This window comes from Pseudomonas sp. p106 (genome assembly GCF_003936645.1).
GTDB classification, from domain to species: domain Bacteria; phylum Pseudomonadota; class Gammaproteobacteria; order Pseudomonadales; family Pseudomonadaceae; genus Aquipseudomonas; species Aquipseudomonas putida_E.
Genome location: NZ_RHQR01000012.1, coordinates 1 through 56467 on the forward strand (window position 1 = coordinate 1; position 56467 = coordinate 56467).

Below are 56467 nucleotides of genomic sequence, written 5' to 3' on the forward strand. Positions count from 1 at the left end.
GCGACTTCAGGAGGCCGAGCGCAGGTCTTGCGAAGGGAGGTGACGGGCATGGATGCCCGTCAAGCGCTGCGGCCCATGGATGGGCCGTCAGCGCGGTCCTCCCGGGAGCAAGGCCGGAGCGAGGGAACCCCGGAGCGAAGCGTAGGGGCCGGATGATGGGAGCAGGCGGTTTTGGTTACTTTGGCCACGACCAAAGTAACCCGCCGTAAGGGCGGAAAGGTGAATCAGCGCCTCCATGGCGAATGGATATTCACCCGATCTGAAAGCCGCAAGCCGCAAGCCGCCAGCCGCGCGACCCGGATACGCCACAGGTGGCGATGCGGTAAGCTTGGCGCATGAACCTCGACACCCGCATCAAGTACCGCCACCTGCTGTGCTTCCTGGAGATTGCCCGGCAGGGCAGCCTGGCCAGGGCCGCCGACATTCTGGCGATCAGCCAGCCGGCAATTTCCAAGACCCTCAAGGAGCTTGAAGACCTGCTCGAGACGCGCCTGTTCGAGCGCAGCCGCCAGGGCGTCGAGCTGACCCCGGCCGGCACCCGCTTCATGCATTACGCCGGGCCCAGCGTACAGGCCCTGCGCGACGGCGTGAGCAGCTTGCGCGGTGAAGCGCGGGCGCCGTCGCAGGTGCGCATCGGCGTGCTGTCCACGGTCGAAGGCCTGCTGATGCCCGAGGTGCTGTGCCGCCTGCATCAACGCCATGAAGCGTTGCTGATCAGCGTGGTGACCGGCGCCAGTGCACAGTTGCTCGGCCAGTTGCGCCTGGGCGAACTGGAACTGGTGGTCGGGCGCATGACCGACAGCCCACAGATCCAGGGGTTGTCGTTCGAACACCTGTACAGCGAGTCGATGGCCCTGGTCGTGCGCCCCGGGCACCCCTTGCTGGCCAGTATGCAGGTAGACCGATCACGCGTTGGCCGTTATCCACTGGTGCTCCCACCACCGGGCACTACCATTCGCCAGCACGCCGACAGCCTGTTCGTGCAATGCGGCATTCAACTGCCGGCGCAGCGCCTGGAGACCCTTTCGCTGGCCTTGAGCCGCCGCTACCTGCTGGGCAGTGATGCCGTATGGGTGGCGCCGCGTGATGCGGTGCTGCTTGACCTGCGCCGCGGTGAGTTGGCCGAGCTCGATCTGGGGGTGCGGGAGCCAGGCGGGTCGGTGGGCATCTGCCGCAATGCCGCCTTGGCGCTGAGCCTGCCGGGGCAGTGGGTGTGCGATGTATTGCGGGAAGTGGCGGGGCAATATCGCGAGCGGTTGTACCCGTAAGCTTCGTTGTAGCCGAGCGTTCCTGGCCCAGAAACGCTCGTGTGGTGTACGTCCCAACTGTTATCAAGCGGTTCGCAAGGACACCGCGACCACACAAGGAACAGTGGAACCTCGCGCCTCTTCGTCACGGCCATTGATCAACAAGCGCTTGTTGCCTGGATCGAGCGTGACCGTCGATCCAGATGCATAGAAGCCGTCCTCTGGCACTTGAGCGCCGACCTGGCCATAACCGAAGGGAGGGACGAAGCGGGTGTCAAACGTGCCATCCGAGGTCAAGCTAAAGGCAAGCGTATAAGTGTAGAAACTACCGTAGCCGACCAGGCCATCGCCTGTCTCTACTCCCGCATACCAACCGCCCGGTTGGTCAAACACCAGCGCTTCGCCGCCGTTGAACTCTCTGGCCGGCATGCCCGAATAGTCGATTCGGTAAACAGTCGGGTGGCTGATATCTTCATCGAGGTCGTACAGTTCCCCGTAGAAAGTGATTCGTTCCGCGACGGGGTCTACGGAAAAACCGTTATTGATGATCCATGGCGCGGACCAGTGCTGGCCATTGTTGCCAAAGGCATTGTCCACTTTCCCGTCGGTGGTCAAGGCTGTGGTGACGCCATACGCGTCTTCCCCCTGCATCAGATACAAGGCCAATACAAGGTGCTGCGAACCTGAGGGGGGTGTAAAACTGGCAATGCCGTCGATGATGTGTGAGTGGGTATCGGGAATCAGCTTGCTGACATCGAGGATGCCATCAGCGCCAAAATCCAAGCGCAATGCGCCGTCACGGTCCAGCCCGATCACCACCGGTTCGAATTTCTGTGGGCCGCGACGCAAGCCTGTGACGAAAATATGGTCTTTCGCCAAAGCCAGGTGCTCCAGCAGCAGTTCCTCCTTGACCAATGCAGGGGTAGCAACGTACCCCTTGCCCTCACCAAACGTCAGATCCGGTTGCCCTTCGGCATTCAGTTTCCAAAGGTGACTGGCTGACTCCCCCTGCACCGGGACAACGATCAGTAAATTACCTGCATCATCTTCTGCGATGCTCTCGGGTGCCTCATAGGCTGCGCTTGCAGTCTTGTTGAAATCGAAAATTCCATCGCCATTGAAGCTGCCATCCAGCTTTCCGTCTTGTTTCAGGCAAGCCACGAAGACCCTGGCGTCCTCAGTGTTCGGGTTGAAGCTTTCACCGATTACATAACTGCGTCCATCGGTGACCATGCTGTTGATGATTGCAGTGCTGTCGGCACGAGACCCGGCGCTTTTTTCAAGGATGTAGGCAATCCCATCGATGCCATAAGCACCATCGATGGGAGCTTGTGGCAACTGCATGGATGCTTGGGCCAAGGTTGGGGGCACGCGGGTTGAGCGGGCAGGCTTTCGTGAAGTGTTCATGACTTTTCCTTGGTGATGAGTGACCGCTGGGCATCAAGGCTTCACGCCGTTATCAGCCATCGCGGCTCACTCAGATGCGGCTGGATGCGTTGCAGGGCCATTGGAGGCCAGGCTCGAATCCGGCGCTACTGGCAGAAATGCCAGGGCGGGGCTGGTCGCTGGAAGAGCCAGTTTTGCAGGGGCGCCCGCTGTGCATATGGTCAATACTGGCCAAACGCCCGTAAGGTTGTGTGCAAGCGCGTTGTCGAGTGAACTTACTCCATGAAACCCGCTCTTATGCCGGTAGCCATTGGTAACGGCCGCCTGATAAGCTCGCGGCTTTACCCTGATTGCCCATATGGCGCATGAACAAGGAAATAGCATGAAACAGCATCGTTTGGCGGCTGCGGTTGCCCTGGTAGGCCTGGTACTGGCTGGCTGTGATCAACAGGCCAGCAGCCCCGAGCTGACAACTCCGGCACAGAAAGCCTCCTACGGTATCGGCCTGAACATGGGCAAGAGCCTGGCTCAGGAAGGCATGGAAGACCTTGATTCCAAAGCCGTCGCCCTCGGCATCGAAGACGCCGTAGGCAAGAAAGAACAGCGCATCAAGGACGAAGAGCTGGTAGAAGCCTTCACCTCGCTGCAGAAGCGCGCCGAGGAGCGTCTGGCCAAGGCCAGCGAAGAAGCCGCCTCCGCCGGCAAGAAGTTCCTCGAAGAAAATGCCAAGAAGCCAGGTGTGGTCACCACCGCCTCGGGCCTGCAGTACGAAGTGGTCAAGAAGGCCGACGGCCCGCAGCCCAAGCCGACCGATGTGGTCACTGTCCACTACGAAGGCAAGCTGATCGATGGCAAGGTGTTCGACAGCTCGGTAGAGCGTGGCAGCCCGATCGACCTGCCGGTCAGCGGTGTCATCCCAGGCTGGGTCGAAGGCCTGCAACTGATGCACGTTGGCGAGAAGTACAAACTGTTCATCCCGGCTGAGCTGGCCTATGGCGCACAGAGCCCAAGCCCGCTGATCCCGGCCAACTCGGTCCTGGTGTTCGACCTGGAACTGATCGCCATCAAAGACCCGGCCCAGCTGCAGGGCGACGCGCCTGAAGCTCAGGCACCTGCCGAAGCTCCGGCTGAAGCACCTGCCAAGTAATACTGGCTGGTAGTGCACAACGCCCCGCTCGCCGGGGCGTTGTCGTTTGTGCATCAGGCATCGGGCCGAACCTCGTGGCCAGCAGATTGTCCGAGAAAGGGCAGTGTGAAGAAGCAGGAGGCTTCTGACGCAAATCGTTTGCGGTTCTGAAACGACTGTGTAAAAAACGCCCGATCTGACCGGGGCCCTTGCTTTACAGGCACCTGCCGTCAGAAACTTCGCCCTGTTCACAAGGTTATCCACAATAAATGTGGATAACCTCTCCCTGCTGGAGGCTACATGAGCGCACCCTGGAATTTCGCCCGCTTCCTGCCCTTGGCCGAGCGCCTGCTTAGCCGTGGCCGCTTGCCGGCTTTGCTGTTCGCCGTGGCCCGCAAAGGGCCACGCCTGGGCCAGTTGCGTGAAGACATCAAGCTGTTGCAGTCGCTGTGCCTTGCCTGGTGGCGTGGCGAGTACCGGGCGATCAGCCCCAAGGCACTGGTGACCATCGTCGCCGGCCTGCTGTACTTCGTCAGCCCCATCGATGCCATCCCCGACTGGCTGCTGGGCGTAGGCTTTCTCGATGATATCGCCGTGCTCGGCTGGGTGCTGAAGACCGTCTCCGATGAGCTGGCGCGTTTCAAGGCCTGGCGCGACAGCCAGGCACCCGAGCGCCTGCGCGTTGTCGAGCGCTTGCCCGACACCCCTGAAGCTTTGCGCCTGGAGCGTAAAACGCACTGAAATCGAGCAGATCCCCACAGACCCCCGGGCTTGGTAATATAATTGGCATAAGGGTTATGCCTACGGATTACATGCGGTAATCCTACGTAAGGGGGTTGTAATGGGTATTCAGGTCATTAGCCGGGACGGTCAGCCCGAGTACGCAGTCGTTCCCTGGGAGCAGTATCAGGCGCTGCTCAAGGCGGCCGGCCAGGCGCCTGCCGAGGCGGTTGGCGAAACCAGCGATCACAGTGCGGCAAGCGCCAGTTTGCCCGCCTTCAGCGAAGTGGCGCAGCTGCGTGAGGCCAAAGGCATTGCGCCAGAACAATTGGCGCGAAATGTGGGGGTAAGCCCCGCCTACCTGGCGATGATCGAGTCGGGTGAACGCCAGCCGGATGCGGCGATCCGCCGTGCCCTGGCCTGGCACTTGGGTGTGGCGGGCTGGAGCGAGCCGTCATGAGCCAGGTCAGGATCAGCCGTCAGCATTGGCAAAGCTTGCTGGATGAGCTTGACCTGGCCCGCCGTCAACGGCATTTGCTGACTTACCGCGCGCTGATCGAGCGTTTGCAATTGCCCAGCCCGGCCATGCAGACGCTGACTGCAGCGCTTGAATACCTGGCGGTGCTCGATGCCCGTGCCGAGCAGCCGCTGCGCAGCTCGCTGGTGATCAGCCAGGGCGCCAGCCGCCTGCCGCGTACCGGCTTCTTCGAATGTGTGGAGCGCCTTGGGCGCTTCTCCGGGCCGGTCGACGGCATGGAGGCTGCGTCGTGGCATGCTTCGGAAGTTGTGCGGGTATTCGAGTACGCCTACCCGGAGATTGCCTGACAGGCCGATAGAGCTGCCCCGCCAAGCTCCCACCAACGCCACACACCGAAAACACAAGGGGCCGGGCACTTACGTGCCCGGCCCCTTGTGTTTCACATCAGCGCTGACTGATTACTGCTTGGCCACCTTGGTGCTGGCACTCAGGTAGTCGATCAGGATGCGACCGGTCTCGGACAGGTAAGCGTCGTCTTCGGGCTTGGTGTTTTCATCCTCGGTCGGCAGGGCGTCCTCGTCCTCTTTCTTCAGTTCCTTCAGCGGCTCTTCACCCTTGGCCTTGCGGCGGATGTTTTCCAGCGCCAGCTGTTTGGCCTCGATCTCATCGTGGCGGGCACGGCGGTCCTGCTCGTTGAGGCTGACGGTCTTCTCGTTCATCAGCTTCTGGGTCAGTGCCAGGCGGTCACGGATATAGGTGAACTCCGCGTCCTTGTCGCTGCGCGCTTCATGCTGGGCCTTGAGCTGCGCCAGGAAGGGCTTGAACGGGTCGGCCGCCGGCTTGACCACCGGGCGGATGGTGTCCCACGGCATGGCCTCGGGCAGGGCGCTTTCACCGATTTCCTTGGTGTCGATGATCGACGGGTAGTCGATGTCTGGCAGCACGCCCTGATGCTGGGTGCTCTGCCCGGACACCCGGTAGAACTTGGCCAGGGTCAGTTTCAGCTCGCCATGGTTGAGCGGCTGGATGGTCTGCACGGTGCCTTTGCCGAAGGTCTGGCCGCCGATGATCAAGGCGCGGTGGTAATCCTGCATGGCGCCGGCGAAGATTTCCGAGGCCGAGGCCGAGAGGCGGTTGACCAGCAGCACCAAGGGGCCTTTGTAGAAGGCGCCAGGGTTTTCGTCTTCTAGCACGTCAACCCGGCCATCGCTGTTGCGAACCAGCACCGTGGGGCCTTTCTCGATGAACAGGCTGGTCAGCTCGGTGGCTTCTTGCAGGGAACCGCCGCCGTTGTTGCGCAGGTCGATGACCACGCCGTCGACTTTTTCCTTTTGCAGTTCGGTGAGCAGCTTTTTCACGTCGCGCGTGGTGCTCTTGTACTCAGGGTCCCCGGCTCGGTAAGCCTTGAAGTCCAGGTAGAAGGCCGGGATTTCAATGATGCCCAGCTTGTAGTCACGGCCAGCCTGCTTGAGCTTGAGCACCGACTTCTTGGCCGCCTGCTCTTCAAGCTTGACCGCCTCGCGGGTGATCGACACCACTTTGCTGGTCTGGTCGCTCGGGGCATTGCTGGCCGGGATGATTTCCAGGCGCACAACCGAGCCTTTCGGGCCACGGATCAGCTTGACCACTTCGTCCAGGCGCCAGCCGACCACGTCGACCATTTCCTTGTTGCCCTGGGCGACGCCGATGATCTTGTCGGCCGGGGCCACCTGCTTGGTCTTGGCCGCAGGGCCGGCAGGTACCAGGCGCACGATCTTGACCTGGTCATTGTCGCTCTGCAGCACCGCGCCGATGCCTTCGAGCGACAGGCTCATGTTGATGTCGAAGTTTTCGGCGTTGTCCGGCGACAGGTAGTTGGTGTGCGGGTCGTAGGACTGGGCGAAGGTATTGATGTAGGCCTGGAAGATGTCTTCGGCACGGGTCTGGTCCAGGCGCGACAGCTGGTTCTTGTAACGCTTGGTCAGGGTTTCCTGAATCTGCTTGGGCTCTTTGCCGGCGATCTTCTGGCGCAGCACCTCGTCCTTGACGCGCTTGCGCCACAGGTCGTCCAGCTCGGCCTGGTTCTTCAGCCACGGGGCGTCCTTGCGGTCGATCAGCAAGGTTTCCTTGGCGGTGAAGTCCATCTTGTCGACGCCCTTGTTCAGCTCGGCCAGGGCGAAGTCCAGGCGTTGCTTGACGCGGTCCAGGTAGCGCTTGTAGATGGTGAAGCCCGGGTCGAGGTTGCCGCTTTTGAGGAAGTCGTCGAACTGCCTCTTCCACTTGTCGAACTCGGCGATGTCGGCCGCAGTGAAGTAGCTGCGCGCAGGGTCGAGCAGCTTGATGTAGCTGTCGTAGATGATCACCGAACGGGCGTCATCGAGCGGCGGCTTGCTGTAATGGTGGCGTTTGAGCAACTCAACCACGTTGAGGCTGGCGACGATTTCGTCACGGTCCGGCTGCAGGCTGTCCCATTTGTTGGCGGCCGCCGCATTGCCGCCGAGCGTGAGGCTGCCCAGGCCGATCATCAGGGCCAGGGCGGTGCTTGGGAGGAAATGCTTCATGCTGATTCGACGTGGAGGCAATTGATCACGCATAGTAGGCCGTCTTTTCCGTTGCCGGTTCCATGGAGCCGGACAAATACTGCAAAAAGCCAGGGGCGTGGATACCCCAGGCTCAGTCATGTCAATCAACTATGGAGGCACTGTGAAGGCATTGCAAGGCGAAGACGGACATGTGGAGTGGGTCGAGGCCGAGCGCCCGGCCCTGGATGCCGGCCAGGTACGCATCCGCGTGGCTGCGGCGGGCCTGAACCGGGCCGATCTGTTGCAGATGAAGGGCCTTTATCCGCCACCACCCGGTGCCAGCCCGTACATGGGCCTGGAATGCGCCGGGGTAGTGGAAGAAGTGGGGCCAGGCGCCGACTGGCGGGTAGGCGACCGAGTGTGCGCGTTGCTGGCCAGCGGGGCCATGGCCGAGGAAGTGGTGGTCGATGCCCGCCATGTGCTGCCGGTGCCCGAAGACCTGAGCCTGCACGAGGCAGCAGCGCTGCCCGAGGTCTACGCCACCGCGTGGTTGAACATTTTCCAGCTCGGTGCGGTGAAGGCCGGCGAGAAGGTACTGGTACACGCCGGTGCCAGCGGTGTCGGCTCGGCAGCCATTCAGTTGTGCAAGGCGTTCGGCAACCCGGTGTACGTCAGCGTTGGCTCGCAGGACCGCCTGGCGTACTGCCAGGCCCTGGGCGCAACGGGCGGAGTGGTGCGCAACGAAAACCTGGAAGCGCTGGAGGGCATGGGCCCGTTCGACGTGATTCTCGACCCGGTGGGTGCCAGTTACGGGCAGCTCAACCTCAAGTTGCTGGCACGCGATGGGCGCTGGGTGATCATCGGCCTGATGGGCGGGCGCACGGTTGAACTGGACCTGGCGCAGGTGCTGGGCAAGCGCCTGGAAATCACCGGTTCCACCTTGCGCAACCGTGATGACGGGTTCAAGGCCGAGCTGCTGCGTGAGCTGCAGCAGCAGGTGTGGCCGCTGTTCACCGAAAAGCGCTTGTCGCCACAGCTGGTGGACACCTACCCGGTCGAATTCGCCCAGGCAGCGTATGCCGAGCTTGAGAGCAATCAGGTGTCGGGCAAGCTGGTGATGGTGATCGACGCTAGCCTGGCGTGAGATTGCCGGGGCTGCCTTGCAGCCCATCGCGACACAAGGCCGCATCTACAGGGCGGCCTTGTGTCGCGAAAGGGGCGCAAAGCGCCCCCCATGGCCGTCAAGCCCAGCTCAGTATCGGCCAGCCATTCTTTTCGGCATGCTCGCGCAACACCGCATCCGGGTTCACCACATGCGGATGATCCACCTTGAGCAATAACGGCAGGTCGTTGCGCGAATCGGAATAGAAACTCGCCCCCTCCAGGTTTTCCTGCTCCTGGTCCAGCCACTCCAGCAAGCGGGTGATCTTGCCCTCCCGGTAAGTCAGCACCCCATGGGTCTTCCCGGTATACACCCCGTTCACAGCCTCCAGCTCGATCGCTAGGTACTCGTCCACCCCTAACCGCGCCGCAATCGGCCCGACCAGGTGAGTGCCCGAGGCGGAAATGATCAGGATGCGGTCGCCACGCTTGCGATGCTCGGCGATGCAGCGGCAGGCATCACCGAAAATGATCGGCTCGATGACATCCTCCACCCATGGCTCCACCAGGTGCTCGACCTCTTCCAGCGTACGCCCGGCAATCGGCTCCAGGCTGAAGGCCATGTACTCTTCCATCTGCAGGTGGCCTTTGCCGTAGGCCTCCATCAGGGCATGGTCGCGGCGCAGGAACTCCTTGCCGTCGACCCAGCCCAGCCGCGCCATTTGCTCGCTCCACAGCGACGCGCAGTCGCCATGGATCAGGGTTTCATCCAGATCGAAAATTGCCAGTGCCATGCGTTGAATCTCCTTAGGCCACTTCCCGTAGCGCCGTGGGGTCGATCGACAAGGATACCCGCTGGCCGTCCGCGTGCAGGTCGGCCGATGAGCGATTGAGCACATCCACCACCAGCTCCACGTCACGAACCCGTACCCGGTAGCGGATCACATTGCCCAGCAGGCTGTGGCTGCGCACTTCGCCGTCCAGTTCGCCATCGCGGCTCAAGGTGATCGACTCGGGGCGAATCGCCAGGCGGCTGGCCACCGGGCGTTGCAGCAGGCGGCTGGCACTGTCCGGGTCGAGCAGGTTGTAGTTGCCGATGAAGCCGGCGGCAAACAGGTCCACCGGGGCCGTGTACAGGGTTTCGGCGTCGCCGCTCTGCACGATGCGCCCCTGGTTCATCAGGAAGATGCGATCAGACATCGTCAGCGCTTCTTCCTGGTCATGGGTAACGAAGATGGTGGTCAGCCCCAGTTCGCGCTGGATGGCGCGGATCTGCTCGCGCAGGTGCTTGCGAATACGCGCATCCAGCGCCGACAGCGGCTCGTCGAGCAGCAGCAGGCGTGGCCGGGTGACCAGCGAGCGGGCCAGGGCCACCCGCTGGCACTGGCCACCGGACAGCTGGTGCGGGTAACGCCCGGCAAAACTGCCCAGTTCCACCAGTTCCAGCGCCTCGCGCACACGTACTTGAGTGTCACTGGCCTTGACCTTCTGCATGCGCAGGCCAAAGGCGACATTCTGCTCCACGGTCATGTTGGGGAACAGCGCATAGCTCTGGAACACCATGCCGATGCCGCGCTTTTGCGGGCTCAGCGGCACGATGTCCTGGCCGTCGAGCAGGATCTGCCCGCCGTCCACCGGGGTCAGCCCGGCGATGCAGCGCAGCAGGGTGGACTTGCCGCAGCCGGAAGGGCCGAGCAGGGTGACGAACTCGCCGCGTTCGATCTGGCAGTCGATGTTTTCGAACACCGGGGTGCCGCCATAGCGTCTGTGCAGTTTCTGTACGCTGACGAAGCTCATGTCAGGTCTTGTCCTTGTTCAGGCGGTTGGCGACCCAGGTCAGTACCAGCACGAAGGCGAAGTACGAGATCACCAGCGCGCTGTTGAAGTGGCCGCTGCTGTTGCGCATGTTGTTCAGGTACACCTGCAGGGTCTCGTAGCGCGTGCCGACCAGCAGGTTGGCGAACACGAACTCGCCGAACAGGAACGAGAACGACAGCAGCAGCGCCACCATCAGGCCTTTGCGCAGGTTGGGCAGCACCACCAGGAACGCCGCCTGCCAGGTGCTGGCGCCGAGCAGTTGGGCGGCGTCCATCAGGTCGCGCAGGTTGATCGCCTGCAAGTTGTTGGTGATCGCCCGGTACATGAACGGCAGGGCGATGGTGAAGTAGCAGCCGATCAGGATCCACGGCGTGCCGACCATGGCCATCGGCCCGCTGCCGTACAGCTGCAGCAGGCCCACCGAGGACACCACCGGCGGTACCGCGAACGGTAGCAGGATGAGGATGTTCATCAGTGCGTCGAGCCTGGGGAAGTGGTAGTGCACCACGAACAGCAGTGGCAGGATCAGCACCACCGACAGCAGCAGCGCGCCCACGCACACCAGCAGCGACTGGCCGAAGGCCGCCAGAAAGCGCGGCTCGCCCCACAGCGCCACGTACCACTTGAAGGTCAGGCCGCTGGGCAGCAGGCTGGCTGACCAGCTGGTGGCCAGCGAGTAGAGCAGGGTGCCGGCCAGTGGTAGCAGCAGAATGAGAAACAGCAGGTACACCACGGCGCGGTGATAGAGGCTGCCGGCGCTCGGCCTGGTTGAGCGGTTAGCGTGCATGGTAGCTCCGTTTCAGCAGCCATTGATGGACGACCGTGACCACCGTCATCAAGCCCACCAGCACCATGGCCAGCGCGCTGGCCAGGTTGGGGTCCAGGCTGATGTCACCGGCCACCAGGCCGGCGATGCGGATCGGCAGCACGTTGAAGTTGCCGGTGGTCAGCGCATACACCGTGGCATACGCGCCCAGGGCATTGGCCAGCAGAATGACGAAGGTACCGAGCAGGGCCGGGGTCAGCACTGGCAGGCCGATGTGCCGCCAGTATTGCCAGTGGCTGGCGCCCAGCAACGCGGCCGATTCGCGCCAGTCTTCGCGCAGGGCATCGAAGGCCGGGTAGAGCAGCAGTACGCCCAGGGGGATCTGGAAGTAGGTGTAGACCAGGATCAGGCCGCTTTTGGAGTAGATGCTGAAGTCTTCCAGCAGGCCAACCTGCTTGAGCAGCAGGGTCAGCGCCCCGTTGAAACCGAGCAGGATGATGAACGCAAAGGCCAGCGGCACGCCGGCGAAATTGCTGGTCATGTTGGCGAAGGCGCTGACGAAGTCGCGCAGGCGCGAATCCACCTGGCGCAGCGAGTAAGCACCGAGGGTGGCGATGATGATGCCGAACAGGCTCGACCAGAAGCTGATTTCCAGGCTGCGTTGCAGTGCCTGCAGGTAGAACTTCGAGGCGAACACCTTGCTGAAGTTGGCCAGCCCCCAGCCCGCTTCCGACTGCACGCTGTTGATGGCCACCCAGGCCAGCGGGGCGATCTGGAAGATGACGAAGAACACAGCGAACGGCAGCAGGCAGAGCAGGGCCAGGTAGCGCCCGCGGGCGCCGGCATTCACTTGAGCAGCTCCCGGCAGACGGTCTTGTCGTGGGCAACGCCCAGCAACTCGCAGATGGTGCCACACAGCTCGGTTTGCAGCGGCTTGGCGGCCGGGTCGAGGCTGAAGGCGTCGCCAAACACGAACAGCGGCACTTCGCGCTCTTCGGCCAGCAGGCCGTTGTGCGAGCGGTCGTTGTTCATGCCGTGGTCGGCGGTGACCAGTACCTGGTAGCCCTCTTCGAGCCAGTGCGGCAGGTAGTCGGCCAAGAGGATGTCGGCGCTGCGCGCAGCGTTGCGGTACTGGCTGCTGTCCAGGCCGTGGCGGTGGCCGGTGTCGTCGATGCTCATCGGGTGCACCAGCAAAAAGTTCGGCGCATGGCGGCGGCGCAGGTACTCGGCGTCGGCCAGCAGGTGCGAGTCGGGGTAGCGGTCGTCCCAATAGAACAGGCCATGCTGGATCGGCAGCTTCGGCGCGTGGGTATGGCGGTCGCGCTGCGGGTCGAAGGGCGAGCGGTTGTACAACTCGCTCATCCAGTGATAAGCCGCCGCAGCAGTGCCCAGGTTGGCCTCGCGGGCGTAGTGGAACACGCTGCGCTGGTTGGACAGGCGGTTGACGTTGTTGTGCACGATGCCGCTGTCGATTGGCGCCACGCCGGTGAGGATGCACTCGTACAGCGGCCGGGACAGCGACGGCAGCTCGCATTCCACACGGTACAGCGCGGCACGGTCGGCTTCGACGTAAGCGTGCAGGTGGCCCATGGCGTGATGGGCCACCTGGTGGTTGAGGCCGTCGAGCAGGACCAGGATGACATTGTGTTGCATGGTGGCTCCCAGTGGAGCTGCAAGCTTCAAGCTACAAGCTGCAAGAACGAGCCGGCATGTCGATCACCTGCTTGCACTTGTAGCTTGCAGCTTGCAGCTTGAAGCTTCTTCATTCCATCTCGATGATGACTTGCTCCTGCCACATCTGCGGCAGCTTTTTCGAGGTCGCTTCCCACACTTCGGGTTTCTTGATCGGCTGCGCAGCGCCGTACTGCTCGTTAGGCAGCAGCTTGGCCTGCACGTCCGCGGGCAGTTTCAGGTGCTCGGCGCGGATCGGCCGGGCATGCCCCTTGGCCAGGTTGATCTGCCCGGCATCGCTGAAGATGTACTCACGCGCAAGCTTGGCTGCATTGGGGTTTTTGGCGTACTTGTTGATGATGGTGGTGTAGCCGGAGATGACCGACCCGTCCGAGGGGATCAGCACTTCGAAGCGTTTCGGGTCGATCTGGTCGCGGTAGCTCAGGCCGTTGAAGTCCCACACCACGCCCACTTCGACCTCGCCTTTCTCCAGGGTCTGTATGGTCGGGTTGGCCAGCGACAGGCGCTTCTGCTGGGCCAGCTTGGTGAACAGCTGAAGGCCCGGGGCGACGTTGCTCTCATCGCCCTTGTAGGCGATGGCTGCGGCCAGCACGCCGTTGGCGGCCTGGGCGGCAGTACTGACATCGCCGATGGCGACCTTGTACTTGCCTTTTTCCAGGTCGTGCCAGGTTTTAGGGCGTTCTTCTTCCTTCACCAGGTCCTTGTTGATGATGAAGGCGATGGTGCCGGTATAGGCCAGCGCCCAGTGACCATCCTTGTCCTTGGCCCAGCCCGGTACCTGGTCCCAGGTGCTCGGTTTGTACGGCTGGCTCACGCCCTTGGCCACGGCAATCGGGCCGAAGGCGGCACCGACGTCACCGATATCGGCGCTGGCGTTGTCCTTCTCGGCATCGAACTTGGCGATTTCCTGGGCCGAGCTCATGTCGGTGTCGGTGTGCTTGAGGCCGTACTTGCTGGCCAGGTCTTCCCAGGTGCCTTTCCAGTTGGCCCAGGCATCGGGCATGCCCACGCTGTTGATCGTGCCCTCCTTGCGGGCAGCGTCTTCCAGGGCCTTGAGGTCGGTGCCGGCGGCCATGGCCGAGGTACACAGGGCCATGGCCGAGCCGAGCAGTGACGCCATGAACAACTTTTTCATCCGAAGCTCCTTTGGGTGGGTGCCTTGCGCGATCGTTGTTATGAGTGAAGCCTTGCTTGGCTAACCTTTGGTCTAGGTCAGCAAACCTTGCGCCAAGGTAGGCCGGTTGCGTGACAATTTGATGTAAGGGAAGGGTTGAACCAGGTGCTGCCGCCTCCTGCGAATACAGCGTAGACCAGATCGCAAGCCCCGATTCATAAGGCTTGGCCCGAATCTGGCAGTGCTCTGATGAAGCGTGTACAGCTGCTTTGTCACAGCATGTTCATCAGCCCTGCCTAGGCTTGCACTATTCTCCAAGTGCCCTGTTCTGGGGCTGGACTAGTCCAGATAGGTAACCCTTGATGCAGTCGACGCCACCGCGTGCGGTAACAGCCATCTGCCATGCCTTGCAGGAGCAGATCGAGCACGGCCTGCTGGCGCCGGGCGGCAAGCTGCCGGCCGAGCGCAAACTCAGCGAGGTGTTCGATACCACGCGTATCACCCTGCGCGAGGCGCTGGTGCAGCTGGAAGCCCAAGGGCTGATCTACCGCGAAGAGCGGCGCGGCTGGTTCGTCGCCCCCGAGCGGCTGACCTACGACCTGATCGAGCGTAGCCACTTTCACGCGATGGTGCGGGACCAGGGGCGGGTGGCCAGTACCGAACTGCTTTCGGCCCGGTTGCAGCCGGCATCGGCGGCCATTTGCGCGCGTCTGCACCTGCCGGCGCTGTCCAGCGTGATACGCATCTGCCGGTTGCGGCGTATCGATGGGCGGGCGGTGCTGTATGCCGAGCATTACCTCAACCCGCGTTACTTCCCCGACATCCTCGAACATGACCTGGCGCAGTCGCTGACCGAGATTTATGGGCGGGTCTACGGCATCCGCTACGGGCAGGTGTGCTTTGAAATCCTGCCCACGGCGTTACCCGTGGCTGCGGCCGCAGCCTTGAAGGTATCCACCGGCAGCCCGGGGCTGCATATCACCCGGGTCAACAGTGACCAGCATGGGCACCTGATCGACTGTGACCTTGAGTATTGGCGCCATGATGCGATCCGCATCCGCGCCCAGGCCGGATAGCGGCTGCTGGCGACCCTAATCGGTGGTCCCGCCGGCCTCTGCCATCGCGCCGCCACCCGCCGTCACCACCTGTACCGACAAGCGTGGCATCGCCAGGTCCAGCCCGGCAGCATCCAGCTGGCGCTTCAAGGCCAGGTTGAACGCCCGCGACACTTCCCATTGCTTGATGGGTGCGGTCTTGAAGCGTGCCCGCAGAATCGCCGAACCAGACTCGAAACTTTCCACCCCTTGCAGCTCAAGGGGTGACCAGATATTGCGGCGCATCAGTGGATCGTTGCGCAGTTTCTGCCCCACTTCGCGGATCAGCGTGATGGCCTGGTCGATGTTCATACTGTGCGGGATGGCCACACGGAAGATCGCATAGCCGAACTCGCGCGAGTAGTTCTTGATGCTCTTGATCTCGCTGAACGGGATGGTGTGCACGATGCCATCGATGTCGCGCAGGCGCACGGTGCGGATGGTCAGGCCTTCAACGGTGCCCAGGTGGCCACCCACATCGACATAGTCGTCGATGGCCAGGGAGTCTTCGATGATGATGAACAGGCCCGTGATCAGGTCGGCCACCAGCGACTGCGCGCCAAAACCGATGGCCAGGCCGATCACCCCGGCACCGGCCAGCAGCGGCGTGACGTTCATGCCCATGTTGGCCAGGGCGACGATCAGCGCAATGATGAAAATCACCACGAACATCACGTTGCGGATCAGCGGCATCATGGTTTGCGCGCGGGCGTTGGCCAGGCCCCGGCGTGAACGCACCAGGGCGTGGTGCACGGCCGTGTCGGCCAGGATCCACACCAGCCAGGCGACAATCAGCGTGCCGGCCAGGCCCAGCAGGCGCAGGCTGACTTCATGGCCCTCACCTTCGGCGAAGCTGATCATCGACTGGCCCCAAACGCGCAGCCCCAGCTCGATGAACACCAGCCAGATGAACAGGTGCACCAGCACATAACCGAAGTTGCGCAGGCGCTCTGTGTATACCGCTTGCCGCTTGTTGGCGCGCTTGGGGTTGGCGGCGTGGCGGCGCACCAGGCCATTGAGCACCATGCACACCACCACCAGCACCGTGCACATCAGTGACTGGCGCAGCGCGGTGCTGGTGTCGCCGGCCGACACGAAGGTGGCGAACAGCGAGATCGCCACCAGGATCATCGCCGGTATGTACCAGAAGCTGCCAAGGATTTCGATGGTGTCGCTCAGGGTGCGCCGGGTCAGGCGCCGCGACAGGGGCTGGTTGCGGATCAGGTGGGCGATCGGGCGGCGGAAACGCAGTATGAACAGGCCGGTGCACAGCGCGGCGATCACATTGGCCAGGGTGGCCAGGGCGTGCGCCAGGTGTGTACCAAGGGCGACGGTCAGGCGCGGGTCGCTCATCGCTTCGCCAAAGGCGGCGAAGCTGCCGATCAGCCACAGCGGCCGAAATGCCTGGTGGCGCAGGATGTGCAGCGCGCGGTGGCGGTGCGGGCCGTCGAGCAGCGAGAAGGCGATCACGCAGATGGCCGAAAAGCAGGTGCCTACCACCAGCGCATAGGCCAGCACCATGGCCATGGACTTGCCGAGCGAGGAGGGCAGGGCAAAGCTCAGGTACACCGTGAACACCAGCGCCACCAGCCACGGCCCCAGCTTGCGCAGGGCGAAGCGCACCAGGTCCCAGGTGCGCGGGTGCTGTGGCAACTCCTCGGTCAGGCCGAAGCGCACACGCACCCGGTGGCCGATCCAGTTGAATGCATAGGCCAGCAGGCTCCACACGGCGATGATCGCGGCAAAGCCGAACAGGATCGCCGGCCACTGGTGCACGGGCACCACCAGTTCAGCCAGCTCCGCCTGGGCCTGGTCGATTTCCAGCGCCCACCGCTGGAACGGGCTGGCGTCGCCGCTGAACTGCTTCTCGAAATCATGCAGCGCACCGCCGATCAGGCCCAGCACGCCCTGCTCGACGGTGGGTTGCGACTGCTTGGTGGCATCGCGCAGCTTCTTCAGGTCGGCCAGCAGCTTGGCGCGTTGCTGGTCGTTCTCCAGGTTCTTGATCACCTCGTCCAGCGATTTGCCCAAGGGCTCGGTGGCTTCTGGCTGGGCCGGCGCACTGGAGCCAAGCAGGCCAGGCAGGCCGGCGGCCTGTACCGGGGAGATGAACAGAAACAGCAGCAGGGCAAGGCAACGCAGGAGGGCTGGCACCGGGAAATCTACCTCAGGTCAAACGATTGGCCGAGTGTAGAGGTTTATGTGGGGAGTTTCTCCAGGATCTTCCAGCAGGTGAGGCCGAAGATGCCCAAGGTGCCGATCCACATCATCAGCACACCGACGTCGCGCTCACGCAGGCTGAAGCCGATGGTCAGCAGCATCAGGAAACCGAACACGGGGACGAACAGGGACAGGAAAGGGGACATGACGGGCGATCCTTCTGCACGTGCGGGGGGGATGCTTTAAGCATAGTGGCTAGCTGGCGAAGCGGAATGACTTGTATCACATAATGTTTAATCGGTGGGGTTAAAGGTTCATATTTCCTACGCATCTATCAGACCAGTTTCCTACACAGGAATGCATCCCTTGGCCGATATAAGATTCACCACGGTGTGTGGGGATTTTTAGAAGGTTCGACGATGAGTGCAAAATCAGTACGCAACAGTTTATCGTTGTTGGCGGTGGCAGGGTTGAGCATTACTGCCCATGCCGAGAATAACTTGGCAACGGTGATTGTCGATAATAAAACAAGTGCCGCAGCCAGTTACACCTATGAGCACATGTCAGGTACGTCACAGCCGGTCATGGGTGAAGTGAATGCCCGCCAGAACAGAGTGTTTTTAGTTACAAGCTTTGCTGATTCAATTTCGGGCATGCGCTTTGTGTACGCATCCGGTAGTAAAAAGTGTCGTTTCTCCGTATCGCATACTGCGCCACCACCACGCTATATACCCACCTGGAAAAAGGATGCTGTTTCGATCGGGTCATCGCGCGCAACTTGTACGGTGAAGATGGAAAGGATAGGAACGCAAATGCCTTATCACTACGCGGTGAGGTTCACTATTCAATGAACCTCGCGGGGCGCCAGTGAAGGTGCCCCTCGATGAGCACCGAGGAACGCCCATGAAAATTTTCAGCGTTAATGCCACGCCTGTCGTACGCCAGGAAAACGTTCTGCTACCGCCCACAAAGTCGGAGGAGGGTACTGCACAACCAGGGTGCAAGGTGAGTTTGTCTGATGAGGCCCTTAACGACGCCAGAAACAAGGACGAGGTTCGAGCACTTCATGCACGGATCTATGGAACACCGTCGCTCGGGGATCGAATCAGTTATAGCTATCGAACACGGGGAGAAGAAAAATTCAAGAATGAACCGCCTCCAGAAAATTACACGCCTGAACAGGCTGAACGCCACCGGCAAGCCCTGGATTATCTGGTAGGTATCGAAAAGCTCTCAGGGGTGGAGACTCAGTTTGAGGAAAACCCGTTTTGGGGGTTGGACCGCGCTCATCTAGTGGCAATCGAGCAGGATGAAAACAGTTATACCGAAGTGGAACGTTATGCGGCAGCTAGAGCAAAAACAGAATTGGACAATATTTTCTTCACACGTCTCAGCGACCATGCCTATAACACAGGCGACCTAAGACCCGTGTTCAAGGGATATCTTGAGTATCTGGATAACTTGACCGACGTCGAACGCCTCAATTTTCCAGCCGATGAACGTGAACGGGTAGCCGGTCTTTTAGCTCGTGCGCAAAGCGAATCTGGCAGCCTCCCCGAAGGCTTCTCCCTCTGGCAATACATGAACTGGGCCCCTGAAGGCCGCCTCGACCTCGAAGCGCTGCTGAACCCCGCGCCTTAGTCGGCAACGCCCGCCCCCACTGAAGGGGCGGGCACTGCCGGCGGTCAGGGCAGTTCGCGGCTGCGGTAGAACGCGGTCAACACCTTCACCAGGTGCGCCAGATCCTGGCTGCCGCACAGTTCACGTATCGAGTGCATGGCAAAGGTCGGCAGGCCGATATCGACCGTGCGCACGCCCAGGTGGCTAGCGGTGATCGGACCGATGGTCGAGCCGCAACCCATGTCGCTGCGCACCACGAAGCTCTGCACCGGCACTTCTTCGGCCATGCACAGGTGGCGGAAGAAGCCCGCGGTTTCACTGTTGGTAGCGTAGCGCTGGTTGTTGTTGACCTTGATCACCGGCCCTGCATTGAGCTTGGGCCCGTGGTTGCCGTCATGCTTGTCGGCGTAGTTGGGGTGCACGCCGTGGGCATTGTCGGCCGAGACCATGAGCGAACGCTGGATGGTGCGCACGTAAGTGTCGCCGTCCGGCAGCAGGCGCTGCAGGGTCTGCTCGAGCATCGGGCCGTCGGCGCCGCAGGCCGAGCAGCTGCCGACTTCTTCGTGGTCGTTGCACACCAGCACGCAGGTTTCGTCACTGTCAGCGGCCAGCAGCGCCTGCAGGCCGGCGTAGCACGACAGCAGGTTGTCCAGGCGCGCCCCGGCGATGAAGTCACCGTTCAGGCCGATCAGTGCGGCGTCCTGGGTATCGTAGAAGCTCAGCTCGTAGTCCAGCACCACGTCGGCGTTGAGCTGGTGTTCACGGGCAAGCTGCTCGGTGAGCAGGGCGCGGAAGTCGATGCGCTCGTCGCCGGCCACCTGGGCCAGGATTGGTGGCAGTTCGTTCTGCGGGTTGATCTGCCAGCCTTCGTTGGCAGTGCGGTTGAGGTGGATCGCCAGGTTGGGAATGATGGCGATCGGCAGCTTGAAGTCGATCAGCTGGCTTTCGACCTTGCCATCACGCCGGAAGGTCACGCGGCCGGCCAGCGACAGGTCACGGTCGAACCACGGCGCCAGCAGGGCGCCGCCGTACACTTCCACACCCAACTGCAGGAACCCTTGGCGCTGCAGCTCCGGCTGCGGCTTGACCCGCAGGCACGGGCTGTCGGTGTGCGCACCGACCATGCGAATGCCACCCAGCAGCGGCGCTTGCTTGCCCAGGTTGATGGCGATGATCGAAGAATCGTTGCGGGTGACGTAATAGCGGCCGCCAGGCACCGTGGCCCAACTGTCACGCTCGTCCAGGCGCTGGTAGCCGGCCGCTTCGAGGCGCAGGGCCAGGCTGGCGGTGGCGTGGAAGGGCGTAGGGGAGGCCTTGAGAAAATCGATCAGGCCGGTGTTCAGTGCTTCGCGCATAACTCACTCCAATTCGAGCTTCAAGCCGCAAGCTGCAAGCTTCAAGCAAGAGCAGGCCGCGGAGCAAGCTGCAACGCGATCTGTTCTGGCTTTTCTTGCAGCTTGTCGCTTGAAGCTTGCAGCTTAAAAAGGTGCAGGGCACTCGAACTTCAGCCGCTCACCGGAAACCGGGTGGGTGAAGCTCAACATGGCCGCATGCAGGCACAACCGCTCATGTGCCGCCAGCGCCTCGGGGTTGGCATACAAACGGTCACCGAGCAGCGGGTGCCCGATCGACAGCATGTGCACGCGCAACTGGTGCGAACGGCCGGTGATCGGCGTCAGCTCCACCCGGCAGTGGTCGCCGCAACGCTCGAGGATGCGCCAGAAGGTCAGGGCGTGTTTGCCTTGCTCATGGTCCACCACATGGCGGGGCTTGGTGGGCGGGTCGTAGCGCAGGGGCAAATCGATGCTGCCGCTGTCCAGCGCCGGTTGGCCCCAGCACAGTGCGGTGTAGGCCTTCTCGGTCTCGCGGTCGTGGAACTGGCGCGACAGCTCGCGGTGGCTGTCGGCATCGCGGGCCAGCAGGATGATGCCGGAGGTTTCCCAGTCCAGGCGGTGGACGATCAGCGCATCCGGGTAGCCGTTTTCCTGCAGGCGGGTGATCAGGCAGTCCTTGTTGTCATCGGCGCGGCCTGGCACCGACAGCAGCAGGGTCGGCTTGTTGACCACCAGGATGGCGGCGTCTTCATGAAGGATCTGGACGTTCGACAGCGGCATTGCGGGTTCTCGGTCAAATCGGGGAAAACCATTGGGGCCGCGTTGCGGCCCGTTCGCGACACAAGGCCGCTCTCTGTAGGAGCGGCCTTGTGTCGCGAACGGGCTGCAAAGCAGCCCCAATGATCAAGCCCGTTCGCTGTATCAGCGATCGGGCAAGGTGATGTTCAGCTCCAGAATCGAGCAACTGCCCTGGTTTTCCAGTTCGATGTGCACATCATCGCTGCCGATGTTCACATACTTGCGGATCACCTCGAGCAGCTCTTTTTGCAGGGCCGGCAGGTAGTCCGGTTCGCTGCGCTGGCCGCGCTCATGCGCCACGATGATCTGTAGACGCTCTTTCGCCACCGACGCACTGGTCTGTTTCTGTCTGCCACGAAAGAAGTCAAAAAGGTTCATGGTTTATTTGCTCCCGAAAATGCGCTCGAAGAATCCCTTCTTCTGTACATCGATGAAGCGCATCGGCTTCTCTTTGCCCAGCAGGCGGTCGACCGCGTCGCTGTAGGCCTGGCCAGCATCGCTCTGATCATCGAGAATGACCGGGATACCTTGGTTGGACGCCTTGAGTACCGCCTGCGACTCCGGGATCACACCCTTGAGCTTGATCGACAGGATCTCTTCCACGTCGGCCACGCTCAGCATTTCGCCCTTGACGACACGCTCGGGGTGGTAACGGGTGATCAGCAGGTGCTCCTTGATCGGCTCTTCGCCGTTTTCAGAGCGGCGCGACTTGCTCGACAGGATGCCCAGCATACGGTCGGAGTCACGTACCGAAGACACTTCAGGGTTGGTCACGACGATGGCTTCGTCGGCGAAGTACATGGCCAGGTGCGCGCCTTTCTCGATACCCGCCGGCGAGTCGCAGATGACGTACTCGAACTGTGCTTTGAGGTCCATCAGTACCTTTTCGACGCCTTCCTGGGTCAGTGCGTCCTTGTCGCGGGTCTGGCTGGCGGCAAGTACGTACAGGTTCTCAAGGCGCTTGTCCTTGATCAGGGCCTGCTGCAGGTTGGCTTCACCATTGACCACGTTGACGAAGTCGTAAACCACGCGGCGCTCGCAGCCCATGATCAGGTCGAGGTTACGCAGGCCCACGTCGAAGTCGACGATGACCGTCTTGTGGCCGCGCAGTGCGAGGCCGGTGCCGATGGCGGCGCTGGTGGTGGTCTTGCCCACACCCCCCTTGCCGGAAGTAACGACGAGAATCTTGGCCAAGGTGTTTCACCCCTAAATAAGTCGGGACAGGCGTCCCAGCAAAATGCAAAAAAACGGCAACAGGTAAAAAAGTTGCTCTAAAAATGACGGCAAGTATCCGTTAAAGACGGGTGATGTTCAACACGTCACCGGACAGGCTGACTTGCACGCCGCCGCCCCACAGCGGGTCGCGGCGCAGGTCCTCGCAGACCTTGTACTGGCCAGCGATGGAGACCATTTCGGCGGTCATCTGCTGGCAGAAGATACGGGCCTTGGTGTTGCCTTTGATGCCGGCCAGGGCGCGGCCGCGCATGGCGCCGTACACATGGATGTTGCCATCGGCCAGAAGTTCCGCACCCGGGCTCACAGAGCCTGTGACCACCAGGTCGCCACCCTGAGCATAGATCTGCTGGCCGCCACGTACAGGCGAAGTGATGATCCGGGTCGGGCGGATTTCCGGCTCTGCAGCGGGCGCCGGCGCCGGCTCGGGCTTTTTCACTTCCGGCTCCGGCTCCAGCGGCCGCTCACGGGCGCCGGAGGGCGGCAATACCGGCAGGTCGATGGCGATCGCGGCAGCGATGTCCTCGATGCGGTTTGCACGGATCGCCAGGGTTCGCAGGCCGTGGTGACGGCAGATGCGCATCAGCCCGGGCAGGTCGATCGCCCCTTCGTCGGCCGGCAGCTTGTCCAGCGCCAGCACCAACGGTGTGTTGCTGAAAAAATTGGGGGCTTGGGCCACTTTCGCCGCCAGCTGGCGGTCGAGGGCTTCAAGGTCGTTGCGCCCCAGCTCCAGCACAGTGATGGCGAGCATGCTGCCCTTGAGCTGGAACACGGAGGCGGTGTCGGGTGTGTGGTTTGGGCTCATGGTCTGCATAGACGGCTTGTTGCGGAAAAAGTGCCCTGACTTATAACGATAAGACCGGTTGGCCGCAACCGGCGCCGATCCGATGTAGAATGCTCGGCCTTTGACTTACCGGAAGCTTCAATGGAACGCCCGCGTTTTCGTCCCTATTTCCTTCACCCCAGGTTCTGGGGCCTGTGGCTGGGCCTGGGCCTGCTGTGGCTGGTGGTGCAGTTGCCCTACCGCGCCCTGTTGTGGCTTGGCGCTGCCCTGGGCGCGCTGATGTACCGGGTGGCCGGTGAGCGCCGACGCATCGCTGCACGCAACCTGGAACTGTGTTTCCCCCAGATGTCCGTCGACGAACGGCGCCGTTTGTTGAAGGCGAATTTCGCCTCCACCGGCATCGCCTTCTTCGAAATGGCCATGAGCTGGTGGTGGCCCAAGGCCAGGCTGGCGCGCCTGGCGCACATCGAGGGCCTCGAGCACCTGCAAGCCGCGCAACAGGCCGGGCAGGGCGCGATCCTCATGGCCGTGCATTTCACCACCCTGGAGATCGGCGCCGCGTTGCTGGGCCAGGTGCACACCATCGACGGCATGTACCGCGAGCATGGCAACCCGCTGTTCGACTTCATCCAGCGCAGCGGCCGTGAGCGCCACAACCTCGATTCGCTTGCGGTGGAGCGTGAAGACGTGCGCGGCATGCTCAAGCTGCTGCGTGCCGGCCGCGCCATCTGGTATGCACCCGACCAGGACTACGGCGCCAAGCAGAGCCTGTTCGTGCCGTTGTTCGGCATCCAGGCGGCGACGGTTACCGCCACCACCAAGTTCGCCCGCCTGGGCAAGGCGCAGGTCATTCCCTTCACCCAGAAGCGCCTGGAGGATGGCAGTGGCTATCGCCTGGTGATCCACCCGCCGCTGGAAGGCTTCCCCGGTGAAAGCGAAGAGGCCGATTGCCTGCGCATCAACCAGTGGATCGAAGGCGTGTTGCGCGAGTGCCCGGAGCAGTACCTGTGGGCGCACCGGCGCTTCAAGTCGCGGCCTGAAGGTGCGCCGCGGCTGTATGACAAGAAAAAGCGCTGATCATGTGGGCGCCGGCCTGCCGGCGATGAGGCCAGCACTGGCGGTAAAAGTTCCAGGGAGCAAGACATGGTCCCACCCCCGACTACCGGCCTGATCCTCTCTGGCGGCGGCGCCCGCGCCGCCTACCAGGTCGGCGTTCTGGCCGGCATCGCCGAGCTGCTGCCTGCCGGCGCAGCCAACCCCTTCCCGGTGATCGTCGGTACCTCGGCCGGCGCCATCAATGCTGTGACCCTGGCCAGTGGCGCAATGCGCTTCAGCGAGGCAGTGCAAAGGCTCACCGCCTTCTGGCAGAACCTGGGCAGCCACCTGGTGTTGCGCAGCGACTGGCCCGGTGTAATCCGCCAGGCCAGCCGCTTTGTCGGCCACAACCTGCTGGGGCTGGGTGGCCAGGCACCGGTTGCCCTGCTCGACAGCAGCCCGCTGCGTGGCCTGTTGCAGTCGCACATCGACCTCGATGGCATTACCCATGCCCTGGCCAGCGAGCAGCTGCGCGCGGTGGCGGTAACCGCATTCGGCTACGAGTCTGGCCAGGCGGTGACCTTCTACCAAGGCCGCGGCACCATCGACGCCTGGCTGCGCCACCGCCGGCTCGGTGTGCCCACGCCCTTGACCGTTGACCACCTGCTGGCCAGCTCGGCCATCCCGCTGCTGTTCGCCCCGGTGCGGCTCGGCGATGAGTACTACGGCGACGGCGCGGTTCGCCAGTCGGCGCCGATCAGCCCGGCCCTGCACCTGGGTGCCAGCCGCGTGCTGGTGGTCGGCGTCAGCGGCAACCCGCAGCGGCCAGCGCCGCCGCTGCCGACCCAGCGCGTGTTCAGTGGCCATCAGCCAAGCCTGGCGCAGATCGCCGGGCACATGCTCAACAGCACGTTCATCGACAGCCTGGAAGGCGATATCGAGCTGTTGCAGCGTTTGAACCACCTCAGCCGCCTGCTGCCGGCCCACCTGGATGCGCGACGCCTGGGCCTGGCGCCGATCGAGGTGCTGGTGGTGGCGCCCAGCCAGCCGCTGGACGAAATTGCCGCACGGCATCGGCGCGAGCTGCCGGCAGCGCTGCGCTTGTTCCTGCGCGGGCCGGGGGCGACGCGGACCAGCGGGGCGGGGGTGTTGAGCTACTTGCTGTTCGAAGCCAGCTATTGCAGCGAGCTGATCGAGCTGGGGCGGCGGGATGCGCTGGCCAAGCGGCGGGAGCTGGAGCAGTTTCTGGGGGTGTAATCGAACCTACGCGGCGCGTAGGAGCGGCCTTGTGTCGCGAAAGGGCCGCAAAGCGGCCCCATCGATAGTTGCAGCGCCGCTGAAAACCTGGGGCCGCTGTGCGGCCCTTTCGCGACACGAGGCCGCTCCTACAGCGGTTGTGCAAGCAGCACGTTACTCGGCAATCTGCAGCTTGCGCGACTGGGTGTACACATACCGAACCTTCTCGTACTCGAACGGCGAGTTGAGCTGGCCGTAGCGGAATTTGGTGGTGTAGCGCTTGTCCACCGCGCGCAGCAGGAAGATTTCCGGATGATCGGTGCTGACCTCGGCCATGTTCAGATAATTGATCGCCTGTTCGCCAGCGTAATCCACCACCACCCCGGTGGTATCGCGCAAATTGGACGGCCCAAGCACCGGCAGCATGATGTATGGCCCATCAGGCACGCCATAGAACCCCAACGTCTGGCCAAAATCCTCGCTCTGGCGCGGCAGGCCCATCCTGGTCGCCGGGTCCCATAGCCCACCCACACCGATGATGGTATTGAACATCAGCCGTGCGGTGATCTCTGCCGAACGCTTGGCCTTGAGCTGCAGCACGCTGTTGAACAGGTTCGGCACATCGCCCAGGTTATTGAAGAAATTGCTCACCCCGGTACGCACGAACCTGGGCGTCACGTACTGGTAGCCATCCACCAGCGGCAGCAGCACCCACTGGTCCAGGCGGTAGTTGAAGTGGTAGATGCGCCGGTTCAGCGACTCCAGCGGGTCGTATATGTTGAGCGCCGCCAGGGTGGAGCGCTCGAATTCGCGCTGGTCCAGGCCTGGGTTGAATTTCAGCTCGCGCAGCGGGTCGGTGAAGCCGTCGGCTTCGGGGGCCAAGGGTTCGGCGGTTACTTGAGGATCGGACTCGATCACGCTGGTGCGCGGCGCGGTTTCCGCGGCCAGGGCATTGCCGGCAACCAGCAGGGCGGTGGCGAAGAGGAATTTGTTAACCACGGAAGAACTCCAGCATGGCGTCGCTGTTGACGCGGTAGTTGAGGTTGCCGCAATGGCCGCCATGGGGGTACAGGGTCAGGCGCTCGCCAAACACCTTGCGCAGGAAGCCGATATCGCCAGGGCCGAGGATGACATCATCGGCATTGTGCATCACGGCGATTTTCGGGCTGTCGCGCAGGTAGTCCTCCAGCGCGTACAGGCTCACCTGGTTGACCAGTTGCAGGATGCTGTTGCCGTCGGTGCGGGCGCGCCACATCGGGATCACCTGCTCGGTCATGTAACAGTCGAAGTCGCACTGCAGGGCACGCTTGAAGAACGGCGTAAGGCTGCTGCCCTCGGTGATCGGGTACTTCGGCGGGATGATCAGGCCACGGCGGTTGATCAGGTCCGACGTGAAGGCGATGTCGGCCGCCGAGAAGCGGAACGAGGTGCCGATCAGCATCGCCATCTGTTCGTTGGACAGGTGCTGGCGCGACTGCTGGAAGTCATACAGCAGCGCCTCGTTGAGGTCGATGTAGCCCTTGTCCTGGAAATAGCGGGTGAGCTTTTCCAGCATCAGCTCATAGAACGTGGTGCTGCGGTCGATGCCTTTGACCTGGGTCTGCACCAGTTTGTCGAGGTTGTTGATCGAGGTGTACAGGTTGACCGGCGGGTTGAGCAGCAGCACACGCTTGAAGTTGAAGCTGCGGCGGGTTTCATCCAGGTGGCTGACGAACGCCGCGTCCAGCGCGCCCAGGCTGTAGCCGGTGAGGTAGTACTCGCTGATCGGCAGGCGCGGGTGCTGGGCACGTACGGCTTGCATCACCCGGTACATGTCTTCGGCGTCTTCCCGGCTGATGCCCGGGGTGGCGAAGCGCGAGGCGGCGCTCATGAAGTCGTAGCTGGTCGGCGACGACAGCTGAACCACATGGTAACCGGCCTGGTAGAACAGTTTTTTCAGGTATTCGTTGATGGTGCTCGAATACGGCGCGCCGGTGCCGGCGATGATGAAGATCAGCGGCGCTTCATGGTCCTGGCGAGCCAGGCGGTACTTGAGCTTTTTCACTGCCCAGAAATTGTCGGGCAGGGTGAATTCACGCTCCGGGCGCAAATTGAGGCTGTAGTCGCTCTGGTCGATCTCGTCGTCGCTGGGCAGCGTTGGGCGCTGGTCGGGCGGCGTCGTGGCGATCGTCGCCTCGAACGGGTTGGTCAAGGGGAAGCCGTAGGTTGCGGCGTCGATGTCGCGCGCAGAAGCGGCCACAGCCATGAGCAGGCCGCCAAGAAGGGCGGCTAGGCGCCAATATCGAAGCATGTAATCCCCCAGAAAGAACGCGAGCAAGGTACTGCGCTACGCAGGCTAGGACCACAAGTGCCTTGGCAAAGTTGCCAAGTGCGGTGGCCTTTGGTGTGCTTGTTATCTGCAACATAGCTGCAGATTGTGATTTTGCCTTACAACGGGCCTTGGGCGATCATGGCTTGTTTCGATTACTGCTATTGGAGAACGGGATGTCTCGTACCTTGCCGGCTGCGCTGCTCTTGCTGTTTCTCGCCTTGTGGCTGGCTGCAAGTTACGGCGTGCGCTACGGGTTGATGGAAGATGCGCAGTGGGTCGGCCTGTGCGCCGTGCCGGGTGAGCACTGGCAGTGCCAGGCGCGCTCGGTGCTGGGGCTGGGGATTCACTTTCAGGTGATGGCCTGGGCCGGGCTTGCGCTGGCGTTGCTGGCGCAGGTGCTTGGCGGGCGCAGCGGTTGGTGGCTGGCGGTGTTGGCGCTGGTGTTCGGCATCCCGGCGCTGGTGCTGTATACCGCCAGCATTGCTGTATTTGCGGTGGTGCTGGCGGGGTTACGGCTGGTACGGCAAGCGCGTCGCGCCTGACAGGGGCTGCCGTGCAGCCCATTCGCCGGCAAGCCAGCTCCCACAGGAGTTGCACCGTACTTGAGGGCGGCGCTTTACCAGTGGGAGCCGGCTTGCCGGCGATGCAGGCACCTGGGTATCAAGCCTTGCGCACCCGCAAACTCCGCCACAACGCCGCAGCCATCAGCACACTGACCACCGCCCACCCCCAGGCCTGCTGATTCTCCAGCCCTTCCCGGTACAGCTGCGGCATCACGCCAGCCCCGACGATAAACGCCAGCAACGCCACCTCCGCCCGTGCTGCTACCACCGGGCGCAGCAGGTAAACCAGCGCCGGCAACGCCAACGCCGCCGTAGGGAAACTGCGATAACGCGGGTCGAACACCATCGCAAGCATGCTCACTGCCGCGGCAAAGCCTGCCGCCAGCAATAGCCACCCTGCGCGCGCCTCGAGCCAGGCAAACACACGCTCCCGCCAGCCAGCCCGGCGCGCCAACGCAAGTACCGCATGGGCCAGTACCATCAGGTTCAACCCCGCCAGCAACGCCGCCCACAGCCATTCCCCGGCAAACCTTGCGTGGGTCCGCATCAATTCGCCCCACAGCCCCAGGCAGCCAGCGCCAAACGCCGCCAGCAACGGCAACAGCAACGCCCCGGTCGCGGTGCCAGGGCGCCCTGCGAACACCAGCATCACTGCCATCAACACCGCGCTTGCCAGCAACCACTGGGGCCAGTAGTGCAGGTTGCTCACAGGGCCCTCGAGTACGCCTTTGTCCTGCCGGTCGGCATCGTACAGGCCCCAGTAGCCGCCCACCGCGCCTTCGCTGGCGCGCTTCCACGGCTGGTCGAAGGCTTCGATCAGGTTGTAATGCCAGCCATTGGCCTCGGCCATGGCGACGAAACTGCGGATGAAGCGTGCCTCGTTGGCCCGGCTGGGCACAGCGGTCTCGCGCTGGCGGCCTTCGCTGGGCCAGCCAGTCTCGCCGATGAAGATATCCTTGGGCGCAAAGCGTGTGCCGAACACCCGACGCACATCAGCGACATGCGCCAGGGCATCTTCGATACCGCGCGGGTCGTCCTCCCAGTAGGGCAACAGGTGGATCGTCAGGAAGTCCACCGCTGGCGCCACCTGCGGGTGCTGTAGCCAGAACTCCCAGACATCGGCATAGGTCACCGGCACCTTGACCTGGCGTTTCACTTTGCCGATCAGCGCGGCCAGGCGCTCGCCGGTCACTTCCTTGCGCAACAGCGCTTCGTTGCCCACGATCACCGCACTGACCACGTCCGGGTTGGCGTTGGCGGCGGCGATCAGCAAATCCACTTCCTTGTCGGTATCGACCGGGTTGGCATTGACCCAAGCCCCGAGCATCACCTTCAGGCCATGCTTGCGCGCCAGTGCCGGAATCGCTTCAAGCCCGGTCATGGAATAGGTGCGGATGCACTGAAATCGTTCGGCCAACAGCGCCAGGTCGGCGTCCATGCGTGCCGGGCGCAAGCGAAAAGGCTGGTCGAAAGGCGACTGGTCCTTGTCGAACGGGGTATAGGAGGCGCACTGCAATTTGTGCGTGGGGCTGGCGGCGTCCGGCAGCAGGATCGGCTTGCCGAGCGTGTACCAGAGTGCCCCAAGCCCTGAGAGGGCAAGCAGGCAGGTGAACAGGTACAGCGGCAGCAACAGGCGGGCAGGGCTGGGCATCAGGCGGTCCATCGTCAGGCGCAAAACGTTAGATAGTAGCCCGGCGCCAATCCTTTGGCATGCAAGGATCGCGCAGAATGGTGCAGGCAGACGCCGCTAATGGCACAGTGCTGTCGCAAAGGCATCGGGTACAGGTCGCAGTGGGAGCAGGTCACGCTTTGTTGCAGGAACATCATGCAATCTCCGAGACCTGACGAGGGGATGCTTTGATGGCAACTTTGAAAAAAATGCGACGACTCCTGGGGGCGGGCACCGCCCTGGTACTGGCCATGAGCGCTGCACAGGCCATGGCCAAAGAAGTGAGCATCGGTTACGTGGATGGCTGGGCCGACAGCGTGGCGACCACCAACGTGGCCGCCGAAGTGATCAAGCAGAAGCTCGGCTACGACGTCAAACTGCAGGCCGTGGCCACCGGCATCATGTGGCAGGGTGTGGCCACCGGCAAACTCGACGCCATGCTCTCGGCCTGGCTGCCGGTGACCCACGGTGAGTACTGGACCAAGAACAAGGACAACGTGGTCGATTACGGCGCCAACTTCAAAGATGCCAAGATCGGCCTGATCGTGCCGGAGTACGTCAAGGCCAACAGCATTACCGACCTCAAGACCGACGAAAGCTTCAAGCAGAAGATCGTCGGCATCGACGCAGGCTCCGGGGTGATGCTCAAGACCGACCAGGCCATCAAGGACTACGGCCTTACCGGCTACAAGCTGCAGGCAAGCTCCGGCGCGGCGATGACCGCCGAACTGGGCCGCGCCTACGGCAAGCAGCAGTCCATTGCAGTGACCGGCTGGGTGCCGCACTGGATGTTCGCCAAGTGGAAGCTGAAGTTCCTCGAAGACCCCAAAGGCGTCTATGGTGCCGCCGAGACGGTCAACAGCATCGGCAGCAAGGAACTGGCGACCAAGGCGCCGGAAGTGGCCGAGTTCCTGAAGAAGTTCAGCTGGCAGTCCAAGGACGAGATCGGCGAGGTGATGCTGGCGATTCAGGAAGGCGCCAAGCCTGAGGCGGCGGCGAAGGATTGGGTGGCCAAGCATCCGGACCGAGTCAAGGAATGGACTGGCAAGTAACGAATCAAACTTTTTGAAGCGGGGCTGCTGTGCAGCCCTTCGCGACACAAGGCCGCTCCTACAGGCGTTATGCGCTGTAGGAGCGGCCTTGTGTCGCGAAAGGGCCGCACAGCGGCCCCGCTTTGTTACTTATTCTGCAAAACACCGTTGCATCTAAGACTAAGGTCGTCTGGTTGGCGTTCAAAGGCAGCATAAAGTGACGGTGTGGGTTCCATCCCCTATCTGTGCTGCTAGGACAAAAACAATGAACGACAGCATTTACCTCTCGATACAAAACAGCCCCCGCTTCAAGGAGCTGGTGACCAAACGCGAACGGTTCGCCTGGATTCTCTCGGCGATCATGCTCGGCCTGTACTGCGCCTTCATCCTCCTGATCGCCTACGGTCCTCATCTGCTGGGCGCCAAGCTCAGCCCTGAGTCGTCGATTACCTGGGGCATCCCCCTGGGCGTCGGCCTGATCATTTCGGCATTCGTCCTGACCGCCATCTACGTACGCCGCGCCAACGGCGAGTTCGATGAGCTGAACAAGGCCATCCTCAAGGAGGCGCAACAATGATTCGTCACACCAAAGCCTTGGCCGTACTGGCCTGCGGCGTTTTCGCACCCGCCGTGTGGGCAGCCGATGCCCTGACCGGCGAGGTGCAGAAACAGCCGCTGAACGTTGCAGCGATCGCCATGTTCGTGGCCTTCGTCGCCTTCACCTTGGGCATCACCTACTGGGCTTCCAAGCGCAACAAGTCGGCAGCCGACTACTACGCTGCCGGCGGCAAGATCACCGGCTTTCAGAATGGCCTGGCGATTGCCGGCGACTACATGTCGGCAGCGTCGTTCCTGGGTATTTCCGCGCTGGTGTTCACCTCTGGCTACGACGGCCTGATCTACTCGATCGGCTTTCTGGTCGGCTGGCCGATCATTCTGTTCCTGATCGCCGAACGCCTGCGCAACCTGGGCAAATACACCTTTGCCGACGTGGCCTCCTACCGCCTGGGGCAAAAGGAAATCCGTACCCTGTCGGCCTCCGGTTCGCTGGTGGTGGTGGCGTTCTACCTGATCGCGCAGATGGTCGGCGCCGGCAAGCTGATCGAGCTGCTGTTCGGCCTGGACTACCATGTGGCGGTGATCCTGGTAGGTATCCTGATGTGCCTGTACGTGCTGTTCGGCGGCATGCTGGCCACCACCTGGGTACAGATCATCAAGGCCGTACTGCTGCTGTCCGGCGCCAGCTTCATGGCACTGATGGTCATGAAGCACGTGGGCTTCGACTTCAACACCCTGTTCTCCGAAGCGATCAAGGTGCACAGCAAGGGTGAGGCGATCATGAGCCCGGGCGGCCTGGTCAAGGACCCGATCTCGGCCTTCTCGCTGGGCCTGGCGCTGATGTTCGGTACCGCCGGCCTGCCGCATATCCTGATGCGCTTCTTCACCGTCAGCGACGCCAAGGAAGCGCGCAAGAGCGTGCTCTACGCCACCGGCTTCATCGGCTACTTCTACATCCTGACCTTCATCATCGGCTTCGGCGCGATCCTGCTGGTCAGCACCAACCCGGACTTCAAGGACGCCGCCGGCGCCCTGCTGGGCGGCAACAACATGGCTGCGGTGCATTTGGCCGATGCCGTGGGTGGCAGCATCTTCCTCGGCTTCATCTCGGCGGTGGCGTTCGCCACCATCCTGGCGGTGGTTGCCGGCCTGACCCTGGCCGGTGCCTCGGCGGTGTCCCACGACCTGTACGCCAGCGTATGGCGCAAGGGCAAGGCCAACGACAAGGACGAGATCCGCGTCTCGAAGATCACCACCATCGCCCTTGGCGTGCTGGCGATCGGCCTGGGTATTCTGTTCGAGAAGCAGAACATCGCCTTCATGGTCGGCCTGGCGTTCTCCATTGCCGCCAGCTGCAACTTCCCGGTACTGCTGCTTTCGATGTACTGGAAGAAGCTGACCACCCGCGGCGCCATGATCGGCGGCTGGCTGGGCCTGGTGAGTGCAGTGACACTGATGATCCTTGGCCCGACCATCTGGGTGCAGATCCTCGGCCACGAGAAGCCGATCTACCCGTACGAGTACCCGGCGCTGTTCTCGATGCTGATTGCCTTCGTCGGTATCTGGTTCTTCTCGGTCACCGACAAGTCCAAGGCGGCTGAAAACGAGCGCGCACTGTTCTTCCCGCAGTTCGTCCGCTCGCAAACTGGCCTGGGGGCCAGCGGGGCGGTTTCGCACTGACATAGAGCGCAAAAAACACAACGCCCCGCCAGTCGGGGCGTTGTGCATTGTGCAGTGTCATTTTGCCTTCGCTCGGAAATTTCCGAAGCTCCCTCGGAAGCTTCCTGATTATCCCGCCCCATGCTTCCCGAATACTTCTCCTCACCCGCCGGGCCAACCCGGCAGGCCTGTTACCTTCAAGGAGAAACCATTCGTGAAACGCACGTTACTCGCCCTTCCCCTGGCCCTGATGTTCGCAGGCGCCGCCCATGCCGTCGACCCGATCGAGAAGCAGGTGCAAATCGTCGCCCAGGTGCCCACCGACGCGTTCTACGTCGAGCCCGTGGGTGGCAACTGGATGAACGACCCGCAGGAAATGGCCTGGAATTCCTTTCAAGGCAAGCTCGACCCGATCCGCAAGCAACTGCAGGTCAAGAGCACCATCGGCCCGATCAGCGCCTACCTGGTATCGCCTGCAGTGATCGCCAACGGCAGCAACAACATTGGCCTGGACGTCACGGTCGGTGACACCGTGTTGCAAACCACCCCGGCCGAAGTGGTCAGTGCCACCCAGGCGGCACCGGGCGCGGTCATCGGTTTCCAGGTCGAGGCCCAGCCGGCGCCAGGCACCGGTTATGAGCCAGGCAGCTACCAGGGCCTGGTCAGCATGATCTTCGAAACCGCCGCCCCTTAAGGCTCCGTTCACCTCCAGTGCCTGCCCGGGCCCTCGCCAACGGCGAGGGGCGGGCAGGTCATGCCTGTAAGCGATACCCATGTCCCGACATTCCTCCTCCGCCGTCTTGCGCTGCTGGCTGCCACTGGCTGCCAGCATGGCCTTGTGGGCCGGCATGAGTCATGGCGCGGCCAGTGCCCTGGGGCCGGTCGCAGGCCTGCCGCGCGAGTTCGAGGCGCATTTCTTCGATGTGCCGTTGGCCGTACGGGTCGACCTGGACGGCCGTTACCTCGGTGATGCCATGGTGGTGCTCAGCCGCGACCAGCAGGTGCAGTTGCTGGAATTCACCGAAACCTTCGACAGCCGCGAGCCCGAGAGCCTGCGACGACGCTGGCGCGAGCGCCTGGCCGATGGCAGGCCCCTGGGCGACTGCCAGGCAGACTGCCCGGAAGGCTTGCGTGCGATTCATTACAGCCTGGCCAACTCGCAGCTGTCGCTGCTGACCGACCGTGCCGAAGTGGCCGCCACTGCCGAACGTTTTCATCGCCTGCCGGAGCAGGGCAGCCACGGCCTGTTGCTGCGCAACCAGCTCAACCTGGTCAATGATGGCGTCGCCACCAGTGGCCGCTACGCCTTGCAGGGCCAGGCCAGTGTCGGCCAGTGGACAGCCCTGGCCGACGGCCAGCTCGACCGCGGCAGCGACAGCCGCGAGGGCACCCGCTACCGGGTCGACCAGCTGTATGGCGAGCGCCTGGTCGAGGACCATTTCTACCGCCTGGGGTACTTCACCCCCAGCGCCCAGGGCCTGACCCGCCAACCCAGGCTGATGGGCGCCAGCCCTGACACGACCCTGGGCCTGATGTTCGGCAGCAGCGACAGCCTGCTCATCGACAGCGCCGCGCCCAGTGCCACGCCCATCCATGTCACACCCAGCCGCCCGGCCGTGGCGCAGATCTACCGCAACGGTGTGCTGATCAACAGCCAGCCGGTGCAGCCAGGGTTGCAGACCCTCGATACCAAGGTGCTGCCCGGCGGCATCTACGAGGTCGAAGTACGTCTGGTCGAGGACGGCCAGGTCAGTTCGCGCAGCCAGGCATTCGTCTACAAGCCCGGCAACTGGCGCAGTACCGACGCACCTTGGCGTTACAACCTGTATGTCGGGCGCCAGAGCAGTGAGCTCAGCAATTGGCAGGCCGTGCATGACGACACCCTGGCGGCGGGCGTGCTGGCCAACTACCTGCTGCACCCAAGGGCAATCGTCGGTGTGTCCGCTCAGCGGCTCGACGATGCCATGCAATACGGCACCTCACTGGACTGGGATGTGCGCGACCGGCTCAAACTCTATGGCAACCTGTTCCAGGCCCAGGGCCATGGCAACGGCTTCGACCTGCAACTGATCCATGCCTACGCGAGCGGCTCGCTGGTCGCAAGCCACAGCCGCACCTGGCTGGCGCAGCCCGGCAGGGACTACCTTGGCAATGCACCTGCACGGCCATTCACCCGGCGCCAGACGCAATCATCGCTGTCCTTGAACCATCGCCTGGACCCTCGCAACACCGCCAGTGTGCGTGTGTCGCACAGCAGTGGCAGTGATGCCGGCACCGGCATCGATCTGGGGTGGGCCTATTACGGGCGTTTGTTTGGCTCTGACGCCAACTGGCGCTTGTCGCTGTTCGATCGCCCGGGCAACAGCGGTACCGGTGATGCGCGCAACCGTGGCATCAACCTGAGCTTGAGCATGAGCCTGGGCGACGGCGGCCGACGTTTGTCCGCCAGCATCGGCAGCCGAACCTCGCGTGACGGCGGGCGTGACCTCAATACCTCGCTGGGCTATCGGCAGGATGTAGAGATCGGCCCATTGCGCAGCATTGGCGCCACCCTCAGCGCCGACCGCTACGGCACGGGGCTGGGGGCCGATACCCAGTTCGAGAACCCGTTCATGCAAGGTGACGCTTACCTGCAGCGCTCCTCCTACAACGGCGAATTCACCGGTGGCCTGAACCTGCAAAGCCTGCTGGCCGTGGGTGCCGGCAAGGCGGCAGTGAGCGGCCAGCCCCTGGGGCACCAGGCCGCGTTGATCGTCGATGTGGACACCGACATCGACGGCCTCAGGTTGCGTGCCGACGATGCCATGGGCGTCAACCTGCATGCCGGGCGCAACATCATCCCGGTCACCGCCTACAAGCCCGGGCATGTGCAGTTCGATTTCGACGGGAGCGAGGCGACCGCCGCCGTGATACAGCCATCGAGCGTTGACTACCACCTCAACCGCGGGGGCATCGACTACCGCCAGGTTCGTGTACTGCGCACCGTCACCGTGCTGGGGCGCCTGCTCGATGGCCAGGGCCTGCCGTTGCGTGGCGCACAGGTGATCAACCATGCCAGCCGCAGTGTCAGCGAGGCCGATGGCTTTTTCGCGGTGGAAATGAGCGAAGCGGCACCGACCCTGGAAATTCGCCAGCGCGGGCAACCGCTCTGTCTCGTACGCCTGGACCTGGAAGGCCTGACGCGTGAAGGCGACGTGCTGCTGGCCGGCGACCAACAGTGCCAGCCCGAGATTGCATCGCGATCTTCGTGAGTTTCGGAATTTTCCTACTGCTTTAGCCGTGGCCGACGGGTTGCGCACGGCAATACCCTTAATCAAATCACCAGGGAGCTTCGCCACATGAAAATGCTTTCTCTATCGGCCTTCGTCCTGCTGGCCATGCCACTGGCTGCCGTGGCCACCCCCGAACTGAACGTTGGCGGATTGTACGATTACCTCGACGGTGACAGGAGCACCCTGCTCAAGCGTGTGCGCAACAGCGGCGACAGCACGGCGTTCGTCAAGGTCAGCGTCGCCGAGCTGGTCTATGACGATGCCGGGGTGGCCCACGAAATCGATACCGACGGCCTGGCCCTGGAGCAGCGCGGCCTGGTCGCCAGCCCGGCGCGGTTGATCGTGCCGGCCCACGGCATGCAGGCCGTGCGCCTGTTGTACCGTGGCCCGCGGGACCAGGAGCGTTACTTCCGCCTGCGCTTCATGCCAGTGCTGCCGGAATTGGGTGACGGTTTTGCCGTGGACGAACAGGAGGCGGCGCAGTACCGCGACGGCCTCAGGGCGGGGGTAAACCTGCTGGCCGGCTATGGCTCGCTGCTGTTCGTACGGCCGGCGCAGGCGCAGTACCAGACTGCCGTGCAGCGCGAAGCAGGGGTGTTGAAGGTGGCCAACCAGGGCAACGCCACGGTGGTACTCGACCATTTCCGGCAGTGCCGTGCGCCAGGGCAGGAGTGCGAACCGGCCACCAAACACCATTTGCTGCCCGGACGCAGCCGGCAGTTCCCCGGCGACGCCAGCCGCATGCACCAGTTCGAACTGTATGAAGGCCAGTTGCGCAGCGCCAAGGTGATGCAATGAAGGGCCTGTTCACCTGGCGCCCGGGCTGGCGGCTGCGAGGTGTACTGGGCGCTGCGCTGCTGCTTGCCGCGCCGCTGGCCAGTGCGCTCGATGTGACCATTTCAGCGCAGTATCGCGGCGGCGGCACTGGGCGTTTCGACAACACCACGCCGCCAGGCGGCCTGTGCAGGTGGTGGAGCAGTACCTGCCGGGACCGCACCACGGTTACCTTGCCTATCACCTACGACAAGAAGACCACCAAGGGTGCAGCCGACCCGCGTGACGAGTTCTTCATCGGCCTGCCGGCCAGGCGCCAGGTCGATGTCTACCATGATGCCACCGGCGATTCACGGCAGTTGCTCTTTGACTGGACAGCCATCAGCCAGAGGGTGCAGACCGCTGGCAATATCATTAATCACCCCTTGTACCAGATGAACCTCCATGGCGGCTGTACCAGCCTGGGGAACCAGTCACAGTTCAGGCCGGCCCTGGTGTCGTACCTATTCGATATAACCCAGCCCTCCGCGCCATTGCCATGTTGGGCAAATGGTCGCAATGCGTCGAACGGTCGGGTGGAAATCGCCTCGGTGATCGAGACCAGCGTGGCCTACGCCCTCGACATCACTCCGCCTTTTCGCATGCCCAGCGGCACTTGGCGTGGCAGCGTAACCTACAGCATTGGCCCAGGTGGTGATTTCGACTTCGGTAATGATGTTACCGCCCTCAGTGGCGACAGCCTGACGGTCAACTTTGTTCTCGATGTTCAGCATGCTTTCATTTTCGAGTTCCCCCCGGGGTCGGACCGCGCAGTGCTGGAGCCACCCGGGGGCTGGCAGGCCTGGCTGGCCGGCGGCAAGCCACCGCAGCGGCTCGCCCGCGACCTGCCGTTTCGGGTGTGGTCGACTGGCCCGTTCAAGGTCTACAAGCTCTGCCAGCACTATATCGATACCCGCTGCGCTGTGCGCAACGACACCGCAGACCAGGTGCCCGTCGAAATCACCATGAGCCTGCCTGCAGGCATCGAACACCAGGGTGCGCCGGTGCAGCGCCTGGCGTTGCCCAGTGGGCGCCTGGCTGCGCTGCAGTTCGATGCGGCCATGGCGACCTTGAACCGTCCCGGCCAGCTGCACTTTCAGGTCGCTCGGGATGACGTGCTCGGTATGCTCAAACATCCCGGCACCACCTATACCGGCCAGGCCACCGTGGTGTTCGATGCCGAGTTGTAGGCAGCGAGCAGAATTACAAAGGAGTGCATCATGCCCACAGCGCTGGTGGTCGACGACCACCCATTTATCCGTGCCACGGTCTGCCAGTTGCTGCGCCAGCAGCAGGTCGAAGTGGTTGGCCAGGCCGACAACGGCATCGATGCGGTGCGCCTGGTGCGCGAGCTGGCGCCGGATCTGGTGATCCTCGACATCGCCATGCCTGGCCTGGACGGGCTGGAGGTCATCAGCCGCATCCAGGCCTGCAGCCGTCCGAGCAAGGTCGTGGTGCTGACTTCACAGTTGGCCGTGGCCTACTCGTTGCGCTGCCTGCAGGCGGGGGCAGCCGGCTACGTGGCCAAGACCGATGACCTGGATGAACTGGGCAAGGCGGTACGTGCTGCGCTGTCGGGTTTTACCTACTTCCCCGCAGTGGCCTTGAGCTCGGTGCACAAACAGGACCTGCAGGCCACCGAGCCGCAGTGTATCGCCAGCCTGTCCGACCGTGAGCTGATGGTGTTGCAGTACCTGGCCCGCGGCCTGAGCAACAAAGCCATCGGCGAGGCCATGCTGCTGAGCAACAAGACCATCAGCACCTACAAGACGCGCCTGCTGGAAAAGCTCAGGCTCAACTCGCTGATTGACCTGGCGGATTTCGCTCGCCGCAATCAGCTGATCTGAATTTCGCCCCGCGTGCCCTTACGTGCCTTGCTCCTGGCGTTGCTCTGTTTCGTGCTGACACTGCCAGCGCTGGCCAGGCCGCAGTTGCACGCGCGGGCCACCCTGGACGGGCCCCGCCACGAGCCCAATGAAGCAGGCATACGCTGGTTGTGGGCGCGCCGCTCGCTGCGTTTGGGCGTGCTGGCCCAGGACAACCCGCCCCTCGACATCCTCGGCACCGGCAGCGCCTATGAAGGCATTACCGCTGATTACGCCGGGCTGCTGGGCGAACAGTTGAACCTGCAGGTGCAGGTGCAGGTTTTCGAAGCGTTCGCCGAGGCGCATGCGGCATTGCGTGCAGGCGAGGTCGACCTGCTCGGCTCGGTCACCAGCCGCCAGGCGCTGGACGCGGGGTTGCGGCTGTCACGGCCTTACGCCGAGGATTGCCCCTTGCTGCTGGCGCGTGAGGCGCGTGGCCGTGAACGGGTCGATGACACGCACGGCCTCGACCTGGTGATGGTCCAGGGCTATCGCAGCCTGGAGCAGGTCCGCGAACGCTACCCTCAGGCACGTGTGCAAACCCACCTTTCTCCGTTCGATGCCCTGGCGACGTTGGCACTCGGGCATGCCGACCTGTACTTGGGCAATGCCTTGGCGGCCCGCTACGCGTTGGGCCGCGGCCAGCTTGCCGGTGTCGAGGAAGTCGGCCACGCCGGGCTGCCCCGGCAGGGCATCGGTTTTGCCATGCTCAATGGCGATACGCCCTTGCCGGGGCTGGTCGATGCCGCCCTTGGCAACCTCACCGAGCGCCAGCACCAGCGCATTCGCGAACGGTGGAGCCCACTGGGCGCCGCCGCGCAGCGGCCAGTGCCGCTGCAGTTGAGCGAGGCCGAGCAGCGCTGGTTGCTCGACAATCCACGCGTGCAGGTGGCGATGGACGAGCAGCTGTTGCCGCTGAGCTTTCGCGATGGCAAGGGCCAATGGCGGGGCCTGAGCCTGGATGTGCTGCAACTGATCAGCCGGCGCACCGGGCTGCGTTTCGAGGTGCAGGCTGGCGGCACGCTGCAAGGCATGCTCGAACAACTGCGCGAGGGCGAGGTGCAACTGATTGCCGGCCTGCCGCGCAGCCCAGCCCTGGAGCGCCAGGTGTCCTTCAGCCGTGCTTACCTCAGTGCCTCGCGGGTACTGGTGACGCGCGATGCACCGCAGGCTCCCGGCAACCTCGAGCAACTGGCCGGGCGACCGCTGGCACTGGTGTGGGGCAGTGCCCTGCATGAAATGCTTGGCCAGCATTATCCGCAGGTTGTGCCAATGGCCGTGGCCAGCCCCGTTGAAGCCTTGCGCGCCGTGGCTCGCGGCAAGGCGGCCGCCGCCGTGCTGACCCTCGATGACGCGCGAGCACTGATCGCGCGTGGCTACCCGGGCCAGCTCAAGATCAGCGCCAGCCTGCCGCTGCCGCCCGCGCATTTCGCCCTGGCCAGCGCCCGCGGGGCGGTTGAACTGCAGGGCATACTCGACAAAGCCCTGCTCAGCCTGTCACCGCACGAGATTGACGGCCTGGTACGTCGCTGGCGCAACCCGATGATCGTCGCTGACGGTGTGTGGCAACGTTACCGCGGCCGTATCCTGCTGGGTTTTGCCACGGCCCTGCTGTTGCTCGGCCTGGCCTTGCTGTGGATCCGCTACCTGCGGCGCCTGCAGGTGCAATTGCGCCGTGCCAAGCGTGAGGCCGATGCCGCAAACCAGGCCAAGACCCAGTTCCTGACCACCATGAGCCACGAGCTTCGCACGCCCTTGCATGCCGTGCAGGGCATGCTTGAACTGGCACGGCGCAAGGCCGAGCGAGGCGAGTTCGACCACCTGGCACTGGAGGTGGCCGACGAAGCGGCGCGTGGCCTGCTGGAACTGATCGGAGACATCCTGGACATCACCCGTATCGAGTCCGGGCACTTGCAGTTTGCTGCCCAGCGGGTGTGCCTGCGCGAACACGTGGGGCGGGTGCTGCAGTTGTTCGAGCAGCAGGCGCGCAGCAAAGGCCTGGCGTTGCGCCTGGTTACCCAAGGCCAGGTGGATGCCCAGGTCATGCTCGACCCGCTGCGCTTCAAGCAGGTGCTGGCCAACCTGCTGAGCAATGCCATCAAGTTCACCGAACACGGCGAGGTGACGGTGAACCTGTCGGCAACAGCGGTGGACGGCTACCTGGCGGTGGAGCTGACGGTGCGCGATACCGGTGTCGGCATTGCCGCAAGCGAGCTTGCGCACCTGGGGCAACCGTTCCGTCAGGCCAGCAACCAATGCCAGTCACCGCGCTGCAGCGCCGGCCTGGGCCTTGGCATCAGCCGCAGCCTGTGCGAGATGATGGGCGGCAGCCTGCACCTGCACAGCGTGCTGGGGCAGGGCACCGAAGTGAACGTGCGCCTGAGCCTGCCGCAGTTGAGTGCTGCCCAGCAACGGCCGGCGGCCGCTACCGGTGACACTCGTCACCCGCCCCAGCCGCTGCGCCTGCTGGTGGTCGACGACTATCCGGCCAACCGCCTGTTGCTGGTGCAACAGCTCGAATACCTCGGGCATCAGGCGTGCGTTGCCCAGGACGGTACCCAGGCCTTGCGCTTGTGGTTGGGCGAGCACTTCGACGGGGTGATCAGTGACTGCAACATGCCTCGGCTCAACGGCTACGCGCTGGCCCGCGCCATTCGCGAGCACGAGCGGCGCAGCGGCAGGCCCAGGTGCCAGGTGATCGGTTTGACTGCCAGTGCCACACAGGTTGAACGCCGGCGCTGCCGTGCAGCAGGCATGGACGCTTGCCTGTTCAAGCCTGTGGGGCTGGACGGCCTGGTTCGGGCCTTGGCCCGTGCCAGTCCTGCACTGCTGGACATCGAACACATCAGGCGGCTGGTGGCTGGCGACGAGGCTGCACTGCGAGCGTTGTTGGCCGACCTTCGTGCCAGCAACCTGCAGGACCTGCAGCTACTTGCGCAGGTGCCGGCCAATGCTGAGGCGCTGGCCATGCTGGCCCATCGGGTAAAGGGAGGCGCCCGGATCGCTCGGGCAAGAGTGATAGTCGACCTGTGCGAGCGGTTGGAGCGCAGATGCCAAGCCAAACCGCCCGCACCGGGCGATATCGAGCAGGATGTGGGGGCGCTGCGCGAGGCCATGCTGCAGCTTGAACAGCAACTGGCCTTGCACGCCCCTGGTTCAAATCATGCCGAGCAACAACAACACCAGCAGAATCACCAGCACCACGCCAATGATGCCGGATGGGCCATAGCCCCAGCTGCGCGAGTGTGGGAAGACCGGTAAGCCACCAATCAACAGCAGGATCAGGATGATGATGAGGATCGTGGTCATGACGGAGTCCTTGCGTGGTTAGGGGTCAAGAGCCTCGTACAGCTGGCCTCTTGTTAATTCGGACCGGCGCCGCTTGGCAAAGATTCCATTTGCCTGGTACTGACCGTTTGGTCATGCCCGCCCATTCACTACCCTGATGAACCCTCTCTGGCGCCAACGCCTTGATTAGACTGGGCTGACCACCCATCAGTACAAGGCCTGCCACCATGCACAAACGCATCATGATCACTGGCGCCGGTTCCGGCCTCGGCCGCGAGATCGCCCTGCGCTGGGCGCGCGAGGGCTGGCGCCTGGCGTTGGCCGACGTCAACGAGCCAGGCCTGCGCGAAACCCTGGAGCTTGTGCGCGGTGCCGGCGGCGAGGGCTTCGTCCAGCGCTGCGACGTGCGCGACTACAGCCAGCTGACCGCCCTGGCCCAGGCCTGCGAAGAGAAGTTCGGCGGTATCGATGTGATCGTCAACAACGCCGGTGTCGCCTCGGGCGGCTTCTTCGCCGAGCTGTCGCTGGAAGACTGGGACTGGCAGATCGCGGTCAACCTGATGGGTGTGGTCAAGGGCTGCAAGGCCTTCCTGCCGCTGCTCGAACGCAGCAAGGGGCGCATCATCAATGTGGCGTCGATGGCGGCCCTGATGCAGGGGCCGGGCATGAGCAACTACAACGTTGCCAAGGCCGGTGTGCTGGCGCTGTCCGAGAGCCTGCTGGTAGAGCTGCGCCAGCTGGAAGTGGCTGTGCACGTGGTGTGCCCGTCGTTCTTCCAGACCAACCTGCTCGACTCTTTCCGCGGCCCGAACCCGGCCATGAAGGCCCAGGTGGGCAAACTGCTGGAGGGCTCGCCGATCAGTGCGGCGGACATTGCCGACTACATCCACCAGCAGGTGGAGGCCGGTGAATTCCTGATCCTGCCCCACGAGGCCGGGCGCCAGGCCTGGCAGCTCAAGCAGCAGGCGCCCCAGCGGCTGTATGACGAGATGGCAGAGATGGCGGTGAAAATGCGTGGCAAGGCCCAGGCGCGCGGATTGTAGTACCGTCTGTAGGGCGAATTACCTGCCGATGTAGGCTTGTTCTGAATTGCTGCGAGGGCGTTGAGTCACCGAATATCCCCATGCACTCTCCGGTTTTCCCTGTTGCCGGAGGACCGGAACATGTTGGTCATTGGACGCGTAGTCGGCGAAGTCATCAACATTGGTGACGATATTGAGATCAAGGTGGTGGAAACACGCAATGGCATGGTGCGTTTTGGCGTGAGTGCGCCGCGTGAAGTGTCGGTGCACCGGGCGGAGGTGTACAAGCGGATCAAGGCGGGGGAGAAGCGCAAGGGCAATTCGGCTTGAGGTTGACCTCACCGGCCGCTTCGCAGGTTTGCTCCGCGAAGCGGCCGGTACCGGTCAGTCGAGCAGTTCGCGCGGCACATCATGCTTGGCCAGCAGTTGGCACTGTTGGCTTTCCGGGTCGAACAGGATGAACGCCTGGCCCTTGGCCAGCGCCTGGCGCACCCGCAGCACACGGGTTTCCAGCGGCGTGTCATCACCATTGTCGGTGCCGTCGCGGGTGACGAAATCCTCGATCAGGCGCGTCAGGGTTTCGGCTTGCAAGTGTTCGTAGGGGATCAGCATGGGCGGCATTCAGCTTGGTAAAAGAATGCGCCCATGCTACGCCAAACCGGGCCGCTACGGCTCACTCCTTGTTCCCCACCAGGCTGTCGACGGCAGGCACCCGGGTATCGCTCTCCATCTGCGCATCGTGCTCCAACTGGTGGCTGAAGCGCTCCAGCGAGGCATTGGCCGGGTTGGAATCGCTTGCGAACACCGGCGGGCTGAGCAGGTAGCCCGACAACAGGCGGCTGAGTGCGGCCAGGCTGTCGATGTGGGTGCGCTCGTAACCATGGGTGGCATCGCAACCGAACGCCACCAGCGCCGTGCGGATGTCGTGCCCGGCGGTGACCGCCGAATGGGCATCGCTGAAGTAATAGCGGAACACGTCACGGCGCACCGGCAGCTCCTGGTCGCCGGCCAGTTTCAGCAAGTGGCGTGACAGGTGGTAGTCATAGGGCCCCGACGAGTCCTGCATGGCCACGCTGACGGCGTGTTCGCTCGACGCCTGGCCGGGTGCCACCGGGGCGATGTCGATGCCGACGAATTCGCTGACGTCCCAGGGCAGGGCAGCGGCAGAGCCTGAGCCGGTTTCTTCGGTGATGGTGAACAGCGGGTGGCAGTCGATCATCGGCTGGCGGCCACTTTCCACGACTGCCTTGAGGGCAGCGAGCAGCGCGGCCACGCCGGCTTTGTCGTCCAGATGGCGGGCACTGATATGGCCGCTGTCGGTGAACTCCGGCAGCGGGTCGAACGCCACGAAGTCGCCAATGGCAATCCCCAACGACTCGCAGTCGGCGCGGGTGGTGCAGTAGGCGTCCAGGCGCACTTCTACGTGCTCCCAGCTGACGGGCATCTGGTCGATGGCGGTATTGAAGGCGTGCCCGCTGGCCATCAGCGGCAGCACGCTGCCGCGGAACACGCCGGTGTCGGTGAATACACTGACCCGGCTGCCCTCGGCGAAACGGCTCGACCAGCAGCCCACCGGGGCCAGGGCCAGGCGGCCGTTGTCCTGCAATTGGCGCACGCTGGCGCCGATGGTGTCCAGGTGGGCCGAGACGGCGCGGTCTGGGGAGCTTTGCCGGCCCTTGAGGGTGGCGCGGATGGTGCCGCGGCGGGTCAGCTCGAAGGGAATGCCCAGTTCGTCCAGGCGTTCGGCGACATAGCGCACGATGGTGTCGGTGAAGCCGGTCGGGCTGGGGATGGCGAGCATCTCCAGCAGGACGCGCTTGAGGTAGTCAAGGTCCGGCTCGGGGTATCGTTCAGACATGGGTACTCCTCGGGTAAAGCTGTGCTCTGGCGGGCCCTATCGCCGGCAAGCCGGTTCCCACATGGACCGTGATGAGCCTTGTAGGAGCCGGCTTGCCGGCGATAGGGCCGTCATGGATTCACGCCAACGCCCGGCTATGCGGGAACAGCAGGTCGACAAAGCGCTCTGCCGTTGGCTGCGGTTCATGGTTGGCCAAGCCGGCGCGTTCATTGGCCTCGATGATCACGTAGTCCGGCTGTTCGGCATCACGCACCATCAGGTCCAGGCCCACCACTGGAATTTCCAGCGCCCGCGCCGCGCGCACGGCGGCGTCGGCCAGCACCGGGTGCAGGCGCTCGGTAACGTCCTCCAGCGTGCCGCCCGTGTGCAGGTTGGCGGTGCGGCGCACGGCCAGGCGCTGGCCTGCAGGCAATACGCTGGTGTAGTCGAAGCCCGCATCACGCAGGGTGCGCTCGGTTTCGTCGTCCAGCGGAATGCGGCTTTCGCCACCGGTAGCAGCCTGACGGCGGCGGCTCTGGGCCTCGATCAGCTCAAGAATGCTGTGTTTACCGTCGCCGACCACCTGGGCCGGGTGCCGAATCGCCGCCGCAACCACCTCGAAACCGATCACCACGATGCGCAGGTCATGGCCCGGGTGGAAGCTCTCCAGCAGCACACGGCTGTCGAAACGGCGGGCGTGTTCTATGGCTTGGCTGACTTCCTCGTAAGTGGTCAGGTTCACCGCCACCCCTTGGCCCTGCTCGCCATCCACCGGCTTGACCACCACCGCGCCGTGCTCGTCGAGAAACGCCAGGTTGTCGTCGGCATTGCCGGCCAGTTGCTGCACCGGCACCAGCAGGCCGGCGTTGTGCAAGGTTTGCTGGGTCAGGCGCTTGTCCTGGCAGAGGGTCATGCTGACCGCACTGGTCAGGTCGCTCAGCGACTCGCGGCAACGCACCCGACGCCCGCCCAGGCTGAGGGTGAACAGCCCGCCTGCGGCGTCGTCCACCTGCACCTCGATGCCACGGCGGTAGGCCTCATCGACGATGATCCGTGCATACGGGTTCAGCCCCGCTTCAGGGCCGGGGCCCAGAAACAATTGCTGGTTGATGCCGTTCTTGCGTTTGACCGCGAAGGTCGGCAGGTTGCGGAAACCGAGCTTCTCGTACAGCCGCTTGGCCTGGCGGTTGTCGTGCAACACCGACAAGTCCAGGTAGGCCAGGCCGCGGCTCATGAAGTGCTCGACCAGGTGGCGCACCAGCACCTCACCCACGCCAGGGCGGGTGCAATGCGGGTCCACGGCCAGGCACCACAGGCTGCTGCCGTGCTCAGGGTCATCGAACGCCTTGCTGTGGTTCAGGCCCATGACGCTGCCGATCACCGCGCCGCTGTCTTCGTCCTCGGCCAGCCAGTACACCGGCCCGCCCTGGTGGCGCGGCGTCAGCAGCTCGGGCTGCACCGGGAGCATGCCGCGTGCCTGGTACAGGGTGTTGATGGCCTGCCAGTCGCTGGCGCTTTGTGCGCGGCGGATACGGAAACCGCGAAACACCCGTTGCGCCTGGCGGTAGTCGGTGAACCACAGCCGCAGCGTGTCGGACGGGTCGAGGAACAGCTGCTGCGGTGCCTGCGCCAGCAGCTGTTGCGGGGCCGCCACATACAGCGCGATGTCGCGCTCGCCGGGACGTTCCTGCTGCAGCGCCTCGGCCAGGCTGGCCGGGTCCGGGTAGGTGTGGCCTATCAGCAGCCGGCCCCAGCCGCAGTGCAGCGCACGCGGCTGGCTGTGGGGCTCGCTGCCATCGCCGGCCAGGCGCGCCTGCAGGCGCTCGTAGGACGGCGCCTGGCCACGCAGCAGGCGCTGACCGTAGGCGGTTTCATGGGCTTTCATCGGTCAGATTCCTTGTTCGCTGAGCCACAGGTTCAGCGCCGCCAGCTGCCACAGCTTGGAGCCGCGCAGCGGGGTAAGCTGGCCATGCGGGTTGCTCAGCAGGCGGTCTACCATGGCCGGGTTGAACAGCCCGCGGTCCTGGCTGGGGTCGGTGAGCAGTTCGCGTACCCAGTCCAGGGTGGCGCCTTGCAAGTGCTTGAGGCCGGGTACCGGGAAGTAGCCTTTCTTGCGGTCGATCACCTCATGGGGGATCACCCGGCGTGCGGCTTGCTTGAGCACTTGCTTGCCGCCATCGGGCAATTTGAAGCGCGCCGGGATGCGTGCCGACAGCTCGACCAGGCGGTAGTCCAGGAACGGTGTACGGGCCTCCAGGCCCCAGGCCATGGTCATGTTGTCGACCCGTTTGACCGGGTCGTCGACCAGCATCACCGTGCTGTCCAGGCGCAGCGCCTTGTCCACTGCCTCGGCCGCGCCCGGGCGGGCGAAGTGTTCGCGCACGAAGTCGCCGGCCACGTCGGTTTCCAACAGCCACGGCGCTTGCACGGTGTCGCGGTACTCGGCATGGCTGCGGTCGAAGAATGCATCGCGGTAGGCGCCAAAGGCATCCTTGGCGCCGTCCACCTGCGGGTACCAGTGGTAGCCGGCGAACAGCTCGTCGGCACCCTGGCCGCTCTGCACGCCCTTGCAGTGCTTGGCCACTTCGCGTGACAGCAGGTAGAAGGCGATGCAGTCGTGGCTGACCATCGGTTCGCTCATGGCGCGGAACGCGGCCGGCAATTGCTCGATGATTTCGCTTTCGGCGATGCGCAGCTTGTGGTGGCGGGTGCCGTAGTGCTTGGCGATCAGGTCGGAGTACTGGAACTCGTCACCGCGCTCGCCGCCGGCATCCTCGAAGCCGATGGAGAAGGTCGACAGGTCATCAACGCCCACTTCGCGCAGCAAGCCGACCAAAAGGCTGGAGTCGACGCCGCCGGACAGCAGTACGCCTACGTCCACGGCGGCGCGCTGGCGGATGCCGACGGCATCACGGGTGGCATCGAGCACACGGGTGGTCCAGCCTTCCAGGTCCAGGTCGCGCTCGTCCGGGTTGGGGCCGTAATGCAGCTGCCACCAGGTTTGGCGTTCGACTTCACCGTGGCGGTCGACGCGCATCCAGGTGCCGGGTTCGAGCTTTTGCACATTGGCCAGCAAGGTGCGTGGCGCCGGCACCACGGCGTGGAAGTTGAGGTAGTGGTTGAGCGCTACCGGGTCGATCATCGGGTCGATGTCGCCACCTTTGAGCAGCGCTGGCAGGGTCGAGGCAAAGCGCAGGCGCTCGCCGTTGCGCGACAGGTACAAAGGCTTGACGCCCAAGCGGTCGCGGGCCAGGAACAGGCGCTGGTTGTCGCGCTCCCAGATGGCCAGGGCGAACATGCCGTTGAGCTTGGGCAGCAAGGCCGCGCCCCAGGCGTGGTAGCCCTTGAGCAGCACCTCGGTGTCGCCGTCGGACCAGAAGGTGTAGCCCAGGTCCTGCAGCTCCTGGCGCAGTTCGGGGAAGTTGTAGATGGCACCGTTGAAGGCCAAAGACAGGCCCAGGGTGTTGTCGACCATGGGCTGAGCCGAGCCGTCGGACAGGTCCATGATTTTCAGCCGGCGATGGCCCAGGGCAATCGGGCCCAGGCTATGGAAGCCCCAGGCGTCGGGGCCACGAGGCGCCAGGTGATGGGTCATGCGCTCTACCGCGGCGAGGTCCGCCGGGCGAGGGGCTTGGTCGATGGGGGTGAAACGCAACTCTCCTGCTAATCCGCACATAGGTCCTTACCGGTTTTTCCGTTGGGGAATCAGCGCCCCGGATTAGGGCGCCTGTAAGGAACTGACCTGGGGGATTTGCGAGAGTTTTAGACCAATCCGTTATAAGCAGCACTTTGTAATGCGGCCAACCGCCGGCAAGCCGGCTGCCACAGGGCTCAGCAGCGCTGCGGATCGTGGCAGCCGGCTTGCCGGCGATTGGGCTGCACAGCAGCCCCTTCATTTACCCCGAATCAACTTGCGCAAGCCAAACCGGTTCGGATGGCATGCCTCAGCCACCGCCCGCGGCAGCGGCAATGGCTCGCCACTGACCCAGGCAGCAATCAGCTCGCCCGAAAGCGGCGCCGTGATCAGCCCCCGCGACCCATGCCCGCTGTTCACATACAGCCCCTCCAGCCAGGGGCAGGGCACCTCGGGCACCTGCCGCGCGTCCTTGCCCAGGACTGCAAAGGCTTCGGCGAAGGCTGCAGGGTCGGCAACCGGCCCCACGATCGGCAAGTAATCCGGGCTGGTGCAGCGAAATGCCGCGCGCCCCTGCAACTGCTCAGGGGCAAGCGCTGCGACACCCAGGCGCCGGGCCAGGTCGCTGGAGATTTCATCCAGCATGGCCAGGTTGCCCTGGTGCTCGGCCACGGTCGGCGCCAGGTCATCGCTATGGAAGTCGAAGCTGGCCCCCAGCGTGTGCTCCTCACCCCTGGGCGGTGCCACATAGCCCTCGGCGCAAACCACGGTAGCCAGCGCCCGGCTGGCGTCGGTCACCGGCAGGCGGGTGATCTGCCCGCGGATGCGCTTGAGCGGCAACTGCGTACAGGGCCCGAAACGCTTCACGTCAGCCGCCCCGGCCAGCACCACCACTGGCGCGCTGGCCAGCAGCCGGTCGCCGGCCCAGGCTTGCCACAGGCCATCGGCCTTGCGCAGTGCGAGCACATCGTGATGGGCCAGCAGGCGAATGTTACGGTGCTGCAGTTGAGCGTTGCACAGTGCCGGTGGGTGCACCCAGCCGCCTTCGGGGTAGAACAACCCGCCGGCAGGCAGTGCGACCCCGGCAATCGCTTCGGCTTCACTGCGCTGCACGGCGCGCAGCAAGCTGCCCTCGAAGGCATCGGCGAGCTTGCCCTGGCGTTCGCCTTCCTTGCTGTCGAAGGCCAGTTGCAAAACCCCGCACGCATCCCAGTCCTGGCCGCGCTGCAGTAGGTCAAGCTGGCGCCGTGTATAGCCGAAGCCGGCCAGGATCATCTGCGACAAAGCCGTGCCGTGCGCGGACAGCTTGAGGTACAGCACGCCCTGGGGGTTGCCTGAGGCTTCGCGGGCCGCTGCGTCGTGACGCTCCAGTACCGTTACCTGCCAGCCGCGTGCGGCCAGGCTGGCAGCGCTGGCGCTGCCAGCGAGCCCTGCGCCGATCACCAGGGCCTCGCGCGGGCCTTCTGGGGCAGTTGGCCGGGCGTACCAGGGCGCCGACATGGGCGCGTTGGGCGTGCCGGTGTACTCACCGCTCATCACCTCCCACTTCTTGCCGATGCCAGGCACCTTCTTCATGGTGAAGCCGGCCTCGATCAAGCTGCGGCGAACCCAGCCGGTGGTGGTGAAGGTGCCCAGTGCGGTGCCGGCATGGGACAACCTGGCCAGTTGCGTGAACAGCTCGGGTGTCCACATGTCGGGGTTCTTCGCCGGGGCGAAACCGTCGAGGAACCACACGTCGATGCGTGCGTCCAGCTGCGGCAGCTGCTCCAGCACATCGCCGATCAGCAGGGTAAGGGTGATTCGGCCCTGGTCGAAGGTGAACTGCTGGAAGCCCTGGTGCACCGCGACGTACTGGCGCAAAAAGGGTTCGGTGAACGCCGCCAGCTCCGGCCACAGGCGCATCGCCCGGGCCATGTCGGCATGGCCCAGGGGGTACTTCTCGACGCTGACGAAATGCAGGCGGGCGTCGGCGTGGGCTGTTTCGGCGAACAGCTGCCAGGCGCAGAAAAAATTCATGCCGGTGCCAAAGCCGGTTTCGCCGATCACCAGGCAGGCGTGGGGCGCCAGGTTGGCGAAGCGCTGGCGCAGGCGGGTTTGTTCGAGGAACACATGCTGGGTTTCGGCAATGCCCTCGTTGATGGCGAAGTACACATCGCCGTATTGCCGCGAATGGGGGCGGCCCTGGTCGTCCCAGTCGATCTGGGCATGCTGAAGGAGGGTGGATGCGGGCATGGCTGGTTTCGCTGGAGGTGGGGAGCTGCAAGCGGCAAGCTGCAAGCTGCAAGAAAAAGCAGATGGTGGCACGGCCTGCGTTTTCTTGCAGCTTGAAGCGTGCCGCTTGCCGCCAGGATTCCGCTAATCTTGCTTATCCATTGAAGGAGCCAGTGCATGTTCGAATCCGCCGAAATTGGCCACAGCATCGACGACGATACCTTTGAGGCAGAAGTGCCCGCGCTGCGCGAGGCTTTGCTCGAAGCCCAGTACGAACTCAAGCAGCAGGCACGCTTCCCGGTGATCGTGCTGATCAATGGCATCGAAGGCGCCGGCAAGGGCGAGACGGTCAAGCTGCTCAACGAGTGGATGGACCCGCGCATGATCGACGTGCTCACCTTCGACCAGCAGACCGACGAAGAACTGGCCCGGCCCCCCGCCTGGCGCTACTGGCGGGCGCTGCCGCCAAAGGGGCGCATGGGCGTGTTTTTCGGCAATTGGTACAGCCAGATGCTGCAGGGCAGGGTGCATGGGCAGTTCAAGGATGCGGTGCTCGACCAGGCCATCACCGGTGCCGAGCGCCTGGAGCAGATGCTTTGCGACGAAGGTGCGCTGATCATCAAGTTCTGGTTCCACCTGTCCAAGAAACAGATGAAAGCGCGGCTCAAGTCGCTCAAGGACGACCCCTTGCACAGCTGGCGCATCAGCCCGCTGGACTGGCAACAGTCGCAGACCTACGACCGTTTCGTGCGTTTTGGCGAGCGGGTGTTGCGCCGTACCAGCCGTGACTATGCACCGTGGCATGTAGTTGAAGGGGTCGACCCCAACTACCGCAGCCTGGCCGTTGGGCGCATCTTGCTGGAAAGCCTGCAGGCCGCACTGGCCGTCAACCCCAAAGGCAAGCACCAGGGCAACATTGCGCCGCTGGGGCGCAGCATCGATCAGCGCAGCCTGGTCGGCGCGCTGGACATGACCCTGCACCTGGACAAGCAGGACTACCAGGAGCAACTGGTGACCGAGCAGGCTCGCCTGGCCGGCCTGTTGCGCCACAAGCACATGCGCCGGCACTCGCTGGTGGCCGTGTTCGAGGGTAATGATGCTGCAGGCAAGGGCGGGGCGATTCGCCGGGTGGCGGCAGCGCTGGACCCGCGCCAGTACCGTATCGTGCCGATCGCCGCCCCTAGCGAAGATGAGCGTGCGCAGCCGTACCTGTGGCGGTTCTGGCGGCACATTCCGGCACGCGGCAAGTTCACCATCTTCGACCGCTCCTGGTACGGCCGGGTGCTGGTGGAACGCATCGAAGGGTTCTGCACCCCGGCCGACTGGATGCGTGCCTATGGTGAAATCAATGATTTCGAGGAGCAGTTGGTGAACGCCGGCGCGGTAGTGGTCAAGTTCTGGCTGGCGATCGACCAGCAGACCCAGCTGGAGCGGTTTGAAGAGCGCGAGCAAATCCCGTTCAAGCGCTACAAGATCACCGAGGACGACTGGCGCAACCGCGACAAGTGGGACCTGTATGTGGATGCAGTGGGGGACATGGTCGACCGCACCAGCACCGAGATCGCGCCATGGACGCTGGTCGAGGCCAATGACAAGCGGTGGGCACGGGTGAAGGTGTTGCGCACCATCAATGAGGCCCTGGAAGCGGCGTTTGCCAAACACAAGAAATAGTCAGCCGCCATGCCGCAGGGGAATGACCTGATGAATTCTTTTCCCGCCTTTTTTCCCCGTTGGCAGGTAGCAAGCCTTTAGAATCGAGGCACCCTACAACGGGCTCGACCGAGGACTTTATGCACATCACATCCGGACGCCGGAGCTATGGACTGGCCCTGGCGCTTCTGACCGCACTGCTGTGGGGCATCCTGCCAATCAAACTCAAGCAAGTGCTGCAGGTGGTCGACCCGGTGACCGTCACCTGGTTCCGCCTGCTGGTGTCCGGCGGCCTGCTGTTCGCCTGGCTGGCAGCCAAGCGCCGTTTGCCTTCGTTCGGCAAGCTCGGCACCAAAGGCAAAGGCCTGGTGGCTGTGGCCGTGTGCGGCCTGATGGGCAATTACGTGCTGTACCTGATCGGCCTGAACCTGCTGAGCCCCGGTACTGCGCAATTGGTGGTGCAGATCGGCCCGGTGCTGCTGCTGGTGGCCAGCGTGTTCGTGTTCAAGGAGCGCTTCAGCCTGGGCCAAGGCCTGGGGCTGCTGGTGCTGCTTGCCGGCTTCGGGCTGTTCTTCAACCAGCGCCTTGAAGAGCTGCTGACCTCGCTGGGCACCTACACCACGGGCGTGCTGACCATCCTGCTGGCCACCAGTATCTGGGTGTTCTATGCCCTGAGCCAGAAGCAGCTACTGACGGTGTGGCATTCGCAGCAGGTGATGATGGTGATCTACCTGAGCTGCGCCGCGCTGCTGACACCCTGGGTGCACCCGCTGGAGGCGTTGCAGTTGACGCCCCTGCAAGGCTGGCTGCTGCTGGCCTGCTGCCTGAACACGCTGGTGGCCTATGGTGCTTTTGCCGAGGCACTGGCGCACTGGGAGGCATCGCGGGTGAGTGCCACGCTGGCGCTGACGCCACTGGTGACCTTTGTGGCGGTGGCAGTGGCGGCCTGGATGTGGCCTGCGTATGTGCAGGCTGAAGACATCAATGCCCTGGGCTATGTAGGCGCGGTGACCGTGGTGCTGGGGTCGACCCTGGTGGCCTTGGGGCCATCGCTGGTGGCCGGGTGGCGGGCGAGAAGGGCGCGCCTGGCTCAGGTTGGTTGAGAGCCTGTTCCGGCCCTATCGCCGGCAAGCCGGCTCCCACAAAACCCTTGTAGGAGCCGGCTTGCCGGCGATAGGGCCATAAGTACCAGCCAATCAATCAGCCCTTGCCACCCGGTGCCAGCATGTTCTCCGGCCGCACCCACTCATCGAACTGCTCATTGGTCAGGTACTTCAATTCCAGCGCCGCCTCACGCAGGGTCTTGCCCTCGCTGTAGGCCTTCTTGGCAATCTCTGCCGCTTTGTCATAGCCGATATGCGGGTTGAGCGCGGTCACCAGCATCAGCCCGCGCTCCAGGTGCGCCGCCATCTGTTCGGTATCCGGCTCTATCCCGGCCACGCAGTGCTGCTGGAAGTTGCGGCAGCCATCAGCCAGCAGCGTGATCGACTGCAGCAGGTTATGAATGATCACCGGCTTGAACACGTTCAACTGCAGGTGCCCCTGGCTGGCGGCAAAACCGATGGCCGCGTCATTGCCCAGCACCTGGCAGGCCAGCATCGACAGCGCTTCGCACTGGGTCGGGTTGACCTTGCCTGGCATGATCGAGCTGCCCGGCTCGTTGGCCGGCAGGCGCACCTCGGCCAACCCGGCGCGGGGCCCGGAGCCGAGCAGGCGCAAGTCATTGGCGATTTTCATCAAGGCCACCGCCAAGGTCTTCAGCGCCCCCGCCAGGCTGGTCAGCGGCTCGTGGCCGGCCAGGGCGGCGAACTTGTTTGGCGCGGTGACGAACGGCAGGCCGGAGAGGGCGGCCAGTTCAGCGGCAATGGCTTCGGCGAAACCCTGCGGGGCATTGAGCCCGGTGCCCACGGCAGTGCCGCCCTGGGCCAGTTCGCATACCGCCGGCAAGGTGGCGCGGATGGCGCGCTGTGCGTAGTCGAGCTGGGCAACGAAGGCCGACACCTCCTGGCCGAAGGTGATGGGCGTGGCATCCATCATGTGCGTGCGGCCAGTCTTGACCAGTTTGTGGTGGCGCGCCGACAGCTCCGCCAGCCCCGAAGACAGCTCGGCGATCGCCGGTAGCAGTTGCTCGTGCACCGCCTGTGCTGCGGCAATGTGCATGGCGGTAGGGAAGCAGTCATTGGAGCTCTGCGAGCGGTTGACATGGTCGTTGGGGTGCACCGGCGCCTTGCCGCCGCGGCCTTTGCCGGCCAGCTCGTTGGCCCGCCCGGCAATCACCTCGTTGACGTTCATGTTGCTCTGCGTGCCGCTGCCGGTCTGCCACACCACCAGCGGGAACTGGTCGTCGTGCTCGCCGTCGAGCACTTCGTCGGCAGCCTGCTCGATCAAGCGGGCGATGTCGGCTGGCAGGTCGCCATTGCGGTCGTTGACCCGTGCTGCGGCTTTTTTGATCAGCGCCAGGGCGTGCAGCACCGGGAGCGGCATGCGTTCCTTGCCAATGGCAAAGTTGATGAGCGAGCGTTGGGTCTGCGCGCCCCAGTAGGCGTGCTCCGGAACTTCGACCGGGCCCAGGCTGTCTGTTTCGATACGGCTCATGCTGCGTTCACTCCCTTGTCAGTCAGAATCAGCAGTTTAGGCCCCCATGCGATCGAGCGGTTCAATCGCTCGTCGTGCCACTTGAGCGCTGCACCCTGGCGGGAGCAGAATGCTCATCTCTGAGGTACCGCCTCCCCCTCCTTGAAGGATATGCAATGACCCGTCTCCGTGCCCTCTGTGCTGCCGTCGCCCTGGCCTGTGCCAGCGGCCAGGTACTCGCTGCCACCGCCAGCCACAACGCTGCCGCCGAGAAGTTCCTGACCCTGGCCAACGCTGACAAGCTGGGCACCCCGGTGTACATGCAGGTCCAGCAGATGTTCGCCCAGCGCTTCGCCCAGACCAAGGCCCCGGCCACCAAGCAGTCGGTGCTGGAAAGCTACCAGGCCAAGGCCAACGCCGCGCTGGACAGCGCCATCGGCTGGAACAAGCTCAAGCCGAAGATGGTTGACCTGTACACCCAGACCTTCACCGAGCAGGAGCTCAAGGACCTGGTCAAGTTCTACCAGTCGCCGCTGGGCAAGAAAGTCCTCAGCCAGATGCCCAAGGTCACCCAGCAGTCGGCCCAGCTGACCCAGCAAAGCCTGGAGCCGGCAGTGCCGGTGGTCAACAAGCTGCTCGAAGACATGACCAAAGAGCTTGACCCCAATGCCGGCAAGGCCGCCCCGGCCAAGAAGTGAGTAATACCCGATGACCATGCAGCAACGCATCGAGCAGCAGCTGGCCGCCCTGGCGCCGCAGCACCTTGAAGTGCTCAACGAAAGCCACATGCACAGCCGTGGCCAGGAAACCCACTACAAGGCGGTGATCGTCAGCGAGCAGTTTGCCGGGCTCAACAGCGTCAAGCGCCACCAGAAGGTGTACGCCACCATGGGTGAACTGATGGGCCAGATCCATGCGCTGGCCATCCACACCTACACCAGCGAGGAGTGGGCGAAGGTGGGTGTTGCACCTGCGTCGCCGGTGTGTGCAGGTGGCGGCAAGCACTGAATCCTTTTTGGCGTTCTGGTACAATCCGCGACATCCGGGGGGCCGCTTTGCGGCCCTTTCGCGACACAAGGCCGCTCCTACAGGGGTTATGTATTCACCTGTAGGAGCGGCCTTGTGTCGCGAAAGGGGCGCAAAGCGGCCCCCCAGCTTTTTGTCAAACCCGGTCCGCCCCTTACGAGGGCAACCACCTGGAGATTCAACGCAATGACCCACCCGATCGTCGTGGCGGCGCTGTACAAGTTCGTCACCCTTGAAGACT

The 56467-nt window shown here is 63.6% G+C and carries 52 protein-coding genes and 1 pseudogene (1 of these 53 cut by a window edge); 28 read left to right on the forward strand and 25 right to left on the reverse strand.

Annotated features, from left to right (window positions below):
• Positions 1-335: 335 nt before the first annotated feature.
• Positions 336-1268 (forward strand): pca operon transcription factor PcaQ, encoded by a 933-nt coding sequence (pcaQ, locus tag EGJ09_RS15655; protein WP_046787419.1) that lies wholly within the window; start codon positions 336-338, stop codon positions 1266-1268.
• A 63-nt stretch (positions 1269-1331) separates the two neighbouring features.
• On the opposite strand, the gene EGJ09_RS15660 is transcribed toward pcaQ, so the two are convergent.
• Positions 1332-2654 (reverse strand): hypothetical protein, encoded by a 1323-nt coding sequence (locus EGJ09_RS15660; RefSeq protein ID WP_125924309.1) that lies wholly within the window; start codon positions 2652-2654, stop codon positions 1332-1334.
• 361 nt (positions 2655-3015) lie between these two features.
• Between EGJ09_RS15660 and EGJ09_RS15665 the strand changes: the two genes are divergently transcribed.
• From EGJ09_RS15665 to EGJ09_RS15680, 4 genes are all read left to right on the forward strand, one after another.
• Positions 3016-3780, forward strand: coding sequence for an FKBP-type peptidyl-prolyl cis-trans isomerase (locus tag EGJ09_RS15665; RefSeq protein ID WP_125924310.1), 765 nt, complete (start codon positions 3016-3018; stop codon positions 3778-3780).
• Between the two features lie 279 nt (positions 3781-4059).
• The gene (locus EGJ09_RS15670; protein WP_012313180.1) at positions 4060-4500 is read left to right on the forward strand and encodes a YkvA family protein; all 441 of its coding nucleotides are present in this window, start codon (positions 4060-4062) and stop codon (positions 4498-4500) included.
• Between the two features lie 100 nt (positions 4501-4600).
• Positions 4601-4939 (forward strand): helix-turn-helix transcriptional regulator, encoded by a 339-nt coding sequence (locus EGJ09_RS15675; protein WP_046787417.1) that lies wholly within the window; start codon positions 4601-4603, stop codon positions 4937-4939.
• Positions 4936-5304 (forward strand): hypothetical protein, encoded by a 369-nt coding sequence (locus EGJ09_RS15680; protein WP_012313182.1) that lies wholly within the window; start codon positions 4936-4938, stop codon positions 5302-5304. The genes EGJ09_RS15675 and EGJ09_RS15680 overlap by 4 nt, the downstream gene beginning before the upstream one ends.
• A gap of 111 nt (positions 5305-5415) precedes the next feature.
• On the opposite strand, the gene EGJ09_RS15685 is transcribed toward EGJ09_RS15680, so the two are convergent.
• Positions 5416-7497, reverse strand: coding sequence for a carboxy terminal-processing peptidase (locus tag EGJ09_RS15685; protein WP_012313183.1), 2082 nt, complete (start codon positions 7495-7497; stop codon positions 5416-5418).
• Positions 7498-7639: 142 nt separating this feature from the next.
• On the opposite strand from EGJ09_RS15685, the gene EGJ09_RS15690 reads away from it, so the two are divergent.
• The gene (locus tag EGJ09_RS15690) at positions 7640-8602 is read left to right on the forward strand and encodes an NAD(P)H-quinone oxidoreductase (RefSeq protein ID WP_125924311.1); all 963 of its coding nucleotides are present in this window, start codon (positions 7640-7642) and stop codon (positions 8600-8602) included.
• A gap of 97 nt (positions 8603-8699) precedes the next feature.
• Here EGJ09_RS15690 and EGJ09_RS15695 read toward each other — a convergent pair whose 3' ends face one another.
• From EGJ09_RS15695 to EGJ09_RS15720, 6 genes are all read right to left on the reverse strand, one after another.
• Positions 8700-9353, reverse strand: a complete 654-nt coding sequence (locus tag EGJ09_RS15695) for an HAD family phosphatase (protein ID WP_125924312.1) — start codon at positions 9351-9353, stop codon at positions 8700-8702.
• Between the two features lie 13 nt (positions 9354-9366).
• Positions 9367-10356, reverse strand: a complete 990-nt coding sequence (locus tag EGJ09_RS15700) for an ABC transporter ATP-binding protein (protein WP_125924313.1) — start codon at positions 10354-10356, stop codon at positions 9367-9369.
• A gap of 1 nt (position 10357) precedes the next feature.
• A complete protein-coding gene (locus EGJ09_RS15705; RefSeq protein WP_046787414.1) occupies positions 10358-11164 on the reverse strand; it encodes an ABC transporter permease in 807 nt (268 codons plus the stop codon).
• Entirely contained in the window at positions 11154-11993 is an 840-nt protein-coding gene (locus tag EGJ09_RS15710) for an ABC transporter permease subunit (RefSeq protein ID WP_039602573.1), read from the reverse strand. Before EGJ09_RS15710 ends, EGJ09_RS15705 begins: the two co-directional genes overlap by 11 nt.
• On the reverse strand, positions 11990-12796 hold the full coding sequence (locus EGJ09_RS15715) for an alkaline phosphatase family protein (protein WP_046787413.1): 807 nt from the start codon (positions 12794-12796) through the stop codon (positions 11990-11992). Before EGJ09_RS15715 ends, EGJ09_RS15710 begins: the two co-directional genes overlap by 4 nt.
• A gap of 109 nt (positions 12797-12905) precedes the next feature.
• Complete coding sequence (locus EGJ09_RS15720; RefSeq protein ID WP_046787412.1) at positions 12906-13970, reverse strand: ABC transporter substrate-binding protein; 1065 nt, start codon at positions 13968-13970, stop codon at positions 12906-12908.
• A 341-nt stretch (positions 13971-14311) separates the two neighbouring features.
• Here EGJ09_RS15720 and EGJ09_RS15725 point away from each other — a divergent pair, with 341 nt between their 5' ends.
• On the forward strand, positions 14312-15025 hold the full coding sequence (locus EGJ09_RS15725) for a UTRA domain-containing protein (protein WP_046787411.1): 714 nt from the start codon (positions 14312-14314) through the stop codon (positions 15023-15025).
• A 15-nt stretch (positions 15026-15040) separates the two neighbouring features.
• Here EGJ09_RS15725 and EGJ09_RS15730 read toward each other — a convergent pair whose 3' ends face one another.
• Positions 15041-17197, reverse strand: coding sequence for a mechanosensitive ion channel family protein (locus EGJ09_RS15730; protein WP_125924314.1), 2157 nt, complete (start codon positions 17195-17197; stop codon positions 15041-15043).
• Positions 17198-17241: 44 nt separating this feature from the next.
• A complete protein-coding gene (locus EGJ09_RS26585) occupies positions 17242-17409 on the reverse strand; it encodes a hypothetical protein (protein WP_012313193.1) in 168 nt (55 codons plus the stop codon).
• Between the two features lie 213 nt (positions 17410-17622).
• On the opposite strand from EGJ09_RS26585, the gene EGJ09_RS15735 reads away from it, so the two are divergent.
• Complete coding sequence (locus EGJ09_RS15735; RefSeq protein WP_125924315.1) at positions 17623-18054, forward strand: hypothetical protein; 432 nt, start codon at positions 17623-17625, stop codon at positions 18052-18054.
• Between the two features lie 52 nt (positions 18055-18106).
• On the forward strand, positions 18107-18844 hold the full coding sequence (locus tag EGJ09_RS15740) for a hypothetical protein (protein WP_125924316.1): 738 nt from the start codon (positions 18107-18109) through the stop codon (positions 18842-18844).
• Between the two features lie 44 nt (positions 18845-18888).
• Here the strand turns inward: EGJ09_RS15740 and EGJ09_RS15745 are convergent, their stop codons facing one another.
• The 5 genes from EGJ09_RS15745 to minC all read right to left on the reverse strand — a co-directional run bounded on the left by EGJ09_RS15745 (position 18889) and on the right by minC (position 23002).
• Entirely contained in the window at positions 18889-20178 is a 1290-nt protein-coding gene (locus EGJ09_RS15745) for a M18 family aminopeptidase (protein ID WP_039603106.1), read from the reverse strand.
• A 123-nt stretch (positions 20179-20301) separates the two neighbouring features.
• Positions 20302-20937, reverse strand: a complete 636-nt coding sequence (locus EGJ09_RS15750) for an RluA family pseudouridine synthase (protein WP_012313196.1) — start codon at positions 20935-20937, stop codon at positions 20302-20304.
• Positions 20938-21078: 141 nt separating this feature from the next.
• Positions 21079-21333: a cell division topological specificity factor MinE gene (gene minE / locus EGJ09_RS15755; protein ID WP_012313197.1), complete on the reverse strand. Its 255-nt coding sequence runs from the start codon at positions 21331-21333 to the stop codon at positions 21079-21081.
• A 3-nt stretch (positions 21334-21336) separates the two neighbouring features.
• Positions 21337-22149 (reverse strand): septum site-determining protein MinD, encoded by an 813-nt coding sequence (gene minD / locus EGJ09_RS15760; RefSeq protein WP_115272953.1) that lies wholly within the window; start codon positions 22147-22149, stop codon positions 21337-21339.
• 100 nt (positions 22150-22249) lie between these two features.
• Positions 22250-23002, reverse strand: a complete 753-nt coding sequence (minC, locus tag EGJ09_RS15765; protein WP_046787408.1) for a septum site-determining protein MinC — start codon at positions 23000-23002, stop codon at positions 22250-22252.
• A gap of 111 nt (positions 23003-23113) precedes the next feature.
• Here minC and EGJ09_RS15770 point away from each other — a divergent pair, with 111 nt between their 5' ends.
• Together EGJ09_RS15770 and EGJ09_RS15775 are read left to right on the forward strand one after the other, a co-directional pair.
• Positions 23114-24049, forward strand: coding sequence for a lipid A biosynthesis lauroyl acyltransferase (locus EGJ09_RS15770; RefSeq protein ID WP_046787407.1), 936 nt, complete (start codon positions 23114-23116; stop codon positions 24047-24049).
• 66 nt (positions 24050-24115) lie between these two features.
• Positions 24116-25264 (forward strand): patatin-like phospholipase family protein, encoded by a 1149-nt coding sequence (locus EGJ09_RS15775; protein WP_119688429.1) that lies wholly within the window; start codon positions 24116-24118, stop codon positions 25262-25264.
• 153 nt (positions 25265-25417) lie between these two features.
• Here EGJ09_RS15775 and EGJ09_RS15785 read toward each other — a convergent pair whose 3' ends face one another.
• Both EGJ09_RS15785 and EGJ09_RS15790 read right to left on the reverse strand, forming a co-directional pair.
• Positions 25418-26242 (reverse strand): VacJ family lipoprotein, encoded by an 825-nt coding sequence (locus tag EGJ09_RS15785; protein ID WP_125924317.1) that lies wholly within the window; start codon positions 26240-26242, stop codon positions 25418-25420.
• On the reverse strand, positions 26235-27533 hold the full coding sequence (locus EGJ09_RS15790; RefSeq protein WP_039603299.1) for a serine/threonine protein kinase: 1299 nt from the start codon (positions 27531-27533) through the stop codon (positions 26235-26237). Before EGJ09_RS15790 ends, EGJ09_RS15785 begins: the two co-directional genes overlap by 8 nt.
• A gap of 194 nt (positions 27534-27727) precedes the next feature.
• Here EGJ09_RS15790 and EGJ09_RS15795 point away from each other — a divergent pair, with 194 nt between their 5' ends.
• Positions 27728-28096: a hypothetical protein gene (locus EGJ09_RS15795; protein ID WP_125924318.1), complete on the forward strand. Its 369-nt coding sequence runs from the start codon at positions 27728-27730 to the stop codon at positions 28094-28096.
• Between the two features lie 118 nt (positions 28097-28214).
• Here the strand turns inward: EGJ09_RS15795 and EGJ09_RS15800 are convergent, their stop codons facing one another.
• The gene (locus EGJ09_RS15800) at positions 28215-29780 is read right to left on the reverse strand and encodes a glycosyl hydrolase family 17 protein (RefSeq protein ID WP_125924319.1); all 1566 of its coding nucleotides are present in this window, start codon (positions 29778-29780) and stop codon (positions 28215-28217) included.
• Between the two features lie 197 nt (positions 29781-29977).
• Here EGJ09_RS15800 and EGJ09_RS15805 point away from each other — a divergent pair, with 197 nt between their 5' ends.
• From EGJ09_RS15805 to EGJ09_RS26785, 9 genes and pseudogenes are all read left to right on the forward strand, one after another.
• Positions 29978-30838 (forward strand): glycine betaine ABC transporter substrate-binding protein, encoded by an 861-nt coding sequence (locus EGJ09_RS15805; protein WP_046787404.1) that lies wholly within the window; start codon positions 29978-29980, stop codon positions 30836-30838.
• A 244-nt stretch (positions 30839-31082) separates the two neighbouring features.
• On the forward strand, positions 31083-31394 hold the full coding sequence (locus EGJ09_RS15810; protein ID WP_039604303.1) for a DUF485 domain-containing protein: 312 nt from the start codon (positions 31083-31085) through the stop codon (positions 31392-31394).
• A complete protein-coding gene (locus EGJ09_RS15815; protein ID WP_046787403.1) occupies positions 31391-33055 on the forward strand; it encodes a cation acetate symporter in 1665 nt (554 codons plus the stop codon). The genes EGJ09_RS15810 and EGJ09_RS15815 overlap by 4 nt, the downstream gene beginning before the upstream one ends.
• 193 nt (positions 33056-33248) lie before the next feature.
• Positions 33249-33728 carry a CS1 type fimbrial major subunit gene (locus tag EGJ09_RS15820; protein WP_046787402.1) on the forward strand — a complete coding sequence of 160 codons (480 nt, stop codon included), beginning with the start codon at positions 33249-33251 and terminating at the stop codon, positions 33726-33728.
• Positions 33729-33807: 79 nt separating this feature from the next.
• Positions 33808-36285, forward strand: coding sequence for a CS1-pili formation C-terminal domain-containing protein (locus EGJ09_RS15825; RefSeq protein WP_371928086.1), 2478 nt, complete (start codon positions 33808-33810; stop codon positions 36283-36285).
• An 87-nt stretch (positions 36286-36372) separates the two neighbouring features.
• A complete protein-coding gene (locus EGJ09_RS15830; RefSeq protein WP_125924320.1) occupies positions 36373-37104 on the forward strand; it encodes a molecular chaperone in 732 nt (243 codons plus the stop codon).
• Positions 37101-38309 carry a hypothetical protein gene (locus tag EGJ09_RS26590; protein WP_174142146.1) on the forward strand — a complete coding sequence of 403 codons (1209 nt, stop codon included), beginning with the start codon at positions 37101-37103 and terminating at the stop codon, positions 38307-38309. Before EGJ09_RS15830 ends, EGJ09_RS26590 begins: the two co-directional genes overlap by 4 nt.
• 30 nt (positions 38310-38339) lie before the next feature.
• Positions 38340-38966 (forward strand): response regulator transcription factor, encoded by a 627-nt coding sequence (locus EGJ09_RS15840; RefSeq protein ID WP_115272946.1) that lies wholly within the window; start codon positions 38340-38342, stop codon positions 38964-38966.
• Between the two features lie 177 nt (positions 38967-39143).
• A pseudogene (locus EGJ09_RS26785) lies at positions 39144-42056 on the forward strand (transporter substrate-binding domain-containing protein); the annotation flags it as partial.
• 84 nt (positions 42057-42140) lie between these two features.
• Here EGJ09_RS26785 and EGJ09_RS15850 read toward each other — a convergent pair.
• Positions 42141-42293 (reverse strand): DUF3309 family protein, encoded by a 153-nt coding sequence (locus EGJ09_RS15850; RefSeq protein ID WP_003252624.1) that lies wholly within the window; start codon positions 42291-42293, stop codon positions 42141-42143.
• Between the two features lie 206 nt (positions 42294-42499).
• Between EGJ09_RS15850 and EGJ09_RS15855 the strand changes: the two genes are divergently transcribed.
• Complete coding sequence (locus EGJ09_RS15855) at positions 42500-43315, forward strand: SDR family oxidoreductase (RefSeq protein WP_119688435.1); 816 nt, start codon at positions 42500-42502, stop codon at positions 43313-43315.
• Positions 43316-43435: 120 nt separating this feature from the next.
• The gene (csrA, locus tag EGJ09_RS15860) at positions 43436-43624 is read left to right on the forward strand and encodes a carbon storage regulator CsrA (protein WP_046787397.1); all 189 of its coding nucleotides are present in this window, start codon (positions 43436-43438) and stop codon (positions 43622-43624) included.
• A 54-nt stretch (positions 43625-43678) separates the two neighbouring features.
• Here the strand turns inward: csrA and EGJ09_RS15865 are convergent, their stop codons facing one another.
• From EGJ09_RS15865 to mnmC, 5 genes are all read right to left on the reverse strand, one after another.
• Positions 43679-43906 (reverse strand): YheU family protein, encoded by a 228-nt coding sequence (locus tag EGJ09_RS15865; RefSeq protein WP_039603187.1) that lies wholly within the window; start codon positions 43904-43906, stop codon positions 43679-43681.
• A 61-nt stretch (positions 43907-43967) separates the two neighbouring features.
• Entirely contained in the window at positions 43968-45152 is a 1185-nt protein-coding gene (locus EGJ09_RS15870; RefSeq protein WP_046787396.1) for an osmoprotectant NAGGN system M42 family peptidase, read from the reverse strand.
• 118 nt (positions 45153-45270) lie between these two features.
• Positions 45271-47016 carry an N-acetylglutaminylglutamine synthetase gene (ngg, locus tag EGJ09_RS15875; protein WP_046787395.1) on the reverse strand — a complete coding sequence of 582 codons (1746 nt, stop codon included), beginning with the start codon at positions 47014-47016 and terminating at the stop codon, positions 45271-45273.
• Positions 47017-47019: 3 nt separating this feature from the next.
• The gene (locus EGJ09_RS15880; RefSeq protein WP_046787394.1) at positions 47020-48807 is read right to left on the reverse strand and encodes an N-acetylglutaminylglutamine amidotransferase; all 1788 of its coding nucleotides are present in this window, start codon (positions 48805-48807) and stop codon (positions 47020-47022) included.
• A 216-nt stretch (positions 48808-49023) separates the two neighbouring features.
• Positions 49024-50997 (reverse strand): bifunctional tRNA (5-methylaminomethyl-2-thiouridine)(34)-methyltransferase MnmD/FAD-dependent 5-carboxymethylaminomethyl-2-thiouridine(34) oxidoreductase MnmC, encoded by a 1974-nt coding sequence (gene mnmC / locus EGJ09_RS15885; RefSeq protein ID WP_125924322.1) that lies wholly within the window; start codon positions 50995-50997, stop codon positions 49024-49026.
• 156 nt (positions 50998-51153) lie between these two features.
• On the opposite strand from mnmC, the gene pap reads away from it, so the two are divergent.
• A complete protein-coding gene (gene pap / locus EGJ09_RS15890; RefSeq protein WP_046787392.1) occupies positions 51154-52647 on the forward strand; it encodes a polyphosphate:AMP phosphotransferase in 1494 nt (497 codons plus the stop codon).
• A gap of 119 nt (positions 52648-52766) precedes the next feature.
• Positions 52767-53729, forward strand: a complete 963-nt coding sequence (locus EGJ09_RS15895; RefSeq protein ID WP_115272940.1) for a DMT family transporter — start codon at positions 52767-52769, stop codon at positions 53727-53729.
• A 97-nt stretch (positions 53730-53826) separates the two neighbouring features.
• Here the strand turns inward: EGJ09_RS15895 and EGJ09_RS15900 are convergent, their stop codons facing one another.
• The gene (locus EGJ09_RS15900; protein ID WP_046787390.1) at positions 53827-55221 is read right to left on the reverse strand and encodes a class II fumarate hydratase; all 1395 of its coding nucleotides are present in this window, start codon (positions 55219-55221) and stop codon (positions 53827-53829) included.
• A 155-nt stretch (positions 55222-55376) separates the two neighbouring features.
• Between EGJ09_RS15900 and EGJ09_RS15905 the strand changes: the two genes are divergently transcribed.
• The 3 genes from EGJ09_RS15905 to EGJ09_RS15915 form a co-directional block, all read left to right on the forward strand.
• On the forward strand, positions 55377-55898 hold the full coding sequence (locus EGJ09_RS15905) for a DUF2059 domain-containing protein (RefSeq protein ID WP_115272938.1): 522 nt from the start codon (positions 55377-55379) through the stop codon (positions 55896-55898).
• 10 nt (positions 55899-55908) lie between these two features.
• Positions 55909-56208 carry a BolA family transcriptional regulator gene (locus tag EGJ09_RS15910; protein ID WP_046787388.1) on the forward strand — a complete coding sequence of 100 codons (300 nt, stop codon included), beginning with the start codon at positions 55909-55911 and terminating at the stop codon, positions 56206-56208.
• Positions 56209-56412: 204 nt separating this feature from the next.
• Positions 56413-56467, forward strand: partial view of a rhodanese-related sulfurtransferase gene (locus tag EGJ09_RS15915; RefSeq protein WP_125924323.1) — the start only. 878 nt of this gene lie beyond the right edge of the window; the window shows 55 of its 933 coding nt (coding positions 1-55); the start codon lies at positions 56413-56415; its stop codon lies beyond the right edge, outside the window.

Coding starts and splice junctions, on each gene's coding strand:
- pcaQ (WP_046787419.1), top strand. CDS start 336: ATGAACCTCGACACCCGCATCAAGTACCGCCACCTGCTGTGCTTCCTG.
- EGJ09_RS15660 (WP_125924309.1), bottom strand. CDS start 2,654: ATGAACACTTCACGAAAGCCTGCCCGCTCAACCCGCGTGCCCCCAACC.
- EGJ09_RS15665 (WP_125924310.1), top strand. CDS start 3,016: ATGAAACAGCATCGTTTGGCGGCTGCGGTTGCCCTGGTAGGCCTGGTA.
- EGJ09_RS15670 (WP_012313180.1), top strand. CDS start 4,060: ATGAGCGCACCCTGGAATTTCGCCCGCTTCCTGCCCTTGGCCGAGCGC.
- EGJ09_RS15675 (WP_046787417.1), top strand. CDS start 4,601: ATGGGTATTCAGGTCATTAGCCGGGACGGTCAGCCCGAGTACGCAGTC.
- EGJ09_RS15680 (WP_012313182.1), top strand. CDS start 4,936: ATGAGCCAGGTCAGGATCAGCCGTCAGCATTGGCAAAGCTTGCTGGAT.
- EGJ09_RS15685 (WP_012313183.1), bottom strand. CDS start 7,497: ATGAAGCATTTCCTCCCAAGCACCGCCCTGGCCCTGATGATCGGCCTG.
- EGJ09_RS15695 (WP_125924312.1), bottom strand. CDS start 9,353: ATGGCACTGGCAATTTTCGATCTGGATGAAACCCTGATCCATGGCGAC.
- EGJ09_RS15700 (WP_125924313.1), bottom strand. CDS start 10,356: ATGAGCTTCGTCAGCGTACAGAAACTGCACAGACGCTATGGCGGCACC.
- EGJ09_RS15705 (WP_046787414.1), bottom strand. CDS start 11,164: ATGCACGCTAACCGCTCAACCAGGCCGAGCGCCGGCAGCCTCTATCAC.
- EGJ09_RS15715 (WP_046787413.1), bottom strand. CDS start 12,796: ATGCAACACAATGTCATCCTGGTCCTGCTCGACGGCCTCAACCACCAG.
- EGJ09_RS15720 (WP_046787412.1), bottom strand. CDS start 13,970: ATGAAAAAGTTGTTCATGGCGTCACTGCTCGGCTCGGCCATGGCCCTG.
- EGJ09_RS15725 (WP_046787411.1), top strand. CDS start 14,312: ATGCAGTCGACGCCACCGCGTGCGGTAACAGCCATCTGCCATGCCTTG.
- EGJ09_RS26585 (WP_012313193.1), bottom strand. CDS start 17,409: ATGTCCCCTTTCCTGTCCCTGTTCGTCCCCGTGTTCGGTTTCCTGATG.
- EGJ09_RS15735 (WP_125924315.1), top strand. CDS start 17,623: ATGAGTGCAAAATCAGTACGCAACAGTTTATCGTTGTTGGCGGTGGCA.
- EGJ09_RS15740 (WP_125924316.1), top strand. CDS start 18,107: ATGAAAATTTTCAGCGTTAATGCCACGCCTGTCGTACGCCAGGAAAAC.
- EGJ09_RS15745 (WP_039603106.1), bottom strand. CDS start 20,178: ATGCGCGAAGCACTGAACACCGGCCTGATCGATTTTCTCAAGGCCTCC.
- EGJ09_RS15750 (WP_012313196.1), bottom strand. CDS start 20,937: ATGCCGCTGTCGAACGTCCAGATCCTTCATGAAGACGCCGCCATCCTG.
- minE (WP_012313197.1), bottom strand. CDS start 21,333: ATGAACCTTTTTGACTTCTTTCGTGGCAGACAGAAACAGACCAGTGCG.
- minC (WP_046787408.1), bottom strand. CDS start 23,002: ATGCAGACCATGAGCCCAAACCACACACCCGACACCGCCTCCGTGTTC.
- EGJ09_RS15770 (WP_046787407.1), top strand. CDS start 23,114: ATGGAACGCCCGCGTTTTCGTCCCTATTTCCTTCACCCCAGGTTCTGG.
- EGJ09_RS15775 (WP_119688429.1), top strand. CDS start 24,116: ATGGTCCCACCCCCGACTACCGGCCTGATCCTCTCTGGCGGCGGCGCC.
- EGJ09_RS15790 (WP_039603299.1), bottom strand. CDS start 27,533: ATGCTTCGATATTGGCGCCTAGCCGCCCTTCTTGGCGGCCTGCTCATG.
- EGJ09_RS15795 (WP_125924318.1), top strand. CDS start 27,728: ATGTCTCGTACCTTGCCGGCTGCGCTGCTCTTGCTGTTTCTCGCCTTG.
- EGJ09_RS15800 (WP_125924319.1), bottom strand. CDS start 29,780: ATGGACCGCCTGATGCCCAGCCCTGCCCGCCTGTTGCTGCCGCTGTAC.
- EGJ09_RS15805 (WP_046787404.1), top strand. CDS start 29,978: ATGGCAACTTTGAAAAAAATGCGACGACTCCTGGGGGCGGGCACCGCC.
- EGJ09_RS15810 (WP_039604303.1), top strand. CDS start 31,083: ATGAACGACAGCATTTACCTCTCGATACAAAACAGCCCCCGCTTCAAG.
- EGJ09_RS15815 (WP_046787403.1), top strand. CDS start 31,391: ATGATTCGTCACACCAAAGCCTTGGCCGTACTGGCCTGCGGCGTTTTC.
- EGJ09_RS15825 (WP_371928086.1), top strand. CDS start 33,808: ATGTCCCGACATTCCTCCTCCGCCGTCTTGCGCTGCTGGCTGCCACTG.
- EGJ09_RS15830 (WP_125924320.1), top strand. CDS start 36,373: ATGAAAATGCTTTCTCTATCGGCCTTCGTCCTGCTGGCCATGCCACTG.
- EGJ09_RS26590 (WP_174142146.1), top strand. CDS start 37,101: ATGAAGGGCCTGTTCACCTGGCGCCCGGGCTGGCGGCTGCGAGGTGTA.
- EGJ09_RS15840 (WP_115272946.1), top strand. CDS start 38,340: ATGCCCACAGCGCTGGTGGTCGACGACCACCCATTTATCCGTGCCACG.
- EGJ09_RS15850 (WP_003252624.1), bottom strand. CDS start 42,293: ATGACCACGATCCTCATCATCATCCTGATCCTGCTGTTGATTGGTGGC.
- EGJ09_RS15855 (WP_119688435.1), top strand. CDS start 42,500: ATGCACAAACGCATCATGATCACTGGCGCCGGTTCCGGCCTCGGCCGC.
- csrA (WP_046787397.1), top strand. CDS start 43,436: ATGTTGGTCATTGGACGCGTAGTCGGCGAAGTCATCAACATTGGTGAC.
- EGJ09_RS15865 (WP_039603187.1), bottom strand. CDS start 43,906: ATGCTGATCCCCTACGAACACTTGCAAGCCGAAACCCTGACGCGCCTG.
- EGJ09_RS15870 (WP_046787396.1), bottom strand. CDS start 45,152: ATGTCTGAACGATACCCCGAGCCGGACCTTGACTACCTCAAGCGCGTC.
- ngg (WP_046787395.1), bottom strand. CDS start 47,016: ATGAAAGCCCATGAAACCGCCTACGGTCAGCGCCTGCTGCGTGGCCAG.
- EGJ09_RS15880 (WP_046787394.1), bottom strand. CDS start 48,807: ATGTGCGGATTAGCAGGAGAGTTGCGTTTCACCCCCATCGACCAAGCC.
- mnmC (WP_125924322.1), bottom strand. CDS start 50,997: ATGCCCGCATCCACCCTCCTTCAGCATGCCCAGATCGACTGGGACGAC.
- pap (WP_046787392.1), top strand. CDS start 51,154: ATGTTCGAATCCGCCGAAATTGGCCACAGCATCGACGACGATACCTTT.
- EGJ09_RS15895 (WP_115272940.1), top strand. CDS start 52,767: ATGCACATCACATCCGGACGCCGGAGCTATGGACTGGCCCTGGCGCTT.
- EGJ09_RS15900 (WP_046787390.1), bottom strand. CDS start 55,221: ATGAGCCGTATCGAAACAGACAGCCTGGGCCCGGTCGAAGTTCCGGAG.
- EGJ09_RS15905 (WP_115272938.1), top strand. CDS start 55,377: ATGACCCGTCTCCGTGCCCTCTGTGCTGCCGTCGCCCTGGCCTGTGCC.
- EGJ09_RS15910 (WP_046787388.1), top strand. CDS start 55,909: ATGACCATGCAGCAACGCATCGAGCAGCAGCTGGCCGCCCTGGCGCCG.